Source organism: Streptomyces sp. NPDC043854 (assembly GCF_056436005.1).
Window position 1 is genome coordinate 171725 of sequence record NZ_JBWKDK010000002.1, and the last position, 55038, is coordinate 226762.

Here is a 55038-nt window from a genome sequence, read left to right on the forward strand (position 1 = left end):
GCCAACCCGGGCATCAAGGTGCTCGTCGGCTCCGGCACCGCCGACCTGTTCTACGTCTCCACCCCGAAGACCTCGGCCGACCTGAAGTACTTCGAGACCCTGGGCGTCGAGTTCGTCGTCCCGGAGAAGGACAAGCTCGACCAGGGCGGCTTCTTCGAGAGCCTCAGCTGGGAGAACGCCGGCAAGTACAAGGCCGACCTGGTCCTGCTCGACAACCGCACCGGCACCGCGCAGCCGGAGGACCTGAAGGCCAAGCCGACCTGGACCGAGCTGCCCGCCGTCAAGGCCGGCCAGGTCGCCCCGCGCGTGACCGAGCCGATCTACTCGTACGAGAAGTGCACCAAGATCCTGGAGGACCTGGCCAAGGCCATCCAGGGCGCCAAGAAGGTCAGCTGACCACCGGCCTGACGGCACCACAGGCCTGACGGCACCCACCGGCCTGACGGCACCACCGGCCACCGGCGCCGGGCCCGCGGCAACCGCCCCGGGTCCGGCGCCCACTCGACTCCCAGGGGGACTCCGCATGACCGCCACCGCGCCCGAGAGCGCCGAGGCCGCCGAGGCCGTGGCCCACTTCCGCTTCTTCACGATGGAAGTGGTCCGCACCCGCCGCCTCGGCCACTCGTTCCTGCGGGTCACCTTCGGCGGCGAGTCCCTCGCGGGCTTCCGCTCGGGCGGCCGGGACCAGAGCCTGTCGCTCTTCCTGCCGCCCGCCCACCGGGAGCACACCGAACTCCCGTCCACGGACGAGGACACCTGGTTCGCGGGCTGGCGCGGGATGCCGGACGGGGAGCGCCCGGTGATGCGCTCCTACACCGTGCGCGAGCAGCGCACGACGGCCGAGGGGGCGGTCGAGGTCGACATCGACTTCGTGCTGCACGGGGACTCCTCCCCGGCCTCCTCCTGGGCCGGGCGGGCGGTGACCGGCCGCCGGATCCTGGCGATCGGGCCGGCCGTCGCGGAGAACAAGTCCGTGCGCTTCCAGCCGCCCGCGGGCACCGACGCGCTGGTGATGTACGCGGACGAGACGGCGCTGCCCGCTGCCGCGGCCATCCTGGCGGGGCTCGACTCCGGCATGCGGGTCAAGGCCTTCTTCGAGGTGCCGCACGCCGACGACCGGCTCGACCTGTCCGCCCCGGCGGCCACGGACATCACCTGGATCGTGCGGGAGGCCGGCCCGGGCCGCACCGAGCGCGTCGTGGACACGGTGCGCGCGGCCGAACTGCCCGTCTCCGGGACCCCGTACGCCTGGCTGGCGGGCGAGGCCGGCACGATCCGCGCGGTGCGCCGCCACCTGGTGCAGGAACGTTCCATCGACCGGCGCGCGGTGCGCTTCACCGGCTACTGGCGCCTGGGTGCGAGCGAGGAGGAGCTCCTCGCCGAGGCGTACGCGGGCCAGGCGCCCAGCGAGGACCCCGGCGCCGAGCTGTAGCGGACTCCCGGCAGCCGCACGCGCCTTCACCGCGCACCCCCCGACACTCTCGACAGCTCTCCGGCGGGCCCTGGCATTTCCGGCCAGGGCCCGCCTCTATTTGGCTTGCAACTTAGGTTAGGCTAACCTAAGAAACATCTGTCCCACCCTTCTCCCCCTGCCCGGAGGAAAGTTGATGCGCTCGCATCTCCTGAACGAGACGACCTCGGAGCACTACCGCCGCTCCGTCACCGAGGGCGTCGAGCGCGTCGCGGCCAAACTCGCGACCGTCCAGGGTCCCCACACCGGGATATCGGTCGACGAACTCGCCCCGGTCATCAACGGGATCGACCTGGACCGGCCGCTCGAGGACCCGGCCGCCGTCCTCGACGAGCTGGAGGAGGTCTACCTGCGCGACGCGGTGTACTTCCACCACCCTCGCTACCTGGGCCACCTCAACTGCCCGGTCGTCATCCCCGCCGTCCTCGGCGAGGCGATCCTCTCGGCCGTCAACTCCTCCCTGGACACGTGGGACCAGTCCATCGGCGGCACCCTCATCGAGCGCCGCCTGATCGACTGGACCGCCGGGCGGATCGGCCTCGGACCGGCCGCGGACGGCATCTTCACCTCCGGCGGCAGCCAGTCCAACTTCCACGCGCTGCTCCTGGCCCGCGACGAGGCCTGCCGGAAGATCATGCAGGGCAGCGGGCGCGCCCCGGCCAAGTCCGAGGTCCTGCCCCGGCTGCGCATCTTCACCTCCGAGGCCAGCCACTTCAGCGTCAAGAAGTCGGCCGCCATGCTCGGACTCGGCTACGAGGCCGTCATCGCCGTCCCGGTCGACCGCAACCGCCGCATGGACACCTCCGTCCTCGCCCTGGAGCTGGAGGAGTGCGTCCGCGAGGGCCTGTACCCGATGGCCGTCGTGGCCACCGCCGGCACCACCGACTTCGGGTCCATCGACCCGCTCCCCGAGATCGCCCGCCTGACCGCCGAGCACTCCGCGTGGATGCACGTGGACGCCGCCTACGGCTGCGGACTGCTGGTCTCCCCCACCCGCCGGCACCTCCTCGACGGCATCGAGCACGCCGACTCGGTCACGGTCGACTACCACAAGTCCTTCTTCCAGCCCGTCAGCTCCAGCGCGATGCTGGTCCGCGACCGCGACACCCTGAAGCACGCCACGTACCACGCGGACTACCTCAACCCGCGCCGCATGGCCGAGGAGCGGATCCCGAACCAGGTCGACAAGTCCATCCAGACCACCCGCCGCTTCGACGCGCTCAAGCTCTGGATGACCCTGCGCACCATGGGCGCCGACGGCATCGGGCAGCTCTTCGACGAGGTCGTCGACCTGGCCGCGGCCGGCTGGGACGTCATCGCCGCCGACTCCCGCTACGAGGTCGTCGTCCGCCCGCAGATTTCCACCCTGGTCTTCCGCTACGTCCCCGAGGGCGACGTGCGCGACGACCTCGTCGACGAGGCCAACCTGCACGCCCGCAAGGCCCTGTTCGCCTCCGGCGAGGCAGTCGTCGCCGGCACCAGGGTCGACGGGAAGCAGTACCTGAAGTTCACCCTCCTCAACCCGCAGACCACCACGGCCGACATCAAGGCCGTGCTCGACCTCCTCGCGTCCCACGCCGAGCAGTACCTGGGAGAATCCCTTGCAGTCGTCTCGTGAGCCCCGTGACCCCCGCCGGCCGCACGATTTCATCGGTATCGGCCTCGGTCCCTTCAACCTGGGACTCGCCTGCCTGACCGCCCCGGTCGACGAGCTCGACGGCCTCTTCATCGAGACGAAGCCGCACTTCGAGTGGCACGCCGGGATGTTCCTGGACGGCGCGCACCTGCAGACGCCGTTCATGTCGGACCTGGTCACCCTGGCCGACCCCACCTCGCCCTTCTCCTTCCTGAACTACCTGAAGGACCAGGACCGGCTGTACTCCTTCTACATCCGGGAGAACTTCTACCCGCTGCGGACCGAGTACAACGACTACTGCCGCTGGGCCGCCGACCGGCTCGACAACGTGCAGTACTCCACCTCCGTCACCGAGGTCACGTACGACGAGCAGGCGGGCCTGTACGCGGTCAGCACCGACCGCGGCGAGACCCACCTGACCCGCCGCCTGGTCGTGGGCACCGGCACCCCGCCGTACGTCCCGGCCGCCTGCGGGCAGCTCGCCGGCGACTTCATCCACAACTCCACCTACATGCAGCACAAGGCGGAGCTCCAGAAGAAGAAGTCCATCACGCTGGTCGGCTCGGGCCAGAGCGCCGCGGAGATCTACTACGACCTGCTGTCGGAGATCGACGTCCACGGCTACCAGCTCAACTGGGTCACCCGCTCCCCGCGGTTCTTCCCGCTGGAGTACACCAAGCTGACGCTGGAGATGACCTCCCCGGAGTACGTGGACTACTTCCACGCCCTCCCCGAGGAGACCCGCTACCGCCTGGAGACGCAGCAGAAGAACCTCTTCAAGGGCATCGACGGCGAGCTCATCAACGCCATCTTCGACCTGCTCTACCAGAAGAAGGTCAGCCTGCCCGGCCCGGTGCCCACCACCCTGCTGACCAACACCTCGCTGAACTCGGCGGCGTACGACACCACCACCGGCACGTACACCCTGGGCCTGCGCCAGGAGGAGCAGGAGCGTGACTTCTCCCTCGCCACCGAGGGCCTGATCCTCGCGACGGGCTACAAGTTCGTCCTGCCGGAGTTCCTGGCGCCGATCCGCGGCCGCCTCAACTTCGACGGCCACGGCCGCCCCGACGCGGCCCGCAACTACAGCATCGACGTGACCGGGCGCGAGGTCTACCTCCAGAACGGCACCGTCCACAACCACTCCATCACCTCGCCCGACCTGGGCATGGCCGCGTACCGCAACGCCTACCTCGTCAAGGAGATGCTGGGCCGCGAGTACTACAAGGTCGAGAAGTCCATCGCGTTCCAGCAGTTCGCGGCCCCGGAAGGCACGCACATATGAGCACCACCGAGTCCCTGTACTCCCGCACCGACGCGGCCCTCGGCACCTTCGCCATCCGGCCCCTGGACCCGTTCTCCGACGCGGAGCTGCTCCACGGCTGGGTCACCCACCCCAAGGCGGCGTTCTGGATGATGCAGGACGCCTCGCTGCCCGACGTCGAGCGCGAGTACATGAGGATCGCGGCCGCCGAGCACCACGACGCGTTCATCGGCCTCCACGAGGGCCGCCCCGCCTTCCTGATGGAGCGCTACGACCCGAGCAGGCTGGAGCTGGTCGGCCTGTACGACGCCCGGCCCGGCGACGTCGGCATGCACTTCCTCGTCGCGCCCAGCGACACGCCGCTGCACGGCTTCACCCGCGCCGTGATCACCACCGTGATGGCCGCCCTGTTCGCCGACCCGGAGACCCTCCGCGTCGTGGTCGAGCCGGACGTGGGCAACGCGGCCGTGCACGCCCTGAACGAGGCCGTCGGCTTCGTCGTGGACGGCCCGGTGCAGAAGCCGGAGAAGGAAGCCCTGCTGAGCTTCTGCACCCGCGAGCAGTTCGAGGCGGCCACCGGCCTGGCGGGAGTGGCGGCATGAACCTCGCCGACGCGATCTCCCACCTCTCCCCCGAGCTGTGGGAGCGGGCGAACCGCGCGCTGGTCCGCAAGGCCCTGGCGGAGTTCTCCCACGAGCGCCTGCTGACCCCGAAGCCGCTCGGCGACGGGTCCTACGCGGTCCACAGCGACGACGGCACGGTGGAGTACCGCTTCACTGCCACCCGCCACGCCCTCGACCACTGGGCGGTGGACGAGGCCTCGGTCACCCGCCTCCGGGACGGCGCCGAGCTCCCGCTGGACGCCCTCGACTTCCACATCGAGTTGCGCGGGACGCTGGGCCTGAGCGCCGAGGTCCTGCCGGTCTACCTGGAGGAGATCTCCTCCACGCTGGCCGGCTCGGGCTTCAAGTACACCAAGCCGCAGGTGCCGGCCGCCGTCCTGGCGAAGTCCTCGTTCCAGGACATCGAGACGGGCATGACCGAGGGCCACCCCTGCTTCGTGGCCAACAACGGCCGCCTCGGCTTCGGCGTCCACGACTACCGCTCGTACGCACCGGAGGCCGCGAGCCCCGTCCACCTGGTGTGGGTGGCGGCCCGCAAGGACGTCTCCACCTTCACGGCGGGCGCCGGCCTGGAGCACGACTCGTTCATGCGGGCGGAGCTGGGCGAGGAGACCCTCGCGGTCTTCGAGGCGCGGATGGCCGCCCAGGGCCTGGACCTGGCGGACTACCACCTGCTGCCCATCCACCCCTGGCAGTGGTGGAACAAGACCACGGTGACCTTCGCCGCGGAGATCGCGGGCCGCCGTCTGGTGCTGCTGGGCGAGGGCACGGACAGCTACCTGGCGCAGCAGTCCATCCGGACCTTCTTCAACACCAGCGCCCCCGAGAAGTACTACGTCAAGACGGCGATCTCGGTCCTCAACATGGGCTTCATGCGCGGCCTGTCCGCCGCCTACATGGAGGCCACCCCGGCGATCAACGACTGGCTGCACCGCCTGATCGAGGGCGACGAGGTGCTCCGGTCGGTGGACTTCTCGATCATCCGCGAGCGGGCGGCGATCGGCTACCACCACCGCCAGTACGAGCGCGCCACGGACCGCTACTCGCCGTACCGCAAGATGCTGGCCGCGCTGTGGCGCGAGTCCCCCGTCGCGTCCCTGAAGGAGGGCGAGCGCCTGGCGACGATGGCCTCGCTGCTCCACGTGGACTCCGAGGGCCGGTCCTTCGCCGCCGCCCTGATCGCCGAGTCGGGCCTGACCCCGCAGGAGTGGCTGCGCCACTACCTGAGGGCCTACCTGGTCCCGCTGCTGCACTGCTTCTACCAGTACGACCTGGCGTACATGCCGCACGGCGAGAACACCATCCTCGTCATCGAGAACGGCGTGGTGAAGCGGGCGATCTTCAAGGACATCGCCGAGGAGATCGTGGTCATGGACCCGGACGCGGTCCTGCCGCCGGCGGTGGAGCGGATCCGGGCGGACATCCCGGAGGACATGAAGCTGCTGTCGATCTTCACGGACGTGTTCGACTGCTTCTTCCGCTTCCTGGGCCCCATCCTCGCCACGGAGGGAGTCTGCGAGGAGGACGTGTTCTGGCAGGCGGTCGCGGACTGCGCCCACGCCTACCAGGACTCGGTGCCGCAGCTCGCGGAGCGCTTCGAGCGGTACGACCTGTTCGCGGAGGAATTCCAGCTGTCCTGCCTCAACCGGCTCCAGCTGCGCAACAACAAGCAGATGGTCGACCTGGCCGACCCGTCGGCCGCCCTCCAGCTGATCGGCAACCTCAAGAACCCCGTCGCGCCCTTCGCGCGCCGGTGAACGAGGGGCGGGCGGTGCTTTCGATACGGTCCCTCGGAAGCACCGCCCGCCCCCTCCTGCTAGCGTCCGCGTCCATGGCTGAATTCACCAACAGGCGGCACATCACGTCGGTCGCGCAGCTCGACCCCGTCCAGGCCGAGCAGGTCAGGCTCTGCGGGGCCGCCTACGACGACGAGGACCTCCCGGCCGAGCGGCGCCTGAACCCGGAGGCGCCCGACGACGAGGCGGTGTTCTACGCCTGCGAACTCTGGGACGTGGTGGCCGACGGATCGCCCGTCTACGAGGCGTGGTTCTACCAGTCGGACAGCGGATCGATCTTCCTGGCCGGAACCACCGAGATGGTCGCCCAGATCATCCAGTGCGGCCTGGAGTGCGAAGACGCCGAGCGTGAACGGGAACTGGGCGCCGCGATGGTCCGCGCCGGCCTGCTCCCTCCCGGCGATTCGGAGTACCGGCGTCTGCGGCGGGCCGCCGACGCGACGCCGTAGGCCGCAGGCCGCCGCACGGGGCGGCGCCGGCACTCCGGTCCGCCGCGTGCGCCACCGGGGCGCGGAGCCTACGTCCAGGGCACGTCCGGGGCGCGGTGGAAGGCGATGCCCTGGGCGTCCAGCCGGGCTGCCTGCGCCGCGAGGCGCCCGCTGTACGCGCTCCAGTCGCGCGGGGCCGGGCTCCAGCCCAGCTCCGCCAGACTCAGCACCCGGGGGAAGGCCATGAACTCCAGGTCGGCCCGTGTCGCGATGGTCTCCGTCCACAGCGGCGCCTCCACGCCGAGGACGGCCGATTCCGGGACGTCGGGCAGGTACGCCCCCGGGTCCCAGTCGTACGAGCGGCGCACCGGGACGTAGCCCGCCCAGGCCAGGCCCTGCTCCGTCGTGGTGTCGTACTTCATGTCCAGGTACAGCCGGTCCGCCGGCGACAGGACCAGCGGGTGGCCGGCCTTCGCCGCCGCGGCCACCGCCGCCTTCTCCGCCGCCGCCGTCCGGTCGTGGCCCCAGTACTGCAGGACCGCGCCCGGGGCCGGCCGGGCCGAGGCCAGCTGGTGCCAGGCCACCACCGTCTTGCCGTGGCGTGCGACGGCCTGCTGCGCCCGGTCCATGAACGCCGCGTAGTCCGCGGCCGGGGTCTGGTGGGCCTCGTCGCCGCCGATGTGCAGGTAGCGGCCCGGGGTGAGCGCGGCCAGCTCCCCGAGCACGTCCTCGACGAACTCGTACGTCCGCTCCTTGCCGACGCACAGCGAGCTGAAGCCGACCTTGGTGCCGGTGTAGCGCTCGGGCGCCTTGCCGTCGCAGTTCAGCTCCGGGTAGGAGGCGAGGGCGGCGTTGACGTGGCCCGGCATGTCGATCTCGGGGACCACGTCCACGTACCGCTCGGCCGCGTACGCCACCAGGTCCCGGTACTGGTCCTTCGTCCAGTGGCCGCCGGGGCCGCCGCCGACCTCGCTGCCGCCGCCGTACTCGGCGAGCCGGGGCCAGGAGTCGATCGCGATCCGCCAGCCCTGGTCGTCGGTCAGGTGCAGGTGGAGGGTGTTGACCTTGTACTGGGCGAGCTGGTCGACGTACCGCTTGACCTGGTCCACCGTGAAGAAGTGGCGGGCGATGTCCAGCATCGCCGCCCGGTAGGCGAAGCGGGGCGCGTCGGTGATCCGGCCGCCCGGGACGGTGCCCGGGCCGGACACGGGCAGCAGCTGGCGCAGGGTCTGCCCGGCGTGGAAGAGGCCGGCCGGGGTGCGGGCGGTCAGGGTGACCCCGCGCGGGCCGGAGTCCAGCCGGTAGCCCTCCTCGCCGAGCCCCCCGGCCCGCTCGTCGATCCGCAGCAGGATCCCGTCGCCGGCCGAGCCGTGGACCACGGGCAGCGGCAGGCCGGAGGTGCCGCGCAGCTGCTCGGCGAGGAGCTCGCCGACCCGCCGGACCTCGGCATCGCCGGCCGGGCCGGTACGGATGACCGTGCCCGCCGCGACGGGGTAGCCGGGGCCCGCGGCCCGTGCGGAGGCCGGCGCGGGCAGGAGCCGCTCGTAGGGGGTGAGGGCGGCGGCAGGGCGGGCCTGCCCGGGGTGGGCGTCCCCGGGTCGGGCGTCGGCGCCGCGGGCGGAGGCGCAGGAGACGAGCGCGCCGAGGACGAGGAGGGTGCCGAGCGTGCGTCGCAGGACTCTCATGGCCCAGGTATAGGCCAACTGCCGTGCTGGGGACGGTGCGAGAATCGCAGGATGGCGGAAATCATCCAGAAGGACGGTACGTGGACCTTCGACGGGGACGCGGTGCGCATCGTGCCCGGTCGGGACAAGGGAGTGGGTCTGCTGCGCCAGACCCTCGGCGAGGTGGTCGTACCGCTGCGGGCCCTGGCGGGGATCAGCCACGAGCCGGGGCGCAAGACGGGCCGGCTGAGGCTGCGGCTGCGTGACGGGGCGTGCCCGCTGCTCCAGGTGACCGGGGGGCGGCTGCCGGAGGCATCCGACCCGTACCGGCTGACGGTGGAGTCGGACCGCAGCGGGGTGGCCGAGTACTTCGTGGACGAGGTGCGCAACGCGCTGCTGCTGGAGCAGGTGCCGGCGGGGCCGGTGGACGCGTACCTGCTGCCGGGGCCTGCGGTGCCGATCACGGTGGGGGCGGGCGACGGGACGGTGGCCTTCGACGGGGACCGGGTCGGCCTGGACTGGAACTGGACGACGGAGGAGGCCAAGAGCTCGGGCGGGCCGCGCGAGTTCCGGGTCGCGGACCTGCGGTCGGTGGAGTGGTCCCCGTCGAAGGGGCTGGACAACGGCTGGATCCGGTTCAGCCTGGCGGGGGCGGCGCCGGCTCCGGCGCCCAAGTACGACCCGTACACGGTGGAGCTGTTCGGCTTCAAGAAGGACCCGCTGATGGCGCTGGTCGCGGCGGCCGTGGCGGTGCGGATGCCGCATCCGGCGGCTCCGGCCGAGCCCGTCCCGGTGCCGGCGCAGTCGCCGTCGCTGGCTCCGGCGCCCGCGGCGGAGGCGGCGGGGGCGGCGGCGGGCGGGGAGGACCACGATGCGCTGCTGCGGCGGCTGCGGGAGCTGGGTGAGCTGCACCAGGCGGGGATCCTCACGGCGGACGAGTTCGCCGCCGCCAAACATGCCGTTTTGCGTCGTTTCTAGCCGGTTAATTAGCGGATCGATGCATTCCGCAGGTCTGTACCAGCGTGATCCTGCCCGCATTCGGGCAGGATCTTTGCTTTTCCCGGGTCTCGGACGTCAATATCTACGAGTGCTCGACCGCCGCCCGTCGTACGACGATCTTGTCGACCACCTGGTGCGCAGCACCGCGCTGCAGCGCGGGGAGGCCGCCCGGGTGGTGCTCGACGTGCTCGCGTACTTCGACGAGACGACCGAGGAGTTCGTCCGGCGCCGCCACCGGGAGCTTCAGTCCGGCGGGGCGGTCAACGCGGACATCTTCGAACGGATCGCGGCCGAGCTGCCGCACCGGGCCGTGGCGCCGCCGGAGCTGTCCCTGCGGCAGCTCCGCCGCATCGTCTACGGCTGACCGGCCCGCACGGCACCGGTCACGGCACACCGGCCGCTTCGGCAGCGGCAAGAGCGACACCCGAACCTCAGGAGGGGCAACACTTCATGTGCGGAATCGTGGGATACATCGGCAAGCGCGACGTGGCGCCGCTGCTGCTCGAAGGCCTGCAGCGGCTTGAGTACCGCGGGTACGACTCCGCGGGCATCGTCGTCAACAGCCCGAAGTCCGCGGCGCTGAAGGTCGTCAAGGCCAAGGGCCGTGTGCGCGACCTGGAGACCCGCGTCCCCAAGCGCTTCGCCGGCACCACCGGTATCGCCCACACCCGCTGGGCCACCCACGGCGCCCCGAGCGACATCAACTCCCACCCGCACCTGGACGCCGAGGAGAAGGTCGCGGTCGTCCACAACGGCATCGTCGACAACGCCGCCGAGCTCCGCGCCAAGCTGGAGTCCGAGGGCGTGGTCTTCGTCTCGGAGACCGACACCGAGGTGATCGTCCACCTCATCGCCCGCTCCGGGGCCGACACCCTCGAGGAGAAGGTCCGCGAGGCGGTCAAGGCGATCGAGGGCACCTACGGCATCGCCGTCATGCACGCCGACTTCGCCGACCGCATCGTCGTCGCCCGCAACGGCTCCCCGGTCGTCCTCGGCATCGGCGAGAAGGAGATGTTCGTCGCCTCCGACGTCGCCGCGCTGGTCGCCCACACCCGCCAGGTCGTCACCCTCGACGACGGCGAGATGGCCACCCTGAAGGCCGACGACTTCCGCACGTACACCACCAGCGGCGCCACCACCACCGCCACCCCGGAGACCGTGGAGTGGGAGGCCGCCTCGTATGACATGGGCGGCCACGACACCTACATGCACAAGGAGATCAGCGAGCAGCCCGACGCGGTCGACCGCGTGCTGCGCGGCCGCATCGACGACCGCTTCTCCACCGTGCACCTGGGCGGCCTGAACCTGGACCCGCGCGAGGCGCGCGGCATCCGCCGGGTCAAGATCCTCGGCTGCGGCACCTCGTACCACGCCGGCCTGATCGGCGCGAGCCTCATCGAGGGCATGGCCCGCATCCCCGCGGACGCCGAGCCGGCCTCCGAGTTCCGCTACCGCAACCCGGTCGTCGACCCCGACACCCTCTACATCGCCGTCTCCCAGTCCGGTGAGACCTACGACGTCCTCGCCGCCGTGCAGGAGCTCAAGCGCAAGGGCGCCCGCGTCCTCGGCGTGGTCAACGTGGTCGGGTCCGCGATCGCCCGCGAGGCCGACGGCGGCGTGTACGTGCACGCCGGCCCCGAGGTCTGCGTGGTGTCCACCAAGTGCTTCACCAACACGGTCGTGGCCTTCGCGCTGCTCGCCGTGCACCTGGGCCGCATACGCGACCTGTCCGTCACCGACGGCAAGCGGATCATCGAGGGCCTGCGCCGCCTGCCCGCCCAGATCGAGGAGATCCTCAAGGGCGAGGAGGACATCAAGAAGCTCGCCGCCGAGTACGCCGACGCGAAGTCGATGATGTTCATCGGCCGCGTGCGGGGCTACCCGGTGGCCCTGGAGGCCTCCCTCAAGCTCAAGGAGATCTCCTACATCCACGCCGAGGCCTACCCGGCCTCCGAGCTGAAGCACGGCCCGCTCGCCCTGATCGAGCCGGCGATGCCGACGGTCGCGATCGTCCCGGACGACGACCTGCTGGAGAAGAACCGCGCCGCGCTGGAGGAGATCAAGGCCCGCAGCGGCCGGATCCTGGCCGTCGCGCACCGCGAGCAGGAGAAGGCGGACCACACCATCATCGTCCCGAAGAACGAGGACGAGCTGGACCCGATCCTGATGGGCATCCCGCTCCAGCTGCTGGCGTACCACACGGCGCTGGCCCTGGGCCGGGACATCGACAAGCCGCGCAACCTGGCGAAGTCCGTCACGGTCGAGTAGCAGCCGCCGCGCCCTGCCGGCCCGTGGGCCGAAAACGGCGGGCACACGCGACGCGCACGGGAACGGCCCCCGGGATACCCCGGGGGCCGTTCCGCGTTCCGCCGTGCGATCAGCCCGGTTCCGCCGTGCGGTCAGCCCGCGGCGACCGCGCTGCCGCGGGAGGCCTTGCCGAGGGCGGTCGGCCAGTGGGCCAGCGCCGCCGTCGCGCCGTACCAGGCCAGCAGCCCGGAGACGGCGGCCACCCAGCCGGCGGCCTTGGCCAGCCCGCCGACGTCGGCGAGGGTGCCGATCGCGAGGAGCAGCAGGGAGAGGGTGAGCAGGGCGTACGCGCCCTGGCCGAACAGTCCGCTCGCGGCGCCCGTGGTGAGGGTCAGCGCGAGGAGCGCGAAGAGGATCAGGAACAGGCCCGCGGCGTGCGCGGAGACCTTTGCGTCGGCTCCTGCGGCCCAGGTGAACCAGAAGGCGCCGAGGCCCGCGAACGCCGTGCCGTTGAAGCCGTTCCCGCCGCGGAACTCGAGGAGTCCGAGGACGAAGAGGGCGAAGCCGCCGACGTAGGTCGCGAGCGAGACGGCGTCCGCCGCGGACACTCCGCTGATGATGCCGGTGTGGCCGATACCGAATGCGAGAAGGGTGAGACCCAGGGCGATGTTCCCGAGGGTCGAGGTCGAGGCCGAGCTTCCCGCAGAGACACCATTGTCCACGGCGGGCTCCCTTCGATCTGCAGTTGTGTGCTGCGTCCCAGCAGCATTTATCTACCCTTTACAGGGGTGCACAACCGCACAATCGATACAGGGCTGGTTACGGAATGACAACGACCGGTCGCTGTGCGCGTTTGGCGAGCCGGCCCGCCACGGATCCGAAGATCCGGCCGATGATCCCGTGCGTGGAGCCGACCACGATGGCGTCCGCCGAGTACTCCCGGCCGACCTCCTCCAGCTCGTGGCAGATGTCCCCGCCCCGCTCGACCAGGATCCACGGCACCTCGGCCAGGTAGTCCGCACAGGCCAGTTCCAGCCCGAGGACCTCGGTGCGGTGGTCGGGCACGTCCACGAAGACCGGCGGCTCGCAGCCGGCCCACACGGTGGTGGGCAGCCGGTTGGCCACGTGCACGATGATCAGGCCGGATCCGGACCTCCGCGCCATCCCGATCGCATAGGCGAGGGCGCGCTCGCTGGAGGTGGAGCCGTCGAACCCCACCACGACACCGTGCCGGAAGGCCGGGTCGCACGACGGGCGCGCCTGTTCCGCCGCGCGCAGGTCGCTCGGCACGTCATCGGCGAGCGGCTTGCGCTTGCGATCCGCGGGTTCGGGGAATTCGTGACCGGCCATGGATGTCTCGACGAAGAGGTCCTCGGGGGAAGGGACAAAGGCGACGGGGCAAGAATGGGCGAAAACGACGACTCAGGGTGACGGAGCTCTGTCCGGGAAGCATCTTCCCAAGCCCTTACCCACCAGGGTACGGCGACACTCCTGTCCTGGACAGGGCTTGCCGCACCTGGAGAGTGTCCCAGGGAGCATGCCGGAGCGAGGCCGCCTTGGCAATGCCCGCTGTCCCCTACAGCCAGTGACGAGCGCCCCCTGCGCGCCACCCGTGCGCGCAGTGACCGAGCCCCGCCGCACGCCGTTGGACAGGCGTCCGACCGTCCAGGAGAGCCCGCAGGGAGCACGCCGTGCCCGGCCATCCGGTTCACCCCGTCCAGCCCGCCCAGCCGACGCAGCCCACCCCGTTCACCGGCGCGCCCCCGCGTACCACCCCCGCCCGCGTTCACCCGTCCGTGCAGTCCGGCAGGCACGCCCATGACGACCCCGCGGGTGACGTCGTGCGCTGGGCCGCTTTCAGCTGCCTGCTCGTCCCGGTCGTCCTCGTCGTGTACGGGACCACCGTCGGCGGGGCCGCCGTGGCGACCCTGGGCCTGGCCGCCGTCACGGCGGTGTGCCGGGTGATGCTGCGCTGGTCGGAGAAGGGGGGCCGGGGCGCCGTGGCGGTCCTGGCGGAGGACCGGGTGCCGCCGCCGGACCGGCGCCGCCGGCACTCGCGCGGCGGGAGCGGGGCCCGGGGCGGCGGCCGGTCCGGGGCGCGGCACGGCTGCAACGGCCCCGGCGGGATGCCCCGGGGGGAGTGACCGATTCACACACCCACACCGCATAATTTCAGCCAACTTCGCGGCAGGCTGCCGGTCTTGCCGGAATGCCGCCCCACTCTTCCCACCACCAGCAACGATGGTGCCAGGGGGGTCGGAAGACCCGATGGGTACTGGCCACAGCCGGAGCGCGGGCTTCCTGCTCCGGTAGCGGAGTGGAACGCTTCCTGATCGAATGCTTTTCGCCAATTTGCCAAGTCGACATAGCGCTGCGTGCTGAACTTGTCACGCCGACACCACGGGACGCAGTAGATTCGATCATGTTTTACGGCGGGGGATCCACGTGCAAGGCCGAGGGGAAACGTGCAGGTGCGACCAGACCAGGGAGTCGCGACACCCAAGGGGGGCTTAGCCATGAGCCAGGATTCCACCGCCGTCGTCACGGACGCCGGCAGGAAGCTTGCGGGGCGTCGCCGCAGGGAGATCGTTGCGGTGCTGCTGTTCAGCGGCGGGCCGATCTTCGAGAGCTCCATTCCACTCTCCGTGTTCGGCATTGACCGGCAGGACGCGGGAGTTCCACGCTATCGACTGCTCGTCTGCGCCGGGGAGGACGGTCCGCTGCGGACCACCGGCGGACTCGAGCTGACCGCGCCGTACGGCCTGGAGGCGATCGCCCGCGCGGGCACCGTCGTCGTCCCGGCCTGGCGCTCCATCACGTCACCGCCGCCTCCGGAGGCGCTCGACGCCCTGCGTCTGGCGCACGAGGAGGGGGCCCGGATCGTCGGACTGTGCACGGGGGCCTTCGTGCTCGCCGCCGCCGGTCTGCTGGACGGCCGGCCCGCGACGACGCACTGGATGTACGCGCCGACGCTGGCCAAGCGGTACCCGTCCGTCCATGTCGACCCGCGCGAGCTGTTCGTCGACGACGGCGACGTGCTCACGTCCGCGGGCACCGCGGCCGGAATCGACCTGTGCCTCCACATCGTGCGCACCGACCACGGCAGCGAGGCGGCCGGGGCACTGGCCCGCCGGCTCGTCGTCCCGCCGCGGCGCACGGGCGGCCAGGAGCGCTACCTCGACCGGTCGCTGCCGGAGGAGATCGGCGCCGACCCGCTGGCCGAGGTCGTCGCCTGGGCGCTGGAGCACCTCCACGAGCAGTTCGACGTGGAGACGCTCGCCGCCCGCGCCTACATGAGCCGGCGCACCTTCGACCGGCGGTTCCGCTCGCTGACCGGCAGCGCGCCGCTGCAGTGGCTGATCACCCAGCGGGTGCTCCAGGCACAGCGGCTGCTGGAGACCTCCGACTACTCGGTCGACGAGGTCGCCGGGCGCTGCGGTTTCCGCTCGCCGGTGGCGCTGCGCGGGCACTTCCGCCGGCAGCTGGGGTCCTCCCCGGCGGCCTACCGCTCGGCCTACCGGGCCCGCCGCCCCCAGGGCGACGGGGCGCAGGTGTCCGAGATTCCGGCGGGTCCCGTGCCGCACCAGCGCACTCCGCAGCCCCAGCGGGCGGCGGCGGCGCTGGCCGCCTCCGGTCCGACGGTGACGGAGCTGTACGCCCCGTCGCGGGTGCTGCGCGAGCACGCGTAGCCCCGGCGCCGGGCGCTGCCCGACTCCCGAAGGCCCCCGTGCCGGTCACGACCGGTGCGGGGGCCTTCCGCACTGCGGGCCCGGCCGGATCCGCCGGGCGAGCGCATAAGGTGGACGCATGAACGATCGCATGGTGTGGATCGACTGCGAGATGACGGGCCTCTCGCTGACGGACGACGCACTTATCGAGGTGGCCGCGCTGGTCACCGACTCGGAGCTCAACGTGCTCGGCGAAGGCGTGGACATCGTGATCCGCCCGCCGGACGCGGCGCTGGAGACCATGCCCGACGTGGTGCGCGAGATGCACACCGCCTCCGGCCTGCTCGACGAGCTGGCCGGCGGAACCACCCTCGCGGACGCCGAGGCGCAGGTCCTGGCGTACGTTCGCGAGCATGTGAAGGAGCCCCGCAAGGCGCCGCTGTGCGGCAACTCGGTCTCCACCGACCGCGGCTTCCTGCTGCGGGACATGCCCGCGCTGGAGAGCCACCTGCACTACCGGATCGTGGACGTCTCCTCGGTCAAGGAGCTGGCGCGCCGCTGGTACCCGCGGGCGTACTTCAACAGCCCGCCGAAGAACGGCAACCACCGGGCGCTCGCGGACATCAAGGAGTCCATCGCCGAGCTGCGCTACTACCGGGAGGCGGTCTTCGTCCCGCCGCCCGGGCCGGACTCGGACACGGCGCGGGCCATCGCCGCGAAGTACGTCCTGCCCGCCGAGTAGCAGCCGCCGGGACCCTCCGGAGGAGGGGTCGGCGGAATCGGAGGAGCGAGCACCCTTCCGGACCCTGTACCCTTTTCTTCGGCCGGTCGGTTTCCGACCGGACATGGTGGGTGTAGCTCAGTTGGTAGAGCACCTGGTTGTGGTCCAGGTGGTCGCGGGTTCGAGTCCCGTCACTCACCCTTACCGGAGGCCCCGGTCCGCGCGAGCGGGCCGGGGCCCTCTGCGTTTCCCGCGTCGCCGGCGGGTTCAGTCCCGGTCGCGGAAGTCGTCCGCGTGGTCCTCGGCCCAGGTCTCGAAGGACCGGGCAGGCCGGCCGGTGAGCCGGGACACATCGTCGGTGAGGACGGCGGGAACACCGTCGCCCGCGGCCCAGTAGTCGAGGAGTGCGTCGGCGAAGGGCCCGGGTATGGAGGCGGCGGCCTCGACCTTCCACTGCTCGGCGGTGACCGTCTCGCCGGGCACGGGGCGCCCGAGGGCGCGGCCCAGTATGGACAGTTGGTCCGCGAAAGTGAGGGACTGCGGGCCGGTGAGGGTGTAGTCGCGCCCGGCGAGGGCGGGGTCGGTCAGCGCGGCGTACGCGGCCTCCGCGAGGTCGGCCTCGTGGAGCGGGTCGGTGTGCGCGCCCGGGTACGGCAGGCGGACCGGCAGGCCGGCCCTGATCAGCCCGGCCCAGCCGAGGGCGTTGGACGCGAAGGCCCCGGGGCGCAGCAGGGTGGTCCGCAGCGGCGAGGCCAGCAGGGCCTCCTCCACGGCGCGGTGGGCGGCGGCCAGCGGGTTGTCGGCGACGGCCGGGGCGAGCACCGAGGAGGAGGACAGGAGCACGACGTGCTCGACGCCCGCGGCGGCGGCCTCCTTGACGAAGGCGTCGATGCCGGAGGCCTCGGCGTAGAGGAAGACGGACCGGGCTCCGGCGAGCGCTTCGGGGAAGGTCCCCGGATCGGACAGGTCGCAGCGGACCGTGCCGGGGGTGTCCGGCTCGCGGGATCCGAGGCGGTGCGCGATGCCGCGGGCGCTCAGGAGGGAGGCGAGATTGCGGGCGACGGCGCCACGGGCGCCGGTGACGAGGATCGACATGACGGGATCTGCTTCCTGCTTCTGTGTCGGGCTGTGCACGTCCGGATCGGGCTGCGCACGATAGGATCACTCTGCGATGCAGATTGTGTACCGAACATTCTCTGCGTCGCGCAATCAAATTTCAGGCATGGAGAACCCGATGTCAACCGATTCCCCCCGTTCGGGTGAGCAGTGGAGCCGCGCAGAGCTGCTCGCGCACGTCGTGACGGAGAGCCAGCGCCACTACGCCGGCTACTCGCTCTTCACCCAGGCCCTCGCCGACCACGTCGGCCTGCACCCCACCGACATGCAGTGCATCGCGCTCCTCGACCTGGAGCCCGGCCCGGTCAGCACCGGCGACGTCGCCCGCCTCACCGGCCTGACCTCGGGCTCGGCCACCCGCCTCGTCGACCGCCTGGTCAAGGCCGGCATCGTGGAGCGGCTCGCCGATCCGGGCGACCGCCGCCGCTCCCTCGTCGCCCTGGCCCCCGACGCCCGCACACGGATCGGCGCGGCCTGGGAGACCCCCGGCCGCGCCTTCGGCGCCGTCCTGGACCGCTACTCGGACGCCGAGCTCGCCGTCATCGCCGACTACCTGCACCGCGCCGCCGAGGTCGGCCGGGCCCAAGCCGAGCGGCTCCAGTCCGGCGGCTGAATCAGGGGCTGGGGCTCAGGCCGGCGAAGCGGCCATCGCCGCCAGCCCCTTCGCCAGCTCCTCGCGGTTCATCACCGGGGAGACCTCCAGCTCGGCGTTGAACTGCAGGAACATGTCCTCCAGCAGCGCCGGCAGCCGCGAGCTGTCATCCAGCTCGAAGACGATCCAGCACGACCGCACGCCCTCGTGGAGACCGAAGTAGGCGGCCTCCGGCTTGACCTTCTCCATGAACTTCTGGATCACCGCGGGCAAGGCTCCGCTCTTGATGCCCTCGTTGGTGGCGGCCGTGTCCATGTGGGCCCGGAGCATGACTCTCATGCCTGACTCCCTTCGTCAGGCCCACCCTCGGCGGGGGCACCGGGCCCGGCAACATCTGTACGCCCGACCGTGGGCCAGGACCCGGCCCCCGCCCCGGGGTCAGGCGTCGGCACCCGGAAGCAGGCCCGTGCCGCCCCTGCGGGCACCCTGGATGTGGAAGTTGAAGTCCGTGTGCCCGAGGGCCCCCATCAGCCGCAGCCAGACCGGGAGCAGCATCTCCGCCCCGCGGGCCGTCTCGATGCCGCCCAGGTCCAGCATGCTCGCCTCGGGCCAGCCGAACGAGTGCAGCAGCGCCCGCACCTCCACCTTGGCCTCGGGGTCCTCGCCCGACAGGAACACCGTGTGCTCCCCCGGCACCCGCGCCGGATCCACCATGATCCGGCACTGCATGGTGTTCAGCGTCTTGACCACCCGCAGCCCCGGGAAGGTCCGCTGGATCCGCTCGCCCAGGCTGTCGTCGTTCACCGGGTCCAGCGTCGGCGGGAACCCCCGGGTGAAGTCCAGCGGGTTCGCGATGTCGATCAGGACCCTGCCGACCAGGTGCGCGGCGCCCGCCTGCATCAGGACGGCGACGCTGGACTTCCCTGCCGTGGCGTTGACCAGGGTCTCGCCGTGCCGGGCGGCCTCCGCGAAGCCGGCCAGGCCGACGTCCGCCGCGCTCCGCTCGCCCGCCCGCCACGCGGCGAACTCGTCGCGGCCGGCGGTGGCCTCGGGGTCTCGGGTGCCGATGACGACCTCGTGGCCGAGGGAGTTCAGGCGGGCGGCGACCGCGCGGCCGACCATCCCGCTGCCGAGGACTGCGTAGCGCATGACCCGTTCCGCTCCTTCCGATGTGCCCTGCTCTGCCGTGCCCTGCCGTGCCGTGTCCTGCCGTGCCGTGTCCTGCCGTGCCTGCCGTGTCCGTACGCCGGTCCGTGCGCCGGTCCGTGCGCCCGCTACCCGCCCAGGATCCGCAGGTCGTGGAAGAACTCGTAGCGCCGCGGGTCGTCCGGCAGGAACCAGTGGATTCCCTCCTGGAGGAACACGGCCACCGCGCTCGCGGCGATCACCAGCCCGAGGAGCCACAGCGCGAGCAGCCCCGCCGCCCGGTGCGGGCCCGGCCCGGTCGTCGGTACGGCGCGGTCCGCCGTCGCGTGGGCGCAGGCCAGTACGATGCCGACCGCGAGGGCCGAGGCCTGGAAGAGGACCCACACCCAGACGTCCGGGTGCAGGCCGAGCACCTCGCCGCCGAGCACCGCGCTGCCGTGGCCCGTGCCGCCCGGCAGGACGTGCAGCGCTGTCTGCCGCCAGGAGGCGAACGACCCGGCGGCGATCGCGACCAGCGCCAGCCCCCAGCCCGTCATGTAGTCGCGGCCCGTCACCGCCCCGTGCGCGAGCGCCGTACGGACGATGTACGCCGCTCCCGTCGCCGCCAGCAGCATGAACATCCGCTGCACCACGCAGAGCGGGCAGGGCAGCTCCCCCAGCGCGAACTGGACGAAGAGGCCGGCGCCGGCCACACCCGCCCAGCCGAGGGCGAAAAAGCACGCGAACCAGTACTGCGCCCGTCCCAGCAGACCGCCCTCCAGCGGGGCCTCCGGGAGGATGCTCTCCATCGTGGACATGGCGGCAGTCAGCGGATCGGGCCGAGGACGGGGCCGCCGGCCAGGTGGTGCGCCATCAGCAGCACCACCGCGGTCAGCGTGACCCACCAGGCGCCGAGTACGGCCGTCCGCGACGCGTCCCGGCACAGGGCGATCAGCGTGGCGAGGAGACCGCCGAAGATGAGGGTGTCCATGCCGCGGACCGTACCGACGAACGGCGCGTGCACCCCGCCAGGCGCGCCCCGGCCGCCCGCCGGTTACGTCGGTTGCCCGCCTGTTGCGTCGGCCACCGCCGGGTGCGCCCGTTCCGCCGGGGTGGCCCTCAGCCGCCGCGCCGCTTGCGCCGGCCGCGCCGCTCCCGCCCGCCGCGCGCCCCGCCGCCCCGGGCCCGGTCGTCCAGGGCGATCCACAGCCTGACCTCGGTGCCGCCGAGCACCGAGCGGCCGATCCGCACGTCGCCGCCGGTCCCCTCGGCGACCCGCCGCACGATGTCCAGCCCGAGGCCCGTCGAGCCGTCCCGGCCGCCGTCGTTGCCGCGGCGCAGGGCGGCGTCGGGGTCGTCGATTCCCGGCCCGCCGTCCGACACGAGCACGATGACGGCGTCCCCCGCGTCGTGCACGTCGACCGCGAACGCCGTGCCCTCGGGGGTGTGCCGGAAGACGTTGCCGAGCAGGGCGTCCAGGGCGGCCGCGAGCTCCGGCCGGGCGACCGGGATCCGTACCGTCCGGTCCACGCCGGCGAGCCGCACCTCGCGGCCCTCGTCCTCCGCGAGCGCCGACCAGAACGCCATCCGGTCGCGGATGACCTCCGAGGCGTCACAGCCCACCCCGGCGCCGGCGCCGGCCACTCCGGGGGCACGCTGCTCGCGGGCGGTACGGATGATCGTGTCGACCTCCCGCTCCAGCTGCTCGACCGCGGCCCGGGTCTGCTCGGCGGCCGGACCGTCCCCGAGCGAGGCGGTGTTGAGCCGGAGCACCGTCAGCGGCGTCCGCAGCCGGTGCGACAGGTCGGCGGCCAGCTCCCGCTCGTTGGCGAGGAGTTCCACCACCTGGTCCGCCATGGAGTTGAACGCGACGGCCGCCGACCGGAGTTCCTTCGGCCCGGCCTCCGGTACGCGCGCCCCCAGCCGGCCCTCGCCCAGCTGGTGCGCGGCGTCCGCGAGCCGCTCGGCCGGCCGCACCAGCCGGGCGCCGAGCCGGTCGGCGACCGCCACCGAGCCGACGACGAGCGCCAGGCCGACGCCCGCGAGGATCAGCCAGGCGGTGGCGACACCATTGCTGACCTCCCGTTCGGGCACGAGGATCTCCACGACCGCGATGTCCCCGGACCCCAGCGCGGTGGGCTGGAGCAGCGCCGATCCGCCGCGCGGCAGCGGCACCGTCATCGCCCGCCCGAGCCGCCGGGTCTCCTCCACGGCGTGCGGGCCGGCCCAGCCGGCGCCGATCTCCACCGCCGCGCCACCGCCGACCGGGGGGACGTGGACGGCCATCCGCCGGGCGGCGCCCATGTCCGTGGACTCCACCGCCCGGCGCAGCTGCCCCGGATCGGTGGTGATGGACAGGGTCGGGCCGATGGTGGCGGCCTGCCGCTCGGCGTTGGAGAACGCCCGGTCGCTGGCCATCTCCTGGACGACCATCCCGAGCGGTACGGCGAAGGCCACGACCACCATGGTCGTGACCGCCAGGCACACCTTGACCAGCGCCCACCTCATCGCGCGCCCACCGTCCTCAGCGCGCCCGCCCTGCTCAGCGTGCTCAGCCCACCCACCCTGCCCGGCACGCCCGGCGTGCTCACCGGGGCGGCTCCAGCTTGACCCCGACCCCGCGCAGGGTGTGCAGGTAGCGGGGGTTGGCGGCGGTTTCGCCGAGCTTGCGGCGCAGCCAGGACAGGTGCACGTCTATCGTCTGGTCGTCGCCGTACGACTGCTGCCACACCTCGGCGAGCAGTTCACGCCGGGACACCACCACCCCGGGCCGCCCGGCCAGAAAGGCCAGCAGGTCGAACTCCCGCCGCGTCAGGTCCAGGACCGCCCCGTCCAGTTCGGCCTGCCGCCGCAGCGGGTCGATGGCCAGGCCGCCCACCCGCAGGACCCGCGAGGGCGCCTCGGCCCCGGCGGCGGACCGGGCGCGGCGCAGCACGGCGGCCATGCGGGCGGAGAGGTGCTCCACGGAGAACGGTTTCGTCAGGTAGTCGTCGGCGCCGTCGTTGAGCAGCCGGACGATCTCGGCCTCGTCGTCGCGCGCCGTGGCGATGATCACCGGTACGTCGGTGATGCCGCGCAGCATCTTGAGCGCCTCCGACCCGTCCAGGTCGGGCAGGCCCAGGTCGAGGATGACCACGTCGAAGCGGTGGTGGGCGACTTCCCGCAGGGCCTCCAGGGCCGTGCCGACGCTGCGCACGGTGTGCGCGGCATCGGTCAGGTGCCGGATGAGGGCGGAACGTACGAACTGGTCGTCCTCGACCACGAGCACACTTGCCATGGGCCGCACCGTAGTCCATTCGGGCTACCCTGCGGGGTGTCGGGCGGCGTTCGGGGCCGGTGGTGCAGTATGTGGGCTGATGCGCCGAGGACTTGTACATGCTTTCGCCTGGACGCTGGCGACCGGGGCGGCGGTGACGCTGTCGTGGTGGGGCGTGCACACGGTGATGTCCGGGACGGCCTACGATCCGCCGCTGGCGGTGCCGTTGGCCGCGAAGCCGCTGTCCTCGTCGACGCACGGCGCGACGGCCGGCGCGTCGCCGTCCGCGCCCCCGTCCGCATCCGCATCCGCCTCTGCCTCCGCCTCGCCGTCCCCGTCGGCCTCGGCGTCGCCGTCCGCGGAGGCCTCCCCGGCGAAGCCGTCGCCGAAGGCGTCCACGGGCGCACGGCCGTCCGGCGGGCAGGGCTACGGCGGTGCAGGCGGCGGCACGGTGAAGGCGTACACGGTCAACGGCGGCCGGGTGGTCTTCGACCTCGGCGCGTCCTCGGCCGACCTGGTGTCGGCGACCCCTGACGCGGGCTGGCGGATGCAGGTGTGGAAGCAGCCCTTCTGGATCCGGGTGACCTTCACCAAGGGCGACCGCGAGATGTCGGTCTTCTGCACCTGGAACGGCCACCCGCCGCTGGTGGAGACGTACGAGGGCTGACCCGCCGGCCCCCGCCGCCCCGGGGGTGCCGCCCCGTCCCGCCTGCGCGCCCTTACCCGAACACCGACGGCGGCGGCTGGGGGGAGGCCACGGCCGAGGTGTCGGAGACGGGGGCCGCGCCGCCGGCGAAGTCGGTCAGGGCGCGGCCGTGTTCGACCCGGCCCGGGTGGGGGTCGCTCGCGACGCGGCGGGTGAACTCGGCGACCGGCAGTTCCCGGTCGGCGGCCGCGAGGACCGCATTGCCGAACCGTTTCCCCCGCCACACCACCGGGTCCGCGGCCATGGCCAGGTGGGTGAAGCGGGCCGCGGCCGTGGCGATCTGGCCGCGCAGGTGCGCGAGCGGCGGCCCGTCCGCGAGGTTGGCCACGTACCAGCCGCCGGGCGCCAGGGCCCGGCGTACGTCGTCCAGGAACTCGGTGCTGGTCAGGTGGGCCGGGGTGCGGGCGCCGCTGAACACGTCCGCGATCACCAGGTCCGCCCAGCCGTCCGGGACCTTCGCCAGCCCGGCCCGCGCGTCCAGCGTCCGGACCCGGATCCGGGCCTGCGGGTCCAGTGGCAGGTGCTCGCGCACGAAGGCCACCAGGGCGGCGTCGATCTCCACGACCTGCTGGGTGGAGCGGGGGCGGGCAGCGGCCGTGTAGCGGGCGAGGGTGAAGGCGCCGCCGCCCAGGTGCACCACGTTCAGGGGCTGCCGGGCGGGGGCCGCGAGGTCGATGAGGTGGCCGATCCGGCGCTGGTACGCGAAGGCCAGGTGCCCCGGGTCGCCGAGGTCGACGTGGGACTGCGGCGCCCCGTCGAGCAGCAGCGTCCAGGCCTCGGCCCGCTCACGGTCGGGCTCCAGCTCCGCCTGCCCGCCGCCCACCTGCCCGACGACCGCCTCGGTGGTACCGCGCCCGCGCTGTCTGCTGCCTCTGCCCTTGCCTGCCACCACCCCATTGTCCCCGGGCCCGGGCGCGGCCCCGGCCCGTCCCCGGCCGTACGCCGGCCCGGCCCGGGGACGCCCGGGGTCCGGCCGGCCCGCACGGGGGCCTCCGGACAAGGATCAGCGGCAGTTGTCGGCGGCCTCGATCAGCCGGGCGGCCTCGCCGAGCGCCGCCCGCAGCACCTCCGGGTCGGTGACCGCGCCGGCGGCCTCCGGCGGGAGCAGCCAGCCGCTGCCCCCGGCGGCGGGCGGCACCTCGTCGAACCGCATCCCGCGCCCGTTGGTCTGCGTACAGGCGCTGCCGGGGAGGTCCCAGCCGTCGGCGGTGCCGGCCGGGACGAGGAAGCCGAGGGTGGCGCCGGCCCCGTCGTGCAGCACCGGGCCGACCCCGCCGACCTCGCTGGCGGCCCGGCGGATGATGTCCACGGCCTCCAGGCCCTGCCGGGCCGGCACGGTCACCAGGTCCGGTGCGTCACACCCGAGGGGCTGGGTGTTCGTTCCTGCGCTCTCCATGCCGGCCTCCACCACGGGAACCACCCTCATCGATCGCCTACGGGCGGGGCGCAAGTCGCCTCCCACCCCGCAAGGGGTGCAACGCGCGGAAGCGTCAACAGGTGCGGCGGCAAGACGCTGCAAAGGATGGCACTTCATGGCAGATCGCGGGTGAGATATCCGTTTTGTAGGCAAACACCGCATCAACGGGCCGCCCCTGGCGGTACGTTCATGCGCGCCGGTACCGGCTCCACACAGCAGCACCCGCAGCACCGGCAGTGCGTTCCTTGCCAGAGAGGCCACGTCCATGGCGGCGTTCCCGCACTCACCCAACCACAGCTTCCGGCGGCTGCGCGGGCAGCTCTCCCCGGCCGAGTTCGCGGCCGCGGTGCGCCGTTCCGCACGGGAGATCGGAGAAACGGTTTCCTGCGACGCCCGCTACATCGGCCGCGTCGAATCCGGGGAGATCCGCTGCCCCAACTACGCCTACGAGCGGGTCTTCTTGCACATGTTCCCCGGCCGGACCCTCACCGACCTGGGATTCTCCCCGCGCGAGGCGGTCCGCGGCCGCTGGGCGCAACGCACCCCCGACACCCACAAGGAGAGCGACGTGCAGCGTCGCGCGTTCATGGCGGGCGGCTCCGCCACCGTGGCGGCCGCGACGTTCGGCCTCACCCTGCTCGGCGACACCCGCCGCCCGCCCGCCCGCGCCGGCGAGGCCGAGGCCGCCGCGGTCGAGGACGCCGTACGCCAGATCCGGCTGCTGGACGACCGGCACGGCGCGGACGCGCTCTACCGCAGGGCGGCCGCACCGCTGCGCGCCGCCTACGCACTGCTGGACGCGGGGGCGACCCGGCAGTCCACCGAGGACCGGCTGCACGCGGGCGCCGGCGAGCTGGCCGTCTCGGTCGGCTGGCTGGCCCACGACTCCGGGCGCTTCGACGACGCCCGCTCCCACTACTCGGAGGCCCTGGCGACGGCCCGGGTCTCGGGGGACGCCGGGCTGGAGGCGCACGCCTTCAGCAACATGGCCTTCCTGGCCCGGGACTGCGGACGGCCGCGCGAGTCGGCACGGGCCGCGCAGGCGGGCCGCCGCGCCGCCCGCTCCCTCGGCTCCCAGCGGCTGCTGTCGCTGCTGGCCCTGCGCGAGGCGGGCGGCTGGGCGGGCCTGGCCGACCGCAGGGCCTGCGAGGAGGCGCTGATCCGGGCGCACACGGAGTTCTCCCGCGGCCCGTCGGACGCGGACCCGGAATGGATGTCCTTCTTCGGCGAGGCGGAGCTGGAGTCGCTGGAGTCGCGCTGCTGGGCGGCGCTGGGGGAGCACGCCCGGGCGGCCCGGCACGCCCGGCGCGCCGCGGACCTCCAAGACCCGCACTTCGCGCGGAACGTGGCCCTCTACACCGCCGAGCTGGCCGACGACCTGGCCCGCGCCGGGGCCCCGGACGAGGCCGCCTGGGCGGGCGGCCGGGTCCTGGACCTGCTCGAGGACGTCCAGTCGACGCGGATCCGGTCGATGCTCTCGGCGACGGCCCGCACCCTGGTCCCGCACCGGCACAGCCCCCGGGTGGGGGCCTTCCTGGCCCGGCACGCCGAGGCCTGACCCACCCGCGCCGCACCAGGCCCGCGGCCTGAAGGCCGCGGGCCCCGCCGTGGGCGCGGGGGCTACGCCTCCAGGTGCCCGGTGTCGTTCCAGCGCTCCAGCGCGGGGGCCCCGTACGCCCAGCCGAGCACCGACAGGGAGGTCGGCTCCAGGCGGATGCGGGCCCCGAAGGAGGCGTCGAAGCCGAGCCAGCGGGCGGCGAGGGTGCGCAGGATGTGGCCGTGCGCGAAGACGAGCACGTCGCGCTCGTCCGAGCGGGCCCAGGCGACGACCTCGTCCGCGCGGGCCGCGACATCGGCGACGGATTCGCCGCCCGGGACGCCGTCGCGCCAGATCAGCCAGCCGGGGCGGACCGCCTGGATCTCGGCCGGGGTCATGCCCTCGTAGTCGCCGTAGTCCCACTCCATCAGCGTGTCCCAGGGCTCCGCCCGGGCGCCGAAGCCGGCCAGGTCGCAGCTCTCGCTCGCACGGACGAGGGGGCTGGTGCGGACCTCCACGCCGGGCAGGCCGCCCCACGGGGCCTGGGCGAGCCGCTCGCCGAGCAGCTTCGCACCCCGCCTGCCCTCCTGGAGCAGGGGGACGTCCGTGCGCCCGGTGTGCTTGCCGAGCCTGGACCACGCCGTCTGGCCGTGCCGGGCGAGGAGGATGCGGGGGGCCATGCGGTTTCTCCCGGTACTGGTGGTCCGTGACGGTTCGGACGATTGGATCGTCCGACCATCATCCATCACATGAACACCAGGCAACCCGCGCACCCGAACAGCAGTCCGACCCCGCACGAGCGCCCCCGAGACGGCTTCGGCAGCGGCCGGGCCGGCAGCCGGACCAGCCGGTTTCCGCGGTACGACCCCGATTGTCAGTGGCGGATGGGACACTTCCGCCCGTGAGCTCCTACCCGCACAGCGGCCCGCCCCAGCAGACGACACTGCGGCAGCGGCTCGCTGACCTGCGCGGCCCCGCCGTGCCGCCCCGCCCGCTCGACGCCCGCGCGCTGGCGGCGCTCGCCGCCAACCCGGGCTGCGGCAGACGCGCACTGCTCGACGGGGCGGGCGTGGACAAGACCGCCCTCGCCGCGGCGCTCGGCTCGCCCGCCGCCTTCGGCCAGTCGCAGTTCGCGATCATCCGGGGCCATTCCTTCGAGGCCAAGGTCAAGGCCGACGGCGGGGCCGAGCTGCTGCGGCTGGTCCACCGGCACCTGGACGGCGGGGCCGAGCCGCCCGGCGGCAGCGCCCGCGTCCCCGACCTCACCGCGGCCGGGCCCGAGGGCCGTGCCGCGCGCACCGCGCTCGCCCTGCGGGAGGCCACCGCCGCCGGCGAGTGGGCCCTGCTGGACCACCCGATGCTGGCCCTGGAGGTGGCCGGCACGCCCGCCTACCTGGAGCCGGACGCCGTCGTCGTGCATCCCGACGGCCGCTGGACCGTGGTGGAGATCAAGTCGTTCCCGCTGGTCGACGGGGCCGCCGACCCGGCGAAGGTGGGCGCCGCCGCCCGGCAGGCCGCCGTGTACGTCCTCGCCCTGGAGAAGACCGCCGAGAAGCTGCCCTCCGCCTCCGTCGGGCACCGCGTGCTGCTCGTTTGCCCCAAGGACTTCTCGAACCTGCCCGCCGCCGCGCCCGTCGACATCCGCCGCGAGCGCTCCGTGACCCTGCGCCAGCTGGACCGGCTGACCCGCGTCGAGGAGCTGGCCGCGGCCCTGCCCGAGGGGCTCAGCTTCGACCCCGCCCGGCCCGCCGAGGAGCTGACCGAGGCGGTCGCCGCCGTCTCCGCCGCCTACGCCCCCGAGTGCCTGGCCGCCTGCGAGCTGGCCTTCCACTGCCGGGAGCGGGCCCGGGCCGCCGGGGAGGCCGCCTCGCTCGGCCGCGGCGTCCGCGGGGAGCTCGGATCGTTCAGCACCGTCGAGGAGGCCCTGGTGGCCGCCGCGGGCGGCCACCCCGGCGATCCGACGGCCGCCGCGCTGGAGCACGCGGCCCGCCTGCGCGCCGAGGCCCTCCTGGAGGCCGCATGCCGCTGATGGACACCCTCGCCCGGCTGGAGGCCGTGCGCTCGGGCCGGGCCCAGGCGTTGGCGACCGTACGGCACCGGCACCTGCACGAGCGCCCGCTGGTCTTCGTACCGCTGACGACCGCGGGCGAGACGGGCGCCCCGCTCGGCGCGCTCGTCGGCACCGACCCGGACGAGCCGCGCCTGCTGGTGGTGCCGCAGCCGCGCGACCGCGACCTGCGCTGGGCGTTCCTCGCCCGGCTGGCGGACGAGGTGCTGCCGTACGTGGAGGCGTACGCGGACGAGGTCGAGCCGGTGGAGCGCACCGAGACGGACCCGGAGACCGGCGCCCGCAGCAAGGTGTCGGCCGAGCTGTGCCTGGACGCGCCGCAGCTGGTGGTGCCGAGCCGGGCCGGCGTCGACTACGTGCGGCTGCTGGGCCGGTCGATGCGCTTCCGGCGGACCGCCGAGGAGGACCCGGAGAACCCGTACCCGGCGCCCTCGCGGGTCCCCCTGCTGGGCCGCTGGTTCACCCACCTGGGCGAGCGCGCCCGCGTCCCCGGCTCCTCGATGCTGCTGGCGGCGACGGAGCTGCTGGCCCGGCACTGGGCGACCGGCCAGAGCAGCCTGGAGGACCAGCACCTGGGCGCGCTGCTGGCCTGGATAGCCCCGCCGGACGGCGCGTCCGGCGCCGCCGCGGCCCTGCGCGCCGAGCACGGCCGCGACCGGAACGGGCAGCTGCTGGTGCCGCCCGCCGGGCCGGCCACCGACCCGGCGTTCGACAACAAGCTGCTGGCCCCCGCGATGGCCCGGTACGACGCCGCCCGCGCCGCCGGCCGGCCGGCCGAGGTCGCCCGTGCCGAGGAGGCCGTCCGCGAGCTGGTCGCGGAGCAGATGCGGCCGACCTGGCGGGCGGTGTGGCAGGCCCTGGAGCTGGTGCGCGGCCTGCCGGAGGCCGAGCGGGCCGAGGAGCGCTGGGTGCGCGACCGCTGGTCGTACACCGGCCACCGCGACCGGGTCCGGGCGGGCGAGCCGCCGCAGCCGCGCCGTGACGACGCGGTCACGGCGGCCCAGAAGCTGGCCACCCGGGAGACCGAGCAGGTGCGGCTCGACGCCCAGGAGGCGCTGGACGACCCGTTGGTGATGGCGGGCCGGCGGCTGGCGGGCGAGGCCTTCGCGGGCGAGGTCACCGACGTCGTCATGGAGTGGACGGAGTCGAAGCGGCCCAGCCCGCGCCCGCTGGTGACGGTGGCCACCGAGGACCGGCCGCAGCTCGACGACGGCTCCGGCAGCGGCGGTCAGAAGGTGTTCCGCTCGCTGGAGGGGCGCCCGCAGAGCGCCCGGTTCGTCCGCTGCGAGCCCGACGGCAGCGTGGTGCTGCGGCTGCTGGACAAGATGGGCCGCGGCCGGGAGCCGGAACCGGGCTCGGTGCCGGAGAAGGGCGAGCGGGTGTGCTGGACGCTGTTCGAGCACGACGCGCGCGGCGGCCCGAAGCTGCCCGAACCGGAGAAGACCCCCTGGACGCACGGCGGGCCGCCCGGATCCGCGGCCGCCGAAGCCCGGCTGCCCGACGCCGTGACCGACGAGGACCTCCTTTGACCGCGACCGAGAACTGCTCCGTGGCCGGCTTCGACCCGGGTGCGGCGGCCGCCGCGGCCACCGCCGCGATCCTGCACGACACGCTGCACGGGCCCGAGCGGGGTGTCGTCGTCGACTCCCCGCCGGGGGCCGGCAAGTCCACGCTCGTGGTGCGCGCCGCCCGCGAGCTGGCCGCGGCCGGCCGCCGGCTGATGGTGGTGGCGCAGACGAACGCGCAGGTCGACGACCTGGTGCTGCGGCTCGCCGACAAGGACCCGGAGCTTAAGGTCGGCCGGCTGCACAGCAGCGACGCCGACGCCTTCGACCCGGCACTGCGCGAGCTGCCCTCGGTGACCCTGTCGGCGAAACTCGCCGACATCGCCGAGCTGCCGGTCGCCATCTCCACGGCCGCGAAGTGGGCGTACGTCAAGGACGCCGAGCCGTGGGAGCACGCCATCGTCGACGAGGCGTACCAGATGCGCTCGGACGCGCTGCTGGCCGTGGGCGGGCTGTTCGAGCGGGCCCTGTTCGTGGGCGACCCGGGGCAGCTGGACCCGTTCAGCGTGGTCGGCGCCGAGCAGTGGGCGGGCCTGTCCTACGACCCCTCGGCCTCGGCGGTGACCACGCTGCTGGCTCACAACCCGCAGCTGCCGCAGCACCGGCTGCCGGTGTCCTGGCGGCTCCCGGCGACGGCCGCGCCGCTGGTCTCGCGCGCCTTCTACCCGTACACGCGGTTCCGGAGCGGGACCGGCCCCGGCGAGCGCCGGCTCGCGTACGGGGTCCCCTCGGACGGTTCGGGCCCGGACCGGGTGCTGGACGAGGCCGCGGAGTCCGGCTGGGGCCTGCTGGAGCTGCCCGCCCGGCACACGCCGCGCACCGATCCGGAGGCGGTCCGGGCCGTGGCCCTGGTGGTCCGGCGGGCCCTGGACCGCGGTGCGGTGACCTCGGACGAGCAGACGCCCGGGCCGGTCCCGCTGACGGCCGAGCGGATCGCCGTGGGCACCGCGCACCGCGACCAGGCGGCCGCCGTCCGCGCGGCGCTGGCCTCGCTCGGGGTGTCCGGGGTGACGGTGGACACCGCGAACCGGCTCCAGGGCCGGGAGTACGACCTGACGGTGGTACTGCACCCGCTGTCGGGGCGGCCGGACGCGACGGCCTTCCACCTGGAGACGGGCCGGCTGTGCGTGCTGGCCTCGCGGCACCGGCACGCCTGCGTGGTGGTGGCCCGGGCGGGCATTGCGGAGCTGCTGGACGACCATCCGTCCGCGGATCCGGTGCAGCTGGGCGTGACGGTGAAGTTCCCCGACGGCTGGGAGGCCAACCACGCGGTGCTGGCACACCTGGCGGAGCACCGGGTGTCCTGGAGGCCCTGATCCCCGGGCCCCGAGGCCCCCGGCCGCGGGGTGGGGGTGCGGGGTGCGGGTCAGGGCTGCTTGCGCTCGACGCCCATCCGCTCCCGGAGCAGCTCGCCCACCTCGGCGAAGGTGCGCAGCTGCTCCGGGGTCAGGACGTCGATCAGGTGGCGGCGTACGGACTCCACGTGCAGCGGCGCCGCGGACGTGATGGTGTCCGCGCCGGACGGGGTGAGCACCACCTCGGCGCCCCGCCCGTCGGCGGCCACCTCCTCGCGGCGCAGGACGCCGCGCTGCTCCATCCGGGTGAGCTGGTGGGACAGGCGGCTGCGGGACCACTGGAGGAAGTCGGCGAGGCTGCTGATGCGCATCCGGTGGCCTTCGGCGGAGCCGAGCACGGACAGGACGCAGTAGTCGGCCTCGGAGAGCCCGCTGTCCCGGTTCAGGTCGCGGGCGATCCCGGCGTTGACGAGGGGGAACATCCGCCGCCACGCGTACCAGGCGTCCTGCTCGGAATCGGTGAGCCAGCGCGGCCCGGGTTCGCTCATACAAACACTCTAACCAGATGGGTGACACGTCACCTACCTGCGCAGCGGGCGGCGGCGCCCCCGGGGCCGACGGGCCCGTCGGCGGGGTCGGCGGCAGCCGGTCGCGGCCGGCGGGCGGGCGCTCTTGCGCGGCGTTGGACAATGGAGGGTGGCCGGGAAGGACCGGTCCCGTACGCCCAGCAGGCCAGCAGGAGGACACGCATGGCAGAGCCCGAGCGGACCGAGCGGAAGCTGCGGCCTGCGCCCCTGCTCTTCGAGCCCGGGGAGGCCACCGCGGACCCGGAGCACTTCTTCGACCTGGAGTCGATCGAGGACCCGCGGGAGCTGCTGGCCCGGGCCACCGAGCTGACGCTCGCCTTCCGGGCGGCGACGGAGCGGGCCATGGAGTTCCAGGCGGTGGCGGCTGCCCAGCTCGCGGATCCGCGGCGGTTCGACCGGCTGGAACCGGCGGTGATCGCCGCCCAGGCGGAGTGGACCGAGGACTACGCCCGCAAGATGATCGAGTTCGGGGAGACCCTCCAGCGCAGCGGCGGCCCGGGCTCCGTCTAGCCGGGACGGACCGGACAGGGGCGGGCGGGGGCGGGCGGGGCGGACGAAGCAGGCGGACCGGGACGGGCCCGGCGGGCAGGCCGGGCGGACCGGCCCGCGGCATATGCGGGGCGCAACATAGCGCATGCGCCACCCGCCCGTCCGGGTTTTCGGTAACTGCTGGAAACCGAATCGCCACGCGCGGTAAACCGGTCGGCATGACGACGCTGACGACGGCCTCCGTTTCCCCCTGTCCCACCCAGGACGCCCGCACCGCCACCCACGTCACCACGCTGGGCGCCGCCTGGCTCGCGTCGGCCTCGGCCCATCCGCATCGCACCCTCGCCGCCTGGCAGGCCCGCCCCGCCGCCCCGGCCGTGCTGCCCTGCGGGACCGCCTTCGACGTCGTCAACGTCCCCCTCGTCCTCGGCCGCCGCATGCTGGACCTGCTCTGGTCCGAGGGGCCGGGCTGCGGGCCGGTCGCCGTGCACCGCGGCCGCATGCTGCTCTTCGCCACCACCGGGACCGCCCACCGGCTCCCCTCGCTGCTGACCTGGGAGGAGTGGGGCGGGCCCCTGCCGGCGCCGCTGTGCCACGGCCTTGGCGACGCCGTCACCGTCCCGCCGCTGGCCCCCGCCCCGGGCCCGTCGCGCTGGCTCGTGGCCCCCGACACCCGCTCCCCGTGGCTGCCCGGACCGGAGACGCTGCTGTGGGCGTACGTGCGGGCGGCCCGAGCTGCGGATATCGATTTTTCCTTCCGGCCGTCCTCCTGCTAATGTCTTCCTCGTCAGCAAGCGCCGCTAGCTCAGTTGGTTAGAGCAGCTGACTCTTAATCAGCGGGTCCGGGGTTCGAGTCCCTGGCGGCGCACCGACGGAAGAAGGCCTCCCACGCGAGTGGGGGGCCTTCTTCGTCGTGCCGACCGGTCCGGTCACGCGGTGATCTTGACGGTGTAGGCGCCCGTCGCGGTCCGGTCCGCCACCTCGATCCTGATCCGCTCCCCCGGCACCGTGAACGACTCCCCCACCTCCAGCGGCGCGTCCGCCAGCGGCGGGTACACCGAGCGGCCCCAGCACGCCTCCGTGTCCGGATGCCCGTCCAGCACCTCGATCGGGCCGCCACCCGAGGGGGCCTCGTTGCGCACCCGGTAGACCAGGACGCCCTCCGTACAGGTGTCCCCGTCGTTCCCGGCGGAGCCGCGCGCCTCGACGGCGATGGCGCTGCCGGACCCCGTACGGATCACCGCGAGCCGGGTCCCGCCCGTGGCGCCCGGCTGCGGGGAGCGGCCCACGGGCTGGAGGGTGTGCAGGGAGGAGCCCGACTGCACGCAGTCCACCTGGGACGCGTCCAGCCAGCCCAGCTTCCACTTGTGCCAGCCGAAGAGGTCGGGGGACATGCCGAACTGGCTGCCCATGACGTCCCAGTCGCCGACGTACGTGTCCCAGTCGCCCTTGCCGTCCGTCGGCCGGTGGTACAGGTCGGGGAGGTCGAAGACGTGCCCGGTCTCGTGCGCCAGCACGTTGCGGTCCGGCGGGTGCTGCTCGAAGACGGTGACGATGCGGCGCAGGTCCGTCCCGTCGGCCCGGATCGGCCGCTCGAAGTTGACCACCTTGGTGGCGTCCGAGTCCACGCCCGGCGCGTCCGGGTCCGCGACGAGGTACACGATGTCGTACCGCGAGAAGTCGATCTCCCGGTCGGCGGCGACCACCGCGTCGCGCAGGTAGGCGGCCCGGTCCCGGGCGGCCCAGTCGCGCTGTATCCCGTACGCGGTGGACGGCTTGGACATGGTGATCCACCGCGCCTGCGGGTGCGGGACCAGGCGGAACCTGCCGTACGAGGCCCGTTCGAAGAAGTCGCTGGTGGCCGGGAAGTAGTCGGCGGCCAGCTCCTCGGTGGTCAGGGTGGCGCGGTGATCGGGGAAGGACAGGAAGACCATGACCGCGTCGAGGCTGCGCCGGGGCTGCGGGTAGGCGCCGTTCCACGTGTCCAGCCCCAGGGAGTGGTGCGCCGAGGTGCGGTTCAGCGCACACGGCCCGGCCCCGGGATCGGCGGACGCGGGGCCCGCGACGAGCGACATGGCCGCGAGCGCCGTCAGGGAGGTGAGGGCCGCCGTCGCGCTGCGCATGCGGGAGCGATCCACTCCCCAGGGTGTCTCCTGCCGCGACACATCGACCTCCCGTGGTGGATTCGTACCGACTCCTCCCACCTTGAGGTGATTGTCTTACTAGCGCCCTGTTCCAGTGCCCCACACGAGTGAGCAATGCGGCAAGCCGGTGACCTCACCGGTTCACCCTCTTGCTACAGAACGTCACGATCGATCACGGCAGATCAGTAGGGGTCGGAGGCCGCTCAGGGCTGCGCAGGAACGATCGCGCGAGGACTGCCGACAAGTCGTCAGCACACCGAAGCACCGCCCCCCATCCGGCGACGCCGCTGGATAGGGCCGTACGGCTGCCTCTATGATCGGCACACTTTCCTGCACGGACACAACGAGCACTGCGGGAGCCAACGGTGAGCGGAACCTCTGACGAAACCGGTTCGGCGGCCGACAGCATCCGATCGGCCATTACGGAGCGTCACCCCGCAGTGCCAGCCATGCCTCCTCCGGCCCCCCGCACCGACCCCGAACCACGCGATTTCCGGGCCGCCTTCAACGCCGCGCACCTCGCCATGGCCGTCGTCGACCGCACCGGCCTCGTCGTCGCCGCGAACACCGCCCTGGCCGGCCTCCTCGGCACCGAGCCGCAGGCGCTCGTCGAACAGCGCGCCGCCGACCTGGTGGACCTCGGCGCCGAGGCCCGCACCTGGCAGGCCTACCAGGAGGTGCTGCGCGGCCGGCAGGCCCGGCTGCGCTGCACGCGCCGGCTCAAACACCCCGACGGTCATTCGCTGTGGACGGAGGTCACCCTCGGCCCCGTCCCGGGCACCCGGGACGTGCTGATGTCCGTCGCCGACATCAGCGACCGCCACCACCTCCAGGCCCGGCTGCGGCACCTCCAGATGCACGACCCGGTGACCCGCCTGCCCAACCGGACCCTGTTCTTCGAGCGGCTCTCCGCCGCTCTGGAGGCCTCCTCGTACGAGCACGGCGGCACGGGCCGGATCGGCCTGTGCTACCTCGACCTGGACGGATTCAAGGCGGTCAACGACACTCTCGGCCACCGGGTCGGGGACCGGCTGCTGACCGCCGTCGCGGCCCGCCTCACCCAGTGCGCCGACCAGTCCGGGTACGGGCGCACCGGCGGGCACCTGGTGGCCCGCCTCGGCGGCGACGAGTTCGCCCTGCTGGTGGAGGACTCCACCTGCACCGAGCAGCTCGTGGACCTGGCACGCAGCGTTCTGGCCGCCGTCCAGGAGCCCTTCGACCTGGCCGGGCAGCGGCTGTCGGTGTCGGCGTCGATCGGGGTGGTGGAGCGGGTCGCGGACGGCACCTCGGCGACCGCCCTGATGCAGGCCGCCGACACGACCCTGTACTGGGCGAAGGCCGACGGCAAGGCCCGCTGGACCCTCTTCGACCCGGAGCGCAACGCCCACCGGATGACCCGCCAGGCCCTCACCTCCACGCTCCGGCCGGCCGTGGACCGCGGCGAGTTCGAGGTGGAGTACCAGCCGCTGGTGGACCTGGAGAGCGGGGCGGTGCGCGGAGTGGAGGCCCTGGTCCGGTGGAACCACCCGCAGTTCGGCAGTCTGACGCCGAATCGGTTCATCGGTATCGCCGAGGAGGACGGCTCCATCGTCCAGTTGGGCCGCTGGGTGCTGCGGACCGCCTGCCGGCAGGCCCGGCGCTGGCAGATCGAGCACCCCAGCGACTCTCCCGTCTTCGTGTCCGTCAACGTCGCGGTCCGCCAGGTGTGGGACTCCGACCTGGTCGGCGACGTCGCGGGGATCCTCGCCGAGACCGGGCTCGCCCCGCAGCTCCTCCAGCTGGAGCTCACCGAGTCCGCGGTGATGGGCTCCGCGGGCCGCCCGCTCCAGGCCCTCCAGGCCCTCAGCGACATGGGCGTGCGGATCGCCATCGACGACTTCGGCACCGGCTACTCGAACCTCGCCTACCTGAGCCGCCTGCCGGTGTCCGTGCTGAAGCTGGACGGCTCCTTCGTCCGCGGCTTCCGCTATGACGAGGGCACCCACCCGAACCCGGCCGACGAGACCATCGTCGAGGCCCTGGTCCAGCTCGCACACCGGCTGGGCCTCACCGTCACCGCGGAGTGCGTGGAGACCGCCGGCCAGGCGGCCCGGCTGCGGCGCGTCGGCTGCGACACGGGCCAGGGCTGGCTGTACTCGCGCGCGGTGGCCCCGGAACGCATCGCCGAGATGATCGGTACCCGCCCCGGCGCCGGCCACGACCGCCGGTAGGCCCCGCGCGTGTCCGTGGCTTGACTTGATCTGTCCCGCAACTCCCGTCGCGACATAGCGTGGTGACCCACATCACACGGGGGAGGCGGAATGGCCGAGGGCACGACGACACCGCAGCCGGATCCGGAGAGCACCCGCGGCTGGAGCCCGCCGTCGGCTCCGGACCAGCGATTACCGGCGCAGCCGCGTACGCCCGGGCAGGGGCCGGTGGCCGGGGCGGGCGGCACGGCCGGGACACCGCCGCCCGTCCAGGACACCGCCCCCGAGCCGTCCGGGGAGGGGCGCGGCGGCGGCAGGGACCGCTGGGCCAAGCCGCTCGGGATCGTCACCGCCGTGATCACGGTCGCCGGCGCCGCCCTGGCCGGGCTCTCCTACTACGACAGCCACCGCACGACCGACGTCACCCTGGCGGAGAAGGAGAAGGAGGACACCCTCGAAAAGGGCCTCCCGCTCCTCATCTCCCAGGGGGCGAGCTGGTACGGCCCCACCTGGTTCGCCAGCGAGAAGGTTCAGGCGTCGATCGGCGGCATGCGGTTCTCGCCGAACGACGGGAAAATCTGGGACTGGTTACAGGCGAACACCGTGGCCGCGGGTACGACCGGCACGGCCGTCACCGTCGAGAGCCGGCACAAGACCACGGTCCTCGTGCACGGCGCCGAGGTGACCGACCTGAAGTGCACGGACCCGCTGAAGGGAACGGCCGTCGCCCCGCCGGCCATCGGAGACGGAGGCGACGAGGCCATACCCGTGAGCATGGGCTTCGACCTCGACGCGGCCCGGCCGGTCGCCCGCAGCATCGACTCCTCCGGGAACCTCGCCGACCCGTTCAAGGAGCAGATCGCCCTCGACAAGGGCGATGCACGGGAGTTCGTCATCACCTTCCAGAGCTCCCGGAAGTCCTGCACCTTCGGCGCCAACCTCATCGTCAGCTCGCAGGGCAGGAAGCGGTCCCTCCCGATCCCCGCGACGTGGAAGGACGGCAAGCCCGGGTACGTCTTCCACGTCACGGCGCCGACCGACCGCTACACGAAGGGATACATCACCACCGGCCACACCGAGTGGGTGTTCAAGGAGGTCGACCCGGGCGCGATCGTCGCGGACGGACCGCGCCTGACGTACAACGGCCCGCAGTAGCCGGGGGGCGGGGGCGGGCCGCTGCGCGGAGCTGCTCCCCGCCCCGCCCTTTCACCGTTTCCCGGGCTCCGCCCGGACCCCGCCCTGCCTCAGAGGCTGCGGACGAAGGCGGTGAACGCCTCCGGGGCGACCGCGAACGCGGGCCCGTCGGGCCGCTTGGAGTCCCGCACGGCCACGCGGCACGGCTGGGCAGCCACTTCGACGCATTCGCCACCGGTGTCGCCGCTGTACGAAGCCTTGCCCGGGCGGCGCCGCCGAGGGGGGCGCACTCGATGCATTCCCCGCCGGTGGTACCGCTGTAAGACGACTTACGCCACTCCGCGCCGGTCAGGTTTGGGTTCGTCCCCATAGCGTTCCTCCATCACGCGGGCAATCAGCCGGGCTGACTCCTCCGGAGACAGAGCCCCGGCCTGCAATCGAGCGTAGCCCACCGAACGTTCCCTGATCACTTTCGGGTTGGCTGTCATGTGGCCCTGGGCATAGCCCTCCTCATAGAAAATCTCCGGATCTTCGTCGGAGCGGAGGAGAGTGAACGAACCCTGCATACCGGTGTGCTGCCCCACCGAGAAGGGGAGCACCTGAATGTGCACCCAGGGGTCCTGAAGGAAGTTCAGGAGGTGGCCCAGTTGATTCCGCATAACCGCGCGGCCGCCGACCTCCTGATGCAGCACGGCCTCGGTAAGCACTACCCACAGCGCGGGCGGGTCCTCGCGCTGCAGTATCCGCTGCCGCTCCATTCGGGCTGCCACCAACGCGTCTGCCTTGTGCTGGCAATCGACGTTGATGAGCGCTCGCGCGTAGTCCTCAGTCTGCAGGAGTCCGTACACCACCTGCGCCTGGAAGGTGGAGATGAACGAGGCCCGCGCCTCCATCTCCGCATAAGCCTGGAACCACGCAGGCAACTGGCTCCGCAGGACCAGCCCCACCAGTCGGGAGAACGCCCCGTCCGTCCCCAGGGCCGCATCGACCCGTTCCGAGAAGTCGCGCGTCGGAACCCTGTGGCCGGTCTCGATCAGGCCGATCAATGCGCCGGAGCAGAAGATGGACTTGCCCAGGCTGGCCTGGCTCAGGCTCGTCTCCTCTCTCCACCGGCGCAGTTCGGCGCCGTAGAAGTCCAGCGGAGACGCGCTGGGATCGAGTTCGCGGGCCTGGACCATGGAACGGTCACCCCCAAAGCGGATGCGGAAAGCGGGGCCGGATTCGGCCTGTTGCCGAGCGTAGCGACCTCGACACGCTCCGGTGCCCGGAATCCCGCAACCATGTCACACACCGTCGCCCCGCACCCGGGATGCGGGGTGCGGGGTGCGGGGCGGGGTGTCGCTCGGCGCGGGGTGGGGGCACGGGCGCCGACGGTGTGGACCGTGCCTGGTCTACGGATGTGGCATCGATCAGCTCGGGGCACCTGGCGCCGGCATCCCGTACACGTCTGCGACGAGCTCGTACGAGCGCACCCGGGCCGCACCGCTGTGCGCGTTGGCGGTCAGCATCAGCTCGTCGGCGCCCGTGCGGGCGGCCAGGGCGTCGAGCCCGGCGCGGACCTCGTCGGGGGTGCCGTGCACGACGTTCGACAGCCAGTTGTCGACGAACTCCCGCTCCAGCGGGGAGTATCCGTACGCCGCCGCCTCCTCGGTGGTGGGGATCAGCCCGGGCCGGCCGGTGCGCAGCCGCAGCATCGACAGGGCGCCGGTGAGGACCTGGGCGCGGGCCGCCTCGGCGGTGTCGGCGGCCAGCGCCGAGACGCCGATCAGGGCGTACGGGGCGGCCAGGACGGCCGAGGGGCGGAAGCTCTGCCGGTAGAGGTCGAGCGCGGGCAGGGTGCCGGCCGCGGAGAAGTGGTGGGCGTACGCGAAGGGCAGGCCGAGCTCGCCGGCGAGGCGGGCGGAGAACCCGGAGGAGCCGAGCAGCCACAGCGGCGGGCGGCCGGTCGGCCCCTGCACCGGGCCGGGCACGGCGTGCACGCGGGCGTACGGGTGCCCGGAGGGGAAGTCGTCGTCGAGGAAGCGGGTGAGCTCGGCGAGGAGGCGGGGGAACTCGTCCGCGGCCTCGTCGAGCCGGCCCGGCCCGCGCAGTGCGGCAGCGGTGCGCCCGTCGGTGCCGGGGGCCCGGCCGAGGCCGAGGTCGATCCGGCCGGGGGCGAGCGCCTCCAGGGTGCCGAACTGCTCGGCGACGGCGAGCGGGGCGTGGTTGGGCAGCATGACCCCGCCCGAGCCGAGCCGTATCCGGGAGGTGTGGGCGGCGAGGTGGGCCAGGATCACGGCCGGGGAGGAGCTGGCGACGCCCGGCATGGAGTGGTGCTCGGCGACCCAGTGGCGCTGGTAGCCGCGGGATTCGGCGAGCCGGGAGATGGCGACGCTGGTGCGCAGGGAGTGGTGGGCGGTGCTGCCGCTACCGACCGTGACGAGGTCGAGGACGGAGAGCGGGACGGGTGCGCGGCCGTGGCGGATGCCGCGGACCGGGTCAGGCTCGGCGGCCGGGGCGGGGGCGGCCGCGGGATCTGCCTCCCGGGCCGCGCCCGGTCCGACGCCCGCTCCGGCGCCCGGTCCGGCGTTCCGCCCGGGATGCTGTCCGGCGTCCTGCCCTGTGCCGCGTCCGGCGTTCTCGGGGTCCCCGATGTCACTCAACGTCGCTCCCGCCTCGGTTCGGAATCCGTACGAGGAACCCGAACCGCGAGGGTTCGGCGGGCATTCCCGGCCTCCTCGGAGGCATGCCCTTGACCTTGGCATATGCCAGTGGAGTAGATCGAGGCAGAGGCACATAATTGAGCCATCAATCTCCTCAACCGACGCTCCGCGTAGGCCGCTTGATGGCTATCGTGGTAACGCAAGCGGTAACAACCTGGTAGGGGGAGACCGTGGCGCTGAAGCCCGAGCCGACCGCGCCGTTCCACTCGGCGCAGTACGCCCTGCGCGTACTCGAAACCATCGCCCGCCACTCCGGCGGGGTGACCGACGTACAGATCGCGCGCGAGACCGGACTGCCCGCCGTCCATCTCGCGCCCATGCTCCTCATGCTGCGCAGGGAGGGGTACGTGCTCGAGGTCTCGGACGGCGCCTATGCCATAGGGGACTCGCTCGTCCTGCTCGGCTCGGGGATACACAAGGAGCAGGCCCTCCGGAACAAGCTGCAGGACACCCTGGACCAGCTGCGGGACTCGGTGGGCGCGGCGGTCTACATCAGCCGGTACGAGGACGGCGAGGTGAAGATCACGCAGTTCGCGGACAGCCCGCGCACCCCGAAGGTGCACGAGTGGGTCGACTTCCGGTCCGCGGCGCACGCCAGCGCGGTCGGCAAATGCCTGCTCACGCAGCTCGACCAGAACGGGCGGCGCGACCACCTGTCCCGGCACAAGATCGCCCGGCTCACGTCGAAGACGATCGTGAACGAGCGGGTCCTGATGTCCAAGCTCGACGCCCAGCCGGCCACGGTTCCGGTACTGGACCTCCAGGAGTACGCGCTCGGCACGGTGTGCGCCGCGGTCCCGATAACCGCCGGAGCCTCGGTGGGCTGCCTCGCCCTGTCGATGCCGGTCGAGCACGCGCACCGGCTGCGGGCCGCCGCGGAAGTCCTGAACCGGAAGGCCGCGCCCCTGCTGCTGTCGCTCGCCCTCTGAGCCCGACCTGTGACGCGCCTCACGGGAGAGGGCACGGCCGGAGCGGGCGAGGACGGCGGGACGGGCGGGGGACGAGATCGGGAAGCGATTCCGCGCAGCTCAGCGGGACGGCGTGCGAAAACACTTCGGGCGGTTACCGGTGAACCGGTAACCGCCCGAAGGACAGGTGCGCCGCCAGGGACTCGAACCCCGGACCCGCTGATTAAGAGTCAGCTGCTCTAACCAACTGAGCTAGCGGCGCCTGCTGACAGAGAAAATACTACCTGGTCCCGAGGGGTGCTCCAAACCAGGTCCCACCAGGCCCCACCAGGCCCGCACCAGGTCCGCACCAGGTCCGCCGGTCAGCGATCCAGGAGCTCCGCACGGCAGTGCACGGAGTACGCCGAGAGCAGCGCGCCGACAGCGACTCCGGGTCGACCGGGCGGTAGCCCTGCGTGCCCGGAGGGTGGCGGCCGCCGCCCTCCCGGCCTCCGGTTGCCGATCAGAAGGCGACGTCGGAGCAGGCGTAGAAGGCGTTCGGGGTGTCGTGGACCGTCCAGACGGCCAGGATCATGTGCCGGCCGGTCTTGCCGCTCGGCATGGCGCCCTGGTGGACGGTGGTCATGGCGGGCCGGGCGCCGTTGTAGGCGACCGTGAGGAAGGGCTGGGATTCGAGGGCGGCGCGGGTGAGGGGCTTGGCGGGGTCCCAGCCGTTCCTGGTGACGTAGTACTTGATGTCGGTGGTGGCGTGGTTGGCGGTGAACTGCCACCGGAAGCCGTAGCCCTGCCCGGCGGTGACCCTGGTGGCGGGCCAGGTGCCGCCGCGCGGGTCGTCAAGCTGGGCGAATTCGCCGTGGCCGCCGGCGCATATGCGGCCGTCGGCCGGGCCGGCGGCCGGGAAGCCCTTGAGGCCCTCGACGCTCTGCGGCTCCCACTGGATGGGGCCGCAGTCGGAGACGGTCCTGTTGGCACAGAGCTTCTGGCGGCTGATGGGGGTGTCGGTGTACCCGTGGCTGCTGGCGCCGGGCGCGAGGACGAACGCGAGGCCCGCGGTCACGCCGAGGCCGAGGGCGGCGGCGCCGGCACGGCGCGGCAGGCGGACGGGCGTGCGGGAGGGGATGCGGAAGGGCATGCGGATGGGGCGCATGGATCAGATGCTCCTTGAACGTGGGGGGGATCCGGGGAGAGCGCGCGCACGTGTGGGGCACGTGTGGGTATGGCCGGCCGCGGGGGCGGTTCCCGCGGCCGTACCGGGCACGCTTTCAGGTCTAGACCAAGTTTCAATGTATTGACGGGAGTTGGCCATGTCCAGACCAATGCGGGAAGGTCGCGGACACGGCTACGGCCATGGCCCGCTGCCCGGATCGGGCGGCGGACCATGGCCGTGGGAGGCGGCGGGGCGCGGCGGGGCCTCGCGGAAGGAACTACTCCGAACGGCCCGTGTAGAACGCGACGGTGAGGTCCTTCACCAGAGCCTTCCGCTCGTAGTCGTCCAGCTCGACCAGCCCCCGCGCGGTCAGCCGGTGGACGGTGTCGTCCACCGCGTCGACGACCGAGGTCAGCACGGTGTCCCGGTGCTTGGCGTCGATCGCCGCGACCCGGCGCCGGCGCATGGCCTCGGCGACCTCGGGCGCGTACTCGATGCGCGTCGGCTGGGCCGAGTACACCTCGATCCCGACCGCCTCGGTCTCCGCCGCCAGCATCCGGGTCAGCGCATCGCCCACCGCCTCGGCGTCGCGGAGGGTCGGGGCGTCCTCGTGGAAGGCGTCCGCCGGCAGCTGGGACAGCACCCGGGCCATCGCCGACTCCACCTGCTCGGCGAGGTACTCGGTGTGGTCCTCGACGGCCAGCACGGCCCGGGCGGTGTCCTTGACCTGCCAGACGACCTGGACCACGGCCTGGAGGGCGAGACCGCCCGCGTCCACGGCGGGCATCGGATCGCTGCGCCAGTGCCGCAGGCGTACGTCGACACGGCGGCGCAGGAGCAGCGGGCTGATCCAGGTCAGGCCGGTACGGCGGACGGTGCCGCGGTAGCGGCCGAACAGGGTGAGCACCCAGGCGTACCCGGTCTTGCCGCGACCGAGCCCGCCGAGGGCGAGCAGGGCCACGACCCCGAGGAAGGCGAGCGGGGGCCACTGGGTGGGTTGCAGCCCGTGGAACGGGCGGGGGGTCGCCCCGAGGGCGGCCTCGAAGACGTCGGGGAAGGCCCCGGCCTGCCAGAACACCGCCAGGCAACCGGCGAGGGCGAGCCCGCCGACGGCCACACCGACCCAGCCGGGCAGAACGGGCCCGCGGTGCTCCCGGAGCCGGTCGTCGCCGCGGGGAACCCGCCGGCCGGGGGCCGGCTGCCGGGCCGCGCGGCGGCGCGGCGGGGACGTGGTGGCGGGCGGGCTGCCCTGGGCGCCGCCGCCCGGGCGGGACCCGCCGGCAACCACGGGCGGGAAGGGCAGGTGCACCGGCACATCCGTCACCGCCACCCCGCGGCCCGGCGGGTCCTGCGGGCCGTGCGGGCCGTGCGGGTCCTGCGCGTCCTGCGGGCCGTGCGGGTCCTGCGGGCCGTCGCTGTCGTCGTCGCCCTCCGGCCCGGCACCGTCGGGCATGCCGCGAGCCACGGCCTGCGCCACGATGTCGACGACGCCAGGCCCGGGCACGCCGCCCTGGACCGGATCGCCGGGCCCGGTTTCGCCGTCGGCCACGGGGTGCCGCAGCTCCGACCCGCCGGGAGCGGATCCACTGCTGTCGGCCGCGGCAGGCGCGGGGTACGGGCTGCCGGTGCCGGGGGGCGAAGCCGGTGCCGGTACGCAGACCAGCGTGTCGGGATCCGTGTCGGGATCCTGCCCGTACGGGCTGCCGCCCGGCTCGGCGGGCGCGTGCGGCGGTTCGGCCGCGGCCCCGGCCGGCGGGTGCGGCGGTTCGGCTGCCGCCCGGGTAGGCGCGTGCGGCGGTTCGGCCGCGGCCCGGGCCCGAGCCGCCGGCACCTCGCCGCCTGCCGCCGGGCGCCCGTACGACACCGCCAGCAGCGGCGCCGGAACCCCCACGACCCAGCCCCGGTGCCCGGTGCCGACCGGGAACTCGGCCTGCGCCCGCACCGCGGCCGGCTCGGTGGTCCGGCGGTTGTCAGCCTGTTCCCCGACCCGGTGCGCAGACCGCACGGGCCCGGCCGACCCGACGAGGGCGCCGGGCACGGAGGCGGAGCCGCCCGGCCCGGACATCCCCGCCGCGGCAGCGGCGCGGGCAGGCCGGTCCGCATCCGGGGCTTCGACGCCGGGCCGGAACCGGTACCCGGCAGGGGCGGGCTGCCCAGCGGCCGAAGACACGGTCGGCGCCACCCGCCCAACCCGGCCGGCAGATGCGGACGCGGCGCCCCCGGCCACGCCACGCGGCGCGGTTGCGGGCGCATGCCCGACCGCAGCCGCACCCCCTGCATCGGCAGCGCGCTGCCGGGCCGCCGCCGGGCCGGGAACATCGCCTTGGGACTGGGCCGAACCCGCGGACCCAGCGGCCTGCACCGAAGCCGCACCCGCACCTTCGGTGCCGAACCGGGCCGGGTCGCCGTCCGCCCCGTGCGGCGCATCGGCCGCGACCGCGAGCGGCCCGGCCGGGGCCGCGTGCCCGGCGCGGTGCGCCGCCGGCTGCTCGGTCGGGCCCGTCACGCCGGGAACACCGGCTGGCGCTGACGCCACGGCCGACCCCTCGGAGCGGAACCCAGACGGGTCGGCACGCCGGGTGTGGTCTGCGCACGCACTGCCCGGCGCATCCACCGCAGCGGTGGTGTGTGCCCCGTAAGGAGTCGCGTGACCGGTGCGATGCGGCGCGGCCGCCGACGGCTCGGCCGGAGCCACCCCGGCAGGAACGCCGGCCTCCGGTCGGACCGGGTGCCCGTGCGCGCCCCCGGGCGAAGGCACCGCATCCGCCGCAGCCGCGAGCGGCCCGCCCGAGGGCGCGTGCCCGGCAGGCATCCGCCCGGCCGGGCCCGCGGCGCCAGGATCGTCGGCCTGCGGCGGGACCTGACCCGCGGATGCGGCCATCCCGGCGATCGCGTCGGTGTGCGGCCCGGCCGGGGCCGCGGGGCCGGCTGCGGTCAACCGTCCGACCGAACCTGCCGGATCGGCAGCACCAGCCTGCGGCCGAACGTGGCCGGCGGACGCGGTGGGCCCGGCCACACCATCCGCAGCGACGGCGTGCTGCCCGGCCCGGTGCACCGGAACCGACCGCCCGACCGGGCCGACCGGGGCGGCCGGGCCGACCAGGGCGGGCACAGGGGTCTGCGCCCCTCCCGGACCTTCGGGCGGAGCGCCCGCGGCCACGGCAGTCGGGCCGGCGGGCCGCACCGCCCTCGCTCCGGCGTACTCGCCCGACGCGTGCGCGACATCCGACGCGGCGGCGTGTGCCCCGGCCGGTGTCGGGTATCCGGTGCGGTGCGCCGCGGCCGACCGCTCGGCCGAACCCGCCGCGGCAGAAACGTCGGCCCGCGGCCGGGCCCGGTCTGCGACCACGGCAGCCGGACCCGCGGTCTGCGCCGTCGCCACGGCCGGATCGTCGGCGCCCGACCGGGCCGGGTCACCGTACGCATCAGTCGGGGTGGCCACCGCCTTCGGCGAGGCCGACGTCCCCTGTCCCACGGCCGTCTGCCCGACCCAACCCACCGAGGCAGGGACATCAGCCCGCGGCCGGGCCCGGTCTGCGGACACGGCAGCCGGACCCGCGGTCCGCGCCGTCGCCACGGCCGGATCGTCGGCGCCCGAGCGGGCCGGGTCACCGTACACATCGGTCGGCATGGCCACCGCCTTCGGCGAGGCCGACGTCCCCTGTCCCACGGCCGTCTGCCCGACCCAACCCACCGAGGCAGGAACGTCGCCCCGCGGCCGGGCCCGGTCTGCGACCACGGCGGGCACGGCCACGCCGTCCGCAGCGGCAGCGTGCTGCGCGGCGGGGCCCGCGTGAGCGGCGCGGGGCGCCGCGACCGGCCGATCGGCCGGGCCCGTCAGGGCCGGGACGTTGTCCTGCGGCCCGCACAGGCCTGCGGGCCCGGCTGTCCAGGCCGCCGCTGGCGAGGCCACCACTTCGGCGTACTCGTCGGGCGCGCCCACGGCACCCGCCGCGGCGCCGTGTGGCTCGGCCGAGGCCGTGTGTTGCGCGGGGTGCGCCGCCGCCGGTCGCTCGGCCGGGGGCGGGACGGCGGCCTGCGGCCGAACCGGGGCGGCAGACGCGTCGGCAGTCCGTGCCGGCCACTCCGCGCGACCGCGCGGCCCAGCGGCACCGTCCCCCGAGGCACGAACGTCGGCTCGTGGCCGGGTCCGGCCGGCGGGCGCGGCGGGTGCCGCCACACCATCCGTCGCGGTGGCATGGTGCGCGGCTGGTCCCGCGTGCTCTGCACAGGGCGCCGCGGCCCACCGGTCGGCCGGGGCCGCCGGGGCCGGGACATCGGCCTCCGGCCGGGCCTGGTCGGCAGTCCGCAGCGCAGTCGCGCGGTCCGCCGGGGCAGGAGCGTCGGCCTGCGAAGCCGCCTGTCCGATCGGCCCGGCCAGGCCATCCGCAGCGGCAGTGTGCGGCCGGCCCGCGATCACGTGTCCGTGTCCGTGTCCGGGGAGCACCGACCCGGCGGCGGGTTGCGGCGGGAGGTCGGGCGCACCGGCCGTGTTCGGCAGGGCCCGGTCCGTGGAGCGGCCCGGGACGGCGGCCGCGGGGGCCGAAGCCGCTGATCGCGGCGGGGGCGCGGTGGGGACGGCGGTCGCCGGGAGCGGGAGCAGCGTGCCCGTGGTGCGGGAGGTTGCGGCATGGGGGGCGGCCGGGGGCAGGTGGAGGGTGCCCGTGGTGGAGGTGGTGCGCGTGGGGTTCATCGTTGTCTCCGTCATGCGAACAGCCGGCGCCAGGTTTCCGGGCCCGGATAACCGTTGGCCGCGGCGCCGCGCCAGCCCTGGGCGCGCTGGAACGCCTCGACGCTGCGGCGGTCGGCCTCGCTCCAGCGGGGGCCCAGACCGGCGGTGTAGTGCTTGTCGAAGCCCTTCTGCACCAGCCGGTGGCCGAGGGCGGTGATCAACGGGTGGGAGGACCCGGGGCGGAACACCGCCGGACCCGGGTAGGCGGGCACGTCGGCTGCGCCCGGGCGGGCCGCCGACGAACCGGAAGTCCCCGGGCGGGCCGGGGAGCCGGGAGCCCCCGGGCGGGCCGGTGAGCCGGACGGGTCCGGGGCGGCCTCCAGCGTCGGGAGGATGTCGTTGCCCTGCCCCTCGACCAGGAGTTGCCAGGTGTGCGGGCCGGGAATGCCGTCCACCTCGGTGCCCGTCCAGCCCTGGGCGATCTGGAAGGCCTGGGTGGCCAGCGTGTCGGCGTCGGACCACTTCGTGCCGGGCCCCCGGGGATAGAACCGGCGGCCGCCCCGGTCGATCAGCATCCTGCCGAGCTCGGCGACGTACTGGTTGTCCGTACCCGGACCGAACATCGCCGTTCCGGGATAGGGCGTGGGCGGCGGCGCCGGCTTCGGGTCGGTGCCCGCGTCGGGCGCGGTGACCCCGCCCGTCACCCCGTTGAACCGGTACGGGATGTACTTCGACGCGTTCTTCCAGTACCCGTACGGGGTCGCCAGCTTCCGCGTGTGCGGGCGGGTCTGCTCGTAGGCGATGTAGTGCGTGTGGGTCTCGTCGACCCAGCCGCCGAAGAGGGTGACGTGCGAGCCGTTGTTGGGGTCCGCCGGGTTGTGGAAGAGGAGCATGTCGCCCGGCAGCAGCTCCTCCTTCGTGATCTTGGTCGCGAACTTGTCGAGGCTGCCGGTCCACTCGTTCGTACCGAGGTTCCAGGCCATGGACACGTAGCCGGAGCAGTCCTGCCGGTAGCCGTCGATCCAGTAGCTGTACATGCTGTACGGGACCTTCGCGTCCAGCCACAGCTGCGCGCGGTTGATGATCGACATGCGGTCGATCCGCTTCAGCGAAGACGGCGCTCCCGGCGCGCCGCCCGGCCTGGCCGGGACCGGCCGGCCGTGCAACGGGGACCGGGCGCCCTGCGGGGAGTAGGGGCCGTCCCCGTCGTGCCCGTGGGGGCGGGTGGGCCTGCCGTCCGGGGGGCCCGGAACCAGGTCGGCTGCCGGTGCGTGCGCCGCCCCTGCCGGTACGGTCGTGCCGCCGGTCAGGACCACGCCCGCCGCGGTGGCCAGCACCAGCGCCCGGCGTGCGCCGCGTGCGGCCTGGTGACCGCCGTCACGAAGCGCTATGGCCGGCGTGCGGGCGAGGGCGCGGCGCCGGTGTACACATCCCGGGCAGCCGCAGTCGTCTGCGGGCTCGTATTCCTCGAAAACGGGCGTCGGCATCGGCACATGCATCGGGGGCTGCATCGTCATGCGGGTCCGTCCACTCCCCTGCTCGTCCATTTTTCGGGCAGCCGCATATCTGTCGGGGCATCAGATTCGGCTCCACCCAGACATATCGTGCACGATAAACCCCTCAAACATGGGTTAATCGGACAAGGTGGGCGCGGCTGGTCGTGAGTACCCCCGAACGTGGGGTAGAGTTTTCTCTGTCAGCAGGCGCCGCTAGCTCAGTTGGTTAGAGCAGCTGACTCTTAATCAGCGGGTCCGGGGTTCGAGTCCCTGGCGGCGCACCGACAAGGGGAAGCCCCTCGCAGTGAGAACTGCGAGGGGCTTCTTCGTCGTGTTCGCCGTGTCGGCCGATCCCCTCCGCCCCTGCCTAGGGTGCGCCCGGGAGTCCGGCCGGGCTCCGGGCCGACGGGCCCGCCGCCGGAGTCACCCTCGCGGCCGATGCCGCCGTACCCGCACCCCCGGCCGTCCCCGTGCCGGTACCCGTGCCCGTCAGGTACGCCGAGACGACCACGTTCGCCGTGTACTCCTTGACCGCCTTGTCGTACGTGCCACCGCAGGTCACCAGCCGCAGCTCGGCCCGGCCCGGGATCCGCCGCCCGTACGCCTTGTCCGGGTCGAAGCGCGTGCGCTCGTACACCTGGACGTCCTCGATGGTGAACTCGGCGACCGAGCCGTCGGCCCGCACCACGCGGACCTTGCGGCCCGGCCGGGCCGAGCTCAGGCCGTAGAAGACCGCCGGTTTGGACGCGGTGTCCACGTGCCCGACCAGCAGCGCGGCCCCCGCCTCGCCCGGCTTCACGCCCGCCTGCCACCAGCCCACCGTGCCGGGGCGGTCGTACGGGGGCGGGTCGATCGCACCCCGGGCGTCCAGGCCGCGCGGGACCACCGGGGCCTGGATGCCCAGCGACGGCACCTCGACCCGCACCGGCAGGGCCGGGGCCAGCGGGGCGTGCGCGGCGGGCAGGCCCGGCACCGGGTACGCGGGCCCGTCCGCCCGGGCGGGCCCCGGCAGCGGCGGCACGCCGGTGATCTCCCGGCCCCACAGCCACAGGCCGAGCACCAGCACCGACCAGGCGGCGAGGGTCAGCAGCCGCCCGCCCGGGGACGGCCCCGGCTCGTCCGGGCCGGTCACCGGCCGGCCTCACTCGCCGCTGCGGCGGCGGCGCAGGGTGAGGGCCCGGCCGGCGACGGCCAGGGTGGCCGCGGCGGCGAGGACGGCTCCGATCACGGTGTGCGGCAGGCCGGGACCGTCGTCCCCGCGGTCCTTCTTCGCGGCGACGGCGGCGGCAGCGGCCGGGGCCCCGTCAGCCTCCTCCGCGCGACCCGCCTCCTTCGCCCCGCCCGCCGGCTTCGCCCGTTCGGCGATCCGGTCCCTCTCCGCGAGCTCGGCGGCCATGCCGCCGCCCCCGGCGTGGACCGGCCGGATCGGCGACTCGTGGGGGTTCGGGTGCTCCCGGCCCTCGTCCCGGTCGCCCTGGCCGTGGTCCTTGGCGGGGTCCTTCCCGTGCCCGTCGGCCGAGTCCTTGGCGGGGTCCTTCCCGTGCTCCTTGGCCGAGTCCTTGGCGGGGTCCTTCCCGTGCTCCTTGGCCGAGTCCTTCGCGGAATCCTTGGCAGCGTCCTTCGCGGGGTCCTCGCCGGGGGCCTTCGCGGGGTCCTTCCCGTACTCCTGGCCGCCGTGGCCCACGACCTCGACGGAGCCGCGCAGTTCCGAGCCTTCGCACCGGACCCGGATGTCGTGCCGGCCCGGCTCGGCGCGCGAGCTGATCATCGCGTCGCCCCGCAGCGCCCCGTCGCCGTCCCGGCCCGACGACAGGTGGACCTCGGCGACGAAGACGGAGGACTTGGCGGTCGCCCAGCGGCCGTCACAGCCGTGGACCCGCAGCTTGGCCTGCGCCCCCGGCGGGGCCTGCTGCGGATCGACCGACACGCCCCCGCGGTTCTCCTCGCCCGCGAAGACGGCGGTGGGCACGGACACGGCCGGGCCGGCGGCGACGGCGGTGAACGCCGCCAGGGCCGTGGCCACCCCGCCGGCGCGGAGAGCGATCAGAGCACTGCGCATGGTGAACCTCCTCATCAAGGAGGTTCACGTGCAGCGCGCCGCTCCGCACCCGGAGCGACACGCCGTTGCGCCGATCGGATCAGACAAGATCGACCAGGTCAGCGATGGAGTTCACCGTCCGGGTCGGCCGGTACGGGAACCTCTCGGTGTCCTCGACGGCGGTCAGGCCGGTCAGCACGAGGAAGGTCTGCATGCCCGCCTCCAGGCCGGCCAGGACGTCGGTGTCCATCCGGTCGCCGATCATCGCGCTGCTCTCGGAGTGGGCTCCGATGGCGTTCAGGCCGGTCCGCATCATCAGCGGGTTGGGCTTGCCCGCGAAGTACGGCTGCTTTCCGGTCGCCTTGGTGATCAGGGCGGCGACGGCACCGGTGGCGGGCAGCGGGCCCTCGGTGGAGGGGCCGGTCTCGTCGGGGTTGGTGCAGATGAAGCGGGCGCCGGCGTTGATCAGCCGGACCGCCTTCGTCATCGCCTCGAAGCTGTACGTCCGGGTCTCGCCCAGGACGACGTAGTCGGGGTCGTGGTCGGTCAGGATGTAGCCGATGTCGTGCAGGGCGGTGGTCAGGCCCGCCTCGCCGATGACGTACGCCGTGCCGCCCGGGCGCTGGTCGTCGAGGAACTTCGCGGTGGCCAGCGCCGAGGTCCAGATGTTCCCGACGGGGACGTCGAGGCCCATGCGGCTCAGGCGGGCCTGGAGGTCGCGCGGGGTGTAGATCGAGTTGTTCGTCAGGACGAGGAAGGGCTTGCCGGATTCGCGCAGCCGCTTGATGAAGGCATCGGCGCCGGGGATCGGGGTGCCCTCGTGGATGAGGACCCCGTCCATGTCGGTGAGCCAGGATTCGATCGGCTTGCGCTCTGCCACGGGACTGTTCTCCGCTCTCGCCGGCCCGGTACCTGCGGCCTGTGACCTGTGACGTGTTGGGCCCGTGACCTGTGGGCCCGTGACCTGGAAGTGCGGTCTGTATCACCCTATCGGGGCCGGGCCGTGGGCGCGCCGGCCGTCCACTGCCCGGACACCGGGGGGTCAGCCGAGCCTGACGTCGTCCACGGTCCAGTACCAGTTGTTGCTGCCGGTGTACCGGAACCGGATCTGCACGTTCGTGGCGCCGGCCGGGACCTGGAGGGTCAGCGACTCGGCCTTGGCGACCGCGTCCGCGGTGTGGTTCTTGACGACGGTCGGGGCGCCTCCGTCGTAGGAGGCCAGGACCTGGGCGGTCTGGCCGGCCTCGTGGCGGTAGTGCGTCCGGTAGTTGAGCGTGCGCGTGGTGCCGCCGGCCACCGGCCAGGCCGGGTTGACCAGGGTGGAGTCGAAGCTTCCCGTGTGGGACATGTCGTCCCACTCGTCGGAGTCGGCGACCGCGAAGACGTCACGGGAGCGGACGTTCAGCTCGCGCCACTGGTCGCGCTGCGTCTGGCTCCAGAACTCGTCGGTGGCGAAGGCCCATCCGGCCCACTCGGTGACACCGCCCGAGCCCATCCGGGAGTTGTCGACGGTCCAGCCGGCCGACGAGGACGTCGACGCGGGCGATGGCGTCGAGGTACTGCTGGCTGGAGGCGCCGTAGGAGTGCCCGGCGGAGTCGACCTGGCCGAGGTGGACCAGCCGGGGCCGGAGGCGGTGGCGGCCATCGGGTTGGCGTACAGGGTGCTGCGGGCGGTGAGGCCCTGGGCCATCAGGCCGTTCAGATACGGGGCATTGGCGGCCTTGACGCGTTCGAGGACCACGCCGTCGAGGCCGATGACGAGGACCTTGCCGGTGGTGGCGGCCGTCGCGGCCGTCGCCGTGTGCGCACCGAGGGCGGTGGCCGGACGGGGTGGGTGCGGCGTACGGGCGTCCATGCGCCGGGTCCGGACCGCCAGGGAGGGTGACCTACGGTCCAGACCCGTTATGCAGGCTTCATGGTTCCGGGCTCAGGTGACCGGAAGGCAACCGGTCAGCTTCCGGTGGCCGACTTCCACGCGTCGACGTAGGCCGTGAGGTTCTTGTCGATGTCGGCCCAGTCCGGCTCGAACACCTCGACACCGGTCATCAGCTTCGTCAGCTCGACGGCGTTGGCGTCGGTCGGCTTGACGTCGGTACGGGCCGGGAAGCCGCCGCCGACCTCGCTGACCAGCTTCTGGGCGTCCTCGCTGAGCAGGTGGTCCAGGAGCTTCCTGCCGTTCTCGGAGTGCGGGCCCTTCTGCACCAGCCCGGCCGCGTACGGCAGGGCGAAGGTGGTGGGCTTGCCGCCGTCCTTCGCGGGGAACCAGATGCCCAGGTTCGGCATGGACTTGGACTGCGCGAAGTTCATCTGGACGTCGCCGTTGGCGACGAGCAGCTCGCCCTTGTCGGTCTTCGGCGCGAGCTTGCTGGTGGAGGAGGACGGGCCGACGTTGTTGGCCTGGAGCTTCTTCAGGTACTCCATCGCCGGCTCCTTGCCGCCGAAGTCGTGCATCGACTTGATGAGGACGGCCGTGCCGTCGCCCGCGACGCCGGGGGTGGAGTACTGCAACCTGCCCTTGAACTTCCCGTCGAGGAGCTCCTCCCAGGTCTTCGGGGCCGTCTCGAGCTCCTTCTTGTTGTAGACGAAGCCGAAGTAGTTGTTCACGACCGACGTCCACATGCCGTCGGCCGCCTTGTCCGCGCCGTTGACCTTGTCGGAGCCCTGCGGCCGGTAGGGCTGGAGCAGGCCCTTGCCGGCCGCCTGCTGGATGAAGGGCGGCAGGGTGATCAGTACGTCCGCCTGGGTGTTGGCCTTCTCGCGGACGGCGCGCTGCACCATCTCGCCCGAGCCGCCCTCGACGTACTTGACCTCGATACCGGTCTTCTTCGTGAAGTCGGCGAAGACCCGGTCGTACCAGCCGTCGCCCTTGTCGCTCTTGAGGCCGTCGGCGCTGTAGACGGTCACGGTCTTGGCGCCGTCGCCGCCGGAGGAACCGGAGGAGGACGCCTCGGTGCCGCCGCCGCAGGCGGTGAGGCCGGCCGCGAGGGCGAGGCTTCCGGTGACGGCGGCGAGGGTGCGCAGGGGCGTGCGGTGTCTGGACATGGCTGTTCCTTACGGGGAGAAGGGAGCGGAGGAGCGAGGGTGCGGGGGTGCGGGGGTGCGGGGTGCAGGCGGCCCGGTCAGCGGTAGGCGGCCTTGGTGCGGATGCGGGAGACGGCCAGGAGGACCAGCAGGGTGGCGGCCATCAGGACCACGGCGACGGCGGAGCCGCTGAACAGGGAGCCGCGGTCGGTGGCGGCGAAGATCCGGATCGGGAGGGGTGTCCAGTCCGGCGGGTAGAGCATCATCGTGGCGCTCAACTCGCCCATGGAGAGGGCGAAGCAGAGTCCGGCGGCCGCCGTGAGGGACGGCAGCAGGAGGGGGAGCTTGACCCGCCACAGCACGTACCCGGGACGGGCGCCCAGGGAGGCGGCCGCCTGCTCGTACGCGGGGTCGAGACGGACGATCGCAGCCGAAACCGACTGGTGGGCGAACGCCGTGACAAGAATCGTGTGCGCCAGGACGACGATCGAGGACGTGCCGTTGAGCAGCACCGGCGGCCGGCTGAACGCGACGAGGACGGCGAGGCCGACGACCACCGACGGGACCGCGACCGGCAGCACGAACAGGGCGTCCAGGCACCGCTTCGCGCGCCGCTTCAGCCCGGCCGCGGCCAGCGCGGCCCAGGTCCCGACGGTCAGCGCGAGCAGGCTTGCGGCGAGCGCGGTGACGAGCGAGGTGGTCAGCGCCTGGAGGGACTCGCCGCGCACGGCGGCGGCGTAGTTCCCGGTGGTCGGGTCGGAGGGCAGGGCCCCGGACCAGTGGCTGGCGAAGGACGCGGCCACCACCACGAGCAGCGGCAGCGCGAAGACGGGCAGGAAGAGGAGGCCGAAGACGGCCCAGGCGGCCCAGCGGCCGGTCCGGCTATGCACCAGCACGCTTGCTCACCACCCGGTAGAGGCCGAACAGGCCGACGGAGATCGCGACGTTGACGACGGCCACCGCGCAGGCGGCCGGGTAGTCGGCTTCGAGGATCGCCTTGCCGTAGACGAGCATCGGCAGCGTGGTGACGTCCTTGGCCCCGGTGAACAGGACGATCCCGAACTCGTTGAGGCACATGACCAGGACCAGGCTGCCGCCGGCGGCGAGCGCCGGGAGGGCCTCGGGGAGGATCACCCGGCGGACGATCCGGGCGGGCCGCGCGCCGAGCGAGGAGGCCGCCTCCAGCTGTGCGGTGTCGAGTTGCGAGAAGGCGGCGAGCAGCGGGCGCACCACGAAGGGCGTGAAGTACGTGATCTCCGCGAGGAGTACGCCCCACGGGGTGGCGAGGAAGCGGAACGGCCCGTCGGCGACCCCGAA

52 protein-coding genes, 4 tRNA genes and 2 pseudogenes (2 of these 58 only partly in view) are annotated in these 55038 nt (G+C 73.4%); 28 read left to right on the forward strand and 30 right to left on the reverse strand.

Features of this window, described 5'->3' with window-relative positions; all coding sequences use genetic code 11:
- From AC068A_RS02725 to AC068A_RS02755, 7 genes are all read left to right on the forward strand, one after another.
- Window positions 1–396, forward strand: the final stretch of a protein-coding gene (locus AC068A_RS02725) for an ABC transporter substrate-binding protein (protein ID WP_478579730.1). 651 nt of this gene lie to the left of the window's left edge; the window shows 396 of its 1047 coding nt (coding positions 652–1047); its start codon lies off the left edge, out of view; the stop codon is at window positions 394–396.
- Between the two features lie 127 nt (window positions 397–523).
- Window positions 524–1432, forward strand: a complete 909-nt coding sequence (locus AC068A_RS02730; protein WP_478579733.1) for a siderophore-interacting protein — start codon at window positions 524–526, stop codon at window positions 1430–1432.
- Window positions 1433–1607: 175 nt separating this feature from the next.
- Window positions 1608–3089, forward strand: a complete 1482-nt coding sequence (locus AC068A_RS02735) for a pyridoxal phosphate-dependent decarboxylase family protein (RefSeq protein WP_478579735.1) — start codon at window positions 1608–1610, stop codon at window positions 3087–3089.
- Window positions 3073–4392 carry a lysine N(6)-hydroxylase/L-ornithine N(5)-oxygenase family protein gene (locus AC068A_RS02740; protein ID WP_478579737.1) on the forward strand — a complete coding sequence of 440 codons (1320 nt, stop codon included), beginning with the start codon at window positions 3073–3075 and terminating at the stop codon, window positions 4390–4392. Before AC068A_RS02735 ends, AC068A_RS02740 begins: the two co-directional genes overlap by 17 nt.
- Window positions 4389–4973, forward strand: a complete 585-nt coding sequence (locus tag AC068A_RS02745) for a GNAT family N-acetyltransferase (RefSeq protein WP_478579740.1) — start codon at window positions 4389–4391, stop codon at window positions 4971–4973. The genes AC068A_RS02740 and AC068A_RS02745 overlap by 4 nt, the downstream gene beginning before the upstream one ends.
- Window positions 4970–6751: an IucA/IucC family protein gene (locus AC068A_RS02750; protein WP_478579742.1), complete on the forward strand. Its 1782-nt coding sequence runs from the start codon at window positions 4970–4972 to the stop codon at window positions 6749–6751. Before AC068A_RS02745 ends, AC068A_RS02750 begins: the two co-directional genes overlap by 4 nt.
- A 74-nt stretch (window positions 6752–6825) precedes the next feature.
- Entirely contained in the window at window positions 6826–7239 is a 414-nt protein-coding gene (locus AC068A_RS02755; protein WP_478579745.1) for a hypothetical protein, read from the forward strand.
- 68 nt (window positions 7240–7307) lie between these two features.
- Here the strand turns inward: AC068A_RS02755 and AC068A_RS02760 are convergent, their stop codons facing one another.
- Window positions 7308–8903, reverse strand: coding sequence for a beta-N-acetylhexosaminidase (locus AC068A_RS02760; protein WP_478579747.1), 1596 nt, complete (start codon window positions 8901–8903; stop codon window positions 7308–7310).
- Window positions 8904–8954: 51 nt separating this feature from the next.
- Between AC068A_RS02760 and AC068A_RS02765 the strand changes: the two genes are divergently transcribed.
- The 3 genes from AC068A_RS02765 to glmS all read left to right on the forward strand — a co-directional run bounded on the left by AC068A_RS02765 (window position 8955) and on the right by glmS (window position 12149).
- Window positions 8955–9860, forward strand: coding sequence for a DUF4429 domain-containing protein (locus AC068A_RS02765; RefSeq protein ID WP_478579749.1), 906 nt, complete (start codon window positions 8955–8957; stop codon window positions 9858–9860).
- Window positions 9861–9969: 109 nt separating this feature from the next.
- Window positions 9970–10245, forward strand: coding sequence for a hypothetical protein (locus AC068A_RS02770; protein ID WP_478579752.1), 276 nt, complete (start codon window positions 9970–9972; stop codon window positions 10243–10245).
- Between the two features lie 86 nt (window positions 10246–10331).
- Window positions 10332–12149, forward strand: a complete 1818-nt coding sequence (glmS, locus tag AC068A_RS02775; protein ID WP_478579755.1) for a glutamine--fructose-6-phosphate transaminase (isomerizing) — start codon at window positions 10332–10334, stop codon at window positions 12147–12149.
- A 131-nt stretch (window positions 12150–12280) separates the two neighbouring features.
- Here glmS and AC068A_RS02780 read toward each other — a convergent pair whose 3' ends face one another.
- Together AC068A_RS02780 and AC068A_RS02785 are read right to left on the reverse strand one after the other, a co-directional pair.
- Window positions 12281–12850 carry a GPR1/FUN34/YaaH family transporter gene (locus AC068A_RS02780; protein ID WP_478579757.1) on the reverse strand — a complete coding sequence of 190 codons (570 nt, stop codon included), beginning with the start codon at window positions 12848–12850 and terminating at the stop codon, window positions 12281–12283.
- A 97-nt stretch (window positions 12851–12947) separates the two neighbouring features.
- Entirely contained in the window at window positions 12948–13478 is a 531-nt protein-coding gene (locus AC068A_RS02785; protein WP_478579760.1) for a universal stress protein, read from the reverse strand.
- 341 nt (window positions 13479–13819) lie between these two features.
- Between AC068A_RS02785 and AC068A_RS02790 the strand changes: the two genes are divergently transcribed.
- The 4 genes from AC068A_RS02790 (at window position 13820) to AC068A_RS02805 (ending at window position 16717) form a co-directional block, all read left to right on the forward strand.
- The gene (locus AC068A_RS02790) at window positions 13820–14272 is read left to right on the forward strand and encodes a hypothetical protein (RefSeq protein WP_478579763.1); all 453 of its coding nucleotides are present in this window, start codon (window positions 13820–13822) and stop codon (window positions 14270–14272) included.
- A 372-nt stretch (window positions 14273–14644) separates the two neighbouring features.
- Window positions 14645–15817: a helix-turn-helix domain-containing protein gene (locus AC068A_RS02795; RefSeq protein ID WP_478579765.1), complete on the forward strand. Its 1173-nt coding sequence runs from the start codon at window positions 14645–14647 to the stop codon at window positions 15815–15817.
- A 118-nt stretch (window positions 15818–15935) separates the two neighbouring features.
- Complete coding sequence (gene orn, locus AC068A_RS02800; RefSeq protein WP_478579768.1) at window positions 15936–16538, forward strand: oligoribonuclease; 603 nt, start codon at window positions 15936–15938, stop codon at window positions 16536–16538.
- A gap of 106 nt (window positions 16539–16644) precedes the next feature.
- Window positions 16645–16717 (forward strand) — tRNA-His (locus AC068A_RS02805).
- A gap of 67 nt (window positions 16718–16784) precedes the next feature.
- On the opposite strand, the gene AC068A_RS02810 is transcribed toward AC068A_RS02805, so the two are convergent.
- Window positions 16785–17612, reverse strand: a complete 828-nt coding sequence (locus AC068A_RS02810) for an NAD(P)H-binding protein (protein ID WP_478579771.1) — start codon at window positions 17610–17612, stop codon at window positions 16785–16787.
- A 139-nt stretch (window positions 17613–17751) separates the two neighbouring features.
- On the opposite strand from AC068A_RS02810, the gene AC068A_RS02815 reads away from it, so the two are divergent.
- Window positions 17752–18246, forward strand: coding sequence for a MarR family winged helix-turn-helix transcriptional regulator (locus tag AC068A_RS02815; protein WP_478579774.1), 495 nt, complete (start codon window positions 17752–17754; stop codon window positions 18244–18246).
- 15 nt (window positions 18247–18261) lie between these two features.
- Here the strand turns inward: AC068A_RS02815 and AC068A_RS02820 are convergent, their stop codons facing one another.
- From AC068A_RS02820 to AC068A_RS02845, 6 genes are all read right to left on the reverse strand, one after another.
- Window positions 18262–18564: a DUF3303 domain-containing protein gene (locus tag AC068A_RS02820; RefSeq protein ID WP_478579776.1), complete on the reverse strand. Its 303-nt coding sequence runs from the start codon at window positions 18562–18564 to the stop codon at window positions 18262–18264.
- A 99-nt stretch (window positions 18565–18663) separates the two neighbouring features.
- Window positions 18664–19374, reverse strand: a complete 711-nt coding sequence (locus AC068A_RS02825) for an NADPH-dependent F420 reductase (protein WP_478579779.1) — start codon at window positions 19372–19374, stop codon at window positions 18664–18666.
- Window positions 19375–19499: 125 nt separating this feature from the next.
- The gene (locus tag AC068A_RS02830) at window positions 19500–20168 is read right to left on the reverse strand and encodes a disulfide bond formation protein B (protein ID WP_478579782.1); all 669 of its coding nucleotides are present in this window, start codon (window positions 20166–20168) and stop codon (window positions 19500–19502) included.
- An 8-nt stretch (window positions 20169–20176) separates the two neighbouring features.
- Entirely contained in the window at window positions 20177–20341 is a 165-nt protein-coding gene (locus AC068A_RS02835) for a DUF5993 family protein (RefSeq protein WP_478579784.1), read from the reverse strand.
- A gap of 128 nt (window positions 20342–20469) precedes the next feature.
- The gene (locus AC068A_RS02840; protein ID WP_478579786.1) at window positions 20470–21858 is read right to left on the reverse strand and encodes a sensor histidine kinase; all 1389 of its coding nucleotides are present in this window, start codon (window positions 21856–21858) and stop codon (window positions 20470–20472) included.
- A gap of 79 nt (window positions 21859–21937) precedes the next feature.
- Window positions 21938–22627 (reverse strand): response regulator transcription factor, encoded by a 690-nt coding sequence (locus AC068A_RS02845; RefSeq protein ID WP_404237566.1) that lies wholly within the window; start codon window positions 22625–22627, stop codon window positions 21938–21940.
- A gap of 79 nt (window positions 22628–22706) precedes the next feature.
- On the opposite strand from AC068A_RS02845, the gene AC068A_RS02850 reads away from it, so the two are divergent.
- Window positions 22707–23273 (forward strand): hypothetical protein, encoded by a 567-nt coding sequence (locus AC068A_RS02850; protein ID WP_478579790.1) that lies wholly within the window; start codon window positions 22707–22709, stop codon window positions 23271–23273.
- Between the two features lie 52 nt (window positions 23274–23325).
- Here the strand turns inward: AC068A_RS02850 and AC068A_RS02855 are convergent, their stop codons facing one another.
- Window positions 23326–24201 carry a spermidine synthase gene (locus AC068A_RS02855; protein ID WP_478579793.1) on the reverse strand — a complete coding sequence of 292 codons (876 nt, stop codon included), beginning with the start codon at window positions 24199–24201 and terminating at the stop codon, window positions 23326–23328.
- 114 nt (window positions 24202–24315) lie between these two features.
- Window positions 24316–24708: a hypothetical protein gene (locus AC068A_RS02860; protein WP_478579794.1), complete on the reverse strand. Its 393-nt coding sequence runs from the start codon at window positions 24706–24708 to the stop codon at window positions 24316–24318.
- 286 nt (window positions 24709–24994) lie between these two features.
- On the opposite strand from AC068A_RS02860, the gene AC068A_RS02865 reads away from it, so the two are divergent.
- A complete protein-coding gene (locus AC068A_RS02865; RefSeq protein WP_478579797.1) occupies window positions 24995–26287 on the forward strand; it encodes a tetratricopeptide repeat protein in 1293 nt (430 codons plus the stop codon).
- 62 nt (window positions 26288–26349) lie between these two features.
- Here the strand turns inward: AC068A_RS02865 and AC068A_RS02870 are convergent, their stop codons facing one another.
- The gene (locus tag AC068A_RS02870) at window positions 26350–26946 is read right to left on the reverse strand and encodes a histidine phosphatase family protein (protein ID WP_478579799.1); all 597 of its coding nucleotides are present in this window, start codon (window positions 26944–26946) and stop codon (window positions 26350–26352) included.
- Between the two features lie 221 nt (window positions 26947–27167).
- Here AC068A_RS02870 and AC068A_RS02875 point away from each other — a divergent pair, with 221 nt between their 5' ends.
- Genes AC068A_RS02875 through AC068A_RS02885 form a run of 3 tightly spaced genes read left to right on the forward strand, consistent with a single transcriptional unit; the run spans window position 27168 to window position 31215 of the window.
- Entirely contained in the window at window positions 27168–28295 is a 1128-nt protein-coding gene (locus AC068A_RS02875; RefSeq protein WP_478579802.1) for a hypothetical protein, read from the forward strand.
- Window positions 28286–29863, forward strand: a complete 1578-nt coding sequence (locus tag AC068A_RS02880) for a hypothetical protein (protein ID WP_478579805.1) — start codon at window positions 28286–28288, stop codon at window positions 29861–29863. The genes AC068A_RS02875 and AC068A_RS02880 overlap by 10 nt, the downstream gene beginning before the upstream one ends.
- A complete protein-coding gene (locus AC068A_RS02885; RefSeq protein ID WP_478579807.1) occupies window positions 29860–31215 on the forward strand; it encodes an AAA domain-containing protein in 1356 nt (451 codons plus the stop codon). The genes AC068A_RS02880 and AC068A_RS02885 overlap by 4 nt, the downstream gene beginning before the upstream one ends.
- 50 nt (window positions 31216–31265) lie before the next feature.
- Here AC068A_RS02885 and AC068A_RS02890 read toward each other — a convergent pair whose 3' ends face one another.
- Window positions 31266–31742 carry a MarR family winged helix-turn-helix transcriptional regulator gene (locus tag AC068A_RS02890; RefSeq protein ID WP_478579809.1) on the reverse strand — a complete coding sequence of 159 codons (477 nt, stop codon included), beginning with the start codon at window positions 31740–31742 and terminating at the stop codon, window positions 31266–31268.
- 201 nt (window positions 31743–31943) lie between these two features.
- Between AC068A_RS02890 and AC068A_RS02895 the strand changes: the two genes are divergently transcribed.
- The 3 genes and pseudogenes from AC068A_RS02895 (at window position 31944) to AC068A_RS02905 (ending at window position 33138) form a co-directional block, all read left to right on the forward strand.
- Window positions 31944–32291 (forward strand): hypothetical protein, encoded by a 348-nt coding sequence (locus AC068A_RS02895; RefSeq protein WP_478579812.1) that lies wholly within the window; start codon window positions 31944–31946, stop codon window positions 32289–32291.
- A gap of 197 nt (window positions 32292–32488) precedes the next feature.
- Window positions 32489–33074 (forward strand): annotated as a pseudogene (locus AC068A_RS02900) (bifunctional DNA primase/polymerase).
- Window positions 33065–33138 (forward strand) — tRNA-Lys (locus AC068A_RS02905). The pseudogene AC068A_RS02900 and the gene AC068A_RS02905 overlap by 10 nt, the downstream one beginning before the upstream one ends.
- Before the next feature lie 61 nt (window positions 33139–33199).
- On the opposite strand, the gene AC068A_RS02910 is transcribed toward AC068A_RS02905, so the two are convergent.
- Window positions 33200–34393 carry a M6 family metalloprotease domain-containing protein gene (locus AC068A_RS02910; RefSeq protein WP_478579815.1) on the reverse strand — a complete coding sequence of 398 codons (1194 nt, stop codon included), beginning with the start codon at window positions 34391–34393 and terminating at the stop codon, window positions 33200–33202.
- A gap of 386 nt (window positions 34394–34779) precedes the next feature.
- On the opposite strand from AC068A_RS02910, the gene AC068A_RS02915 reads away from it, so the two are divergent.
- Both AC068A_RS02915 and AC068A_RS02920 read left to right on the forward strand, forming a co-directional pair.
- Window positions 34780–36624: a putative bifunctional diguanylate cyclase/phosphodiesterase gene (locus tag AC068A_RS02915; RefSeq protein ID WP_478579817.1), complete on the forward strand. Its 1845-nt coding sequence runs from the start codon at window positions 34780–34782 to the stop codon at window positions 36622–36624.
- 90 nt (window positions 36625–36714) lie between these two features.
- Window positions 36715–37758, forward strand: coding sequence for a hypothetical protein (locus tag AC068A_RS02920; RefSeq protein WP_478579818.1), 1044 nt, complete (start codon window positions 36715–36717; stop codon window positions 37756–37758).
- 89 nt (window positions 37759–37847) lie between these two features.
- Here the strand turns inward: AC068A_RS02920 and AC068A_RS02925 are convergent, their stop codons facing one another.
- The 4 genes and pseudogenes from AC068A_RS02925 to AC068A_RS02940 form a co-directional block, all read right to left on the reverse strand.
- On the reverse strand, window positions 37848–37955 hold the full coding sequence (locus AC068A_RS02925) for a DUF397 domain-containing protein (protein ID WP_478579821.1): 108 nt from the start codon (window positions 37953–37955) through the stop codon (window positions 37848–37850).
- A 74-nt stretch (window positions 37956–38029) separates the two neighbouring features.
- Window positions 38030–38089: pseudogene (locus AC068A_RS02930) on the reverse strand (DUF397 domain-containing protein); the annotation flags it as partial.
- A complete protein-coding gene (locus AC068A_RS02935) occupies window positions 38067–38915 on the reverse strand; it encodes a helix-turn-helix domain-containing protein (RefSeq protein WP_478579824.1) in 849 nt (282 codons plus the stop codon). The gene AC068A_RS02935 and the pseudogene AC068A_RS02930, both read right to left, overlap by 23 nt.
- A 231-nt stretch (window positions 38916–39146) precedes the next feature.
- Window positions 39147–40202, reverse strand: a complete 1056-nt coding sequence (locus tag AC068A_RS02940) for an LLM class flavin-dependent oxidoreductase (RefSeq protein WP_478580080.1) — start codon at window positions 40200–40202, stop codon at window positions 39147–39149.
- Window positions 40203–40609: 407 nt separating this feature from the next.
- On the opposite strand from AC068A_RS02940, the gene AC068A_RS02945 reads away from it, so the two are divergent.
- Window positions 40610–41368, forward strand: coding sequence for an IclR family transcriptional regulator (locus AC068A_RS02945; RefSeq protein ID WP_478579826.1), 759 nt, complete (start codon window positions 40610–40612; stop codon window positions 41366–41368).
- Window positions 41369–41535: 167 nt separating this feature from the next.
- Here AC068A_RS02945 and AC068A_RS02950 read toward each other — a convergent pair.
- From AC068A_RS02950 to AC068A_RS02960, 3 genes are all read right to left on the reverse strand, one after another.
- Window positions 41536–41609: transfer RNA gene (locus AC068A_RS02950), tRNA-Lys, on the reverse strand.
- A gap of 240 nt (window positions 41610–41849) precedes the next feature.
- A complete protein-coding gene (locus AC068A_RS02955) occupies window positions 41850–42443 on the reverse strand; it encodes a lytic polysaccharide monooxygenase auxiliary activity family 9 protein (protein WP_478580083.1) in 594 nt (197 codons plus the stop codon).
- A gap of 328 nt (window positions 42444–42771) precedes the next feature.
- Window positions 42772–44664 (reverse strand): SPFH domain-containing protein, encoded by a 1893-nt coding sequence (locus AC068A_RS02960; protein ID WP_478579828.1) that lies wholly within the window; start codon window positions 44662–44664, stop codon window positions 42772–42774.
- An 81-nt stretch (window positions 44665–44745) separates the two neighbouring features.
- Between AC068A_RS02960 and AC068A_RS02965 the strand changes: the two genes are divergently transcribed.
- On the forward strand, window positions 44746–45024 hold the full coding sequence (locus tag AC068A_RS02965; RefSeq protein WP_478579830.1) for a hypothetical protein: 279 nt from the start codon (window positions 44746–44748) through the stop codon (window positions 45022–45024).
- Between the two features lie 2174 nt (window positions 45025–47198).
- On the opposite strand, the gene AC068A_RS02970 is transcribed toward AC068A_RS02965, so the two are convergent.
- Complete coding sequence (locus tag AC068A_RS02970) at window positions 47199–48653, reverse strand: peptidoglycan-binding protein (protein WP_478580086.1); 1455 nt, start codon at window positions 48651–48653, stop codon at window positions 47199–47201.
- Between the two features lie 216 nt (window positions 48654–48869).
- Here AC068A_RS02970 and AC068A_RS02975 point away from each other — a divergent pair.
- Window positions 48870–48943: transfer RNA gene (locus AC068A_RS02975), tRNA-Lys, on the forward strand.
- An 86-nt stretch (window positions 48944–49029) separates the two neighbouring features.
- Here AC068A_RS02975 and AC068A_RS02980 read toward each other — a convergent pair.
- From AC068A_RS02980 to AC068A_RS03010, 7 genes are all read right to left on the reverse strand, one after another.
- Window positions 49030–49794, reverse strand: a complete 765-nt coding sequence (locus tag AC068A_RS02980) for a class F sortase (RefSeq protein ID WP_478579833.1) — start codon at window positions 49792–49794, stop codon at window positions 49030–49032.
- A 9-nt stretch (window positions 49795–49803) separates the two neighbouring features.
- The gene (locus AC068A_RS02985) at window positions 49804–50721 is read right to left on the reverse strand and encodes a hypothetical protein (RefSeq protein ID WP_478579836.1); all 918 of its coding nucleotides are present in this window, start codon (window positions 50719–50721) and stop codon (window positions 49804–49806) included.
- A gap of 79 nt (window positions 50722–50800) precedes the next feature.
- The gene (locus AC068A_RS02990) at window positions 50801–51580 is read right to left on the reverse strand and encodes an HAD-IIA family hydrolase (protein ID WP_478579838.1); all 780 of its coding nucleotides are present in this window, start codon (window positions 51578–51580) and stop codon (window positions 50801–50803) included.
- A gap of 162 nt (window positions 51581–51742) precedes the next feature.
- Entirely contained in the window at window positions 51743–52555 is an 813-nt protein-coding gene (locus tag AC068A_RS02995; RefSeq protein WP_478579841.1) for a hypothetical protein, read from the reverse strand.
- Between the two features lie 95 nt (window positions 52556–52650).
- Window positions 52651–53742 carry a 2-aminoethylphosphonate ABC transporter substrate-binding protein gene (locus AC068A_RS03000; RefSeq protein ID WP_478579844.1) on the reverse strand — a complete coding sequence of 364 codons (1092 nt, stop codon included), beginning with the start codon at window positions 53740–53742 and terminating at the stop codon, window positions 52651–52653.
- Between the two features lie 77 nt (window positions 53743–53819).
- Window positions 53820–54617, reverse strand: a complete 798-nt coding sequence (locus tag AC068A_RS03005; protein WP_478579846.1) for an ABC transporter permease — start codon at window positions 54615–54617, stop codon at window positions 53820–53822.
- On the reverse strand, window positions 54604–55038 hold the final stretch of the coding sequence (locus tag AC068A_RS03010; protein WP_478579849.1) for a 2-aminoethylphosphonate ABC transporter permease subunit. Its footprint extends 438 nt past the window's final position; only the last 435 of its 873 coding nucleotides appear in the window; the start codon falls outside the window, past its right edge — the gene reads right to left on this strand; its stop codon occupies window positions 54604–54606. Before AC068A_RS03010 ends, AC068A_RS03005 begins: the two co-directional genes overlap by 14 nt.

What these genes read in the sequence shown, in the direction of transcription:
- AC068A_RS02730 (WP_478579733.1), top strand. Translation starts at nt 524, where the DNA reads ATGACCGCCACCGCGCCCGAGAGCGCCGAGGCCGCCGAGGCCGTGGCC.
- AC068A_RS02745 (WP_478579740.1), top strand. Translation starts at nt 4,389, where the DNA reads ATGAGCACCACCGAGTCCCTGTACTCCCGCACCGACGCGGCCCTCGGC.
- AC068A_RS03000 (WP_478579844.1), bottom strand. Translation starts at nt 53,742, where the DNA reads ATGTCCAGACACCGCACGCCCCTGCGCACCCTCGCCGCCGTCACCGGA.
- AC068A_RS02995 (WP_478579841.1), bottom strand. Translation starts at nt 52,555, where the DNA reads ATGGACGCCCGTACGCCGCACCCACCCCGTCCGGCCACCGCCCTCGGT.
- AC068A_RS02890 (WP_478579809.1), bottom strand. Translation starts at nt 31,742, where the DNA reads ATGAGCGAACCCGGGCCGCGCTGGCTCACCGATTCCGAGCAGGACGCC.
- glmS (WP_478579755.1), top strand. Translation starts at nt 10,332, where the DNA reads ATGTGCGGAATCGTGGGATACATCGGCAAGCGCGACGTGGCGCCGCTG.
- AC068A_RS02910 (WP_478579815.1), bottom strand. Translation starts at nt 34,393, where the DNA reads ATGCGCAGCGCGACGGCGGCCCTCACCTCCCTGACGGCGCTCGCGGCC.
- AC068A_RS02845 (WP_404237566.1), bottom strand. Translation starts at nt 22,627, where the DNA reads ATGGCAAGTGTGCTCGTGGTCGAGGACGACCAGTTCGTACGTTCCGCC.
- AC068A_RS02820 (WP_478579776.1), bottom strand. Translation starts at nt 18,564, where the DNA reads ATGAGAGTCATGCTCCGGGCCCACATGGACACGGCCGCCACCAACGAG.
- AC068A_RS02785 (WP_478579760.1), bottom strand. Translation starts at nt 13,478, where the DNA reads ATGGCCGGTCACGAATTCCCCGAACCCGCGGATCGCAAGCGCAAGCCG.
- AC068A_RS02735 (WP_478579735.1), top strand. Translation starts at nt 1,608, where the DNA reads ATGCGCTCGCATCTCCTGAACGAGACGACCTCGGAGCACTACCGCCGC.
- AC068A_RS02810 (WP_478579771.1), bottom strand. Translation starts at nt 17,612, where the DNA reads ATGTCGATCCTCGTCACCGGCGCCCGTGGCGCCGTCGCCCGCAATCTC.
- AC068A_RS02860 (WP_478579794.1), bottom strand. Translation starts at nt 24,708, where the DNA reads ATGGAGAGCGCAGGAACGAACACCCAGCCCCTCGGGTGTGACGCACCG.
- AC068A_RS02880 (WP_478579805.1), top strand. Translation starts at nt 28,286, where the DNA reads ATGCCGCTGATGGACACCCTCGCCCGGCTGGAGGCCGTGCGCTCGGGC.
- orn (WP_478579768.1), top strand. Translation starts at nt 15,936, where the DNA reads ATGAACGATCGCATGGTGTGGATCGACTGCGAGATGACGGGCCTCTCG.
- AC068A_RS02750 (WP_478579742.1), top strand. Translation starts at nt 4,970, where the DNA reads ATGAACCTCGCCGACGCGATCTCCCACCTCTCCCCCGAGCTGTGGGAG.
- AC068A_RS02755 (WP_478579745.1), top strand. Translation starts at nt 6,826, where the DNA reads ATGGCTGAATTCACCAACAGGCGGCACATCACGTCGGTCGCGCAGCTC.
- AC068A_RS02985 (WP_478579836.1), bottom strand. Translation starts at nt 50,721, where the DNA reads ATGCGCAGTGCTCTGATCGCTCTCCGCGCCGGCGGGGTGGCCACGGCC.
- AC068A_RS02895 (WP_478579812.1), top strand. Translation starts at nt 31,944, where the DNA reads ATGGCAGAGCCCGAGCGGACCGAGCGGAAGCTGCGGCCTGCGCCCCTG.
- AC068A_RS02825 (WP_478579779.1), bottom strand. Translation starts at nt 19,374, where the DNA reads ATGCGCTACGCAGTCCTCGGCAGCGGGATGGTCGGCCGCGCGGTCGCC.
- AC068A_RS02970 (WP_478580086.1), bottom strand. Translation starts at nt 48,653, where the DNA reads ATGCCGACGCCCGTTTTCGAGGAATACGAGCCCGCAGACGACTGCGGC.
- AC068A_RS02765 (WP_478579749.1), top strand. Translation starts at nt 8,955, where the DNA reads ATGGCGGAAATCATCCAGAAGGACGGTACGTGGACCTTCGACGGGGAC.
- AC068A_RS02835 (WP_478579784.1), bottom strand. Translation starts at nt 20,341, where the DNA reads ATGGACACCCTCATCTTCGGCGGTCTCCTCGCCACGCTGATCGCCCTG.
- AC068A_RS02795 (WP_478579765.1), top strand. Translation starts at nt 14,645, where the DNA reads ATGAGCCAGGATTCCACCGCCGTCGTCACGGACGCCGGCAGGAAGCTT.
- AC068A_RS02815 (WP_478579774.1), top strand. Translation starts at nt 17,752, where the DNA reads ATGTCAACCGATTCCCCCCGTTCGGGTGAGCAGTGGAGCCGCGCAGAG.
- AC068A_RS02760 (WP_478579747.1), bottom strand. Translation starts at nt 8,903, where the DNA reads ATGAGAGTCCTGCGACGCACGCTCGGCACCCTCCTCGTCCTCGGCGCG.
- AC068A_RS02935 (WP_478579824.1), bottom strand. Translation starts at nt 38,915, where the DNA reads ATGGTCCAGGCCCGCGAACTCGATCCCAGCGCGTCTCCGCTGGACTTC.
- AC068A_RS02965 (WP_478579830.1), top strand. Translation starts at nt 44,746, where the DNA reads ATGCCCGACCGCAGCCGCACCCCCTGCATCGGCAGCGCGCTGCCGGGC.
- AC068A_RS02865 (WP_478579797.1), top strand. Translation starts at nt 24,995, where the DNA reads ATGGCGGCGTTCCCGCACTCACCCAACCACAGCTTCCGGCGGCTGCGC.
- AC068A_RS02840 (WP_478579786.1), bottom strand. Translation starts at nt 21,858, where the DNA reads ATGAGGTGGGCGCTGGTCAAGGTGTGCCTGGCGGTCACGACCATGGTG.
- AC068A_RS02870 (WP_478579799.1), bottom strand. Translation starts at nt 26,946, where the DNA reads ATGGCCCCCCGCATCCTCCTCGCCCGGCACGGCCAGACGGCGTGGTCC.
- AC068A_RS02850 (WP_478579790.1), top strand. Translation starts at nt 22,707, where the DNA reads ATGCGCCGAGGACTTGTACATGCTTTCGCCTGGACGCTGGCGACCGGG.
- AC068A_RS02830 (WP_478579782.1), bottom strand. Translation starts at nt 20,168, where the DNA reads ATGTCCACGATGGAGAGCATCCTCCCGGAGGCCCCGCTGGAGGGCGGT.
- AC068A_RS02920 (WP_478579818.1), top strand. Translation starts at nt 36,715, where the DNA reads ATGGCCGAGGGCACGACGACACCGCAGCCGGATCCGGAGAGCACCCGC.